The organism is Mesorhizobium sp. KR1-2 (assembly GCF_040045035.1).
Taxonomy (GTDB): Bacteria; Pseudomonadota; Alphaproteobacteria; order Rhizobiales; family Rhizobiaceae; genus Pseudaminobacter.
This window is the reverse complement of sequence record NZ_JBDZDS010000008.1, coordinates 1-56,190: the sequence shown is the minus strand read 5'-3', so window position 1 is coordinate 56,190 and position 56,190 is coordinate 1. Positions and strand designations below refer to the sequence as shown.

The window sequence follows — 56,190 nt, the reverse complement described above, 5'->3', positions numbered from 1 at the left end:
AGATGGGTGATGAAGCGATCCTGGCCGTCGCCGTCCGGCGTCTCCTCGGTCTCGGCCAGCAGCAGGAAAGCACCTTCACCGATGCCGACGGCTTCCAGCGACTGGCCGTGCTGGGCGGCGATGGTCTCGGCATATTCGCGCCAGAGTATCTCGACGGCGCGCAGGCGATCGCCGAAGCGGTCGCGCAGGTTCTGGGCGACGGCGAGCGTCTCCTCGATGGTCGCGAAGGCGAACAGCGCGGTGGCCGCGACCTGCCGCAGCGGCTCGAGCCGGATCGCCAGCCTGGTGACGATGCCGAGCGTGCCTTCGGAACCGGCGATCAGGTCGGTCAGGCCGTAGCCGGTATTGTTCTTGAGCACGCGGGCGAGATCGCTGACCAGCGTTCCGTCGGCGCGCACGAATTCACAGCCGAGCAGGCGGTCGCGCATGGTGCCATACCGGAAGGCCTCGATGCCGCCGGCGTTGGTAGCGGCGAGGCCGCCTAGGGTGGCGCTACCGCGCGACGGCAGGTCGATGCCGGGGCTGAGCCCATGTTCGGCTGCGGCCTGCTGCAGGGCTTCGAGCGTCACGCCCGCATCGACAATGGCGACGCGGCCGACCGGATCGATCTCGATGCCGCTGTTCAGCTTGCGGGTGCTGAGAATAATGCCGCCAGGTGCTGACGCGGTGCCGCCGACAAGGCCAGTGCGGCCGCCATGGGTCACCACCGGAATGCGCTCCGCATTGCACAGCGCAAGCAGCGCGCACAATTCGTAGACGGTGCGCGGCGACACGGCGATGCCGGCGGCGAAATTGTCGGCATGGTAGCCGGGGTCCCAGTCGCGGAGCCTGTCTTCCCGCATCACGGGGCCGGCAATGGCCTCGATCTGCGTAAGGACGTCTTCTCCAAGCGGAGCTAAGGGTATGGGTCTGACTTCGGTCATGGTGCATCTCCGTCGAGCTGGCGCATCACATGCTTGATCTCGAGATATGCAGCAAGGCCTATGCCATCGGGTCTGAAGCCGCACCACCCCACTTCAGGGGTCACCCGCCGCGACAATGCGATCGGCCATAGGCAGCGCATCGCTGCCGATATCGGCGATCCCCTCGCAGCGGCCCGAATTGACCTGACGCAAGGCACGCGTTCCCAAAGCGATCTATCAATCCAACGAGGAGATCTGCATTCCGGCTTGCGGGCCGGCATTGGGGAGTTGAAGGTCGCTTGACCACCATCAGCATGATCTTGGTCGTCGCCTCCGATGAAGGATTTCGGCGGTCGCTCGTGTTCGTGCTCGAAGCCGAAGGATTTGGCGTCGACCCGCATGCCCGGCTTTCGCTGGCGATGACCTCACCATTTGCCGAGGCGGCCGACTGCGCGGTCATCGACGAGGACGCGGTGCGGGGCAGACTGTCCGAATGGAGGGAGCTTGGCCGGTTCGCCAAGCCCGTCGTGCTGCTCATGGACCGGGTGCGCCCTCTTCCCGACCTGGCCGACGTCAAGGTCCTGATCAAGCCCTTCCTCGGCCACTCATTGGTCGAAGCGGTCCAGAACATGCTGTCCGACGACGCCGAGGCTTCCTGACCAGAGCCCCATTTTGCGCCTACGTATTTACCCGTAAGGACATAACCGGATTTTCAAAATCGGCGAACCCGACCAATTGCTGTTGCATCGGAGCCATGGAGGCTGCCTATGCTTGCCTATGCGAATTCCCGGGATGTGCTGAAGTTTCGTTCGTCAGTCCCCGGCTGGCGCCGTTCCCCGCCCCTCCCGCCACAATCGACCTGCTTCTTCGCCGCCGGATGCGAAATCTACTCGCAAGGCGAGAAGGCCGGCAGCATCTACCAGGTCGTTTTCGGCGCCGTGCGCGTCTACCGGCTGATGAGAGACGGCCGCAGGCAGATCAGCTCGTTCTGCCTGGCGGGGGAGACGTTCGGCTTCGAGGAGGACAGCACCCACCGTTTTTTCGCCGAGGCGATCAACGCCACCGGCCTGCGCAAGATCTCCCTCGCGGAAAGCGAAGACTTGTCCAGCGAGCTTCTGCCGCTGGCGCTGCACAGCCTGATCCGGACGCAGGACCATCTGCTGGTGCTCGGCCGCCAGGCCGCAGCCGAGCGTGTCGCGGCGTTTCTCGTCGACATGGCCCAACGCCAGGGCAGACCGCACCAGATCGATCTGCCGATGCCGCGCATGGACATCGGCGACTATCTCGGCCTTGCCATCGAAACCGTGTCCCGCGTCTTCTCGACATTCAGGGAAACGGGCATCATCCGCCTGCACGGCCTGCGCGGCGTCGAGATCGTGAAGTGGGACGCACTGCTCAACCTGAGCGAATGAAGCGCCCAGCGCTGGAACTGGAAGAAGCGGTTCCCGCCCTAGTCGCTTCCAGCGCCCTGGCGACGGCCATTGATACGGATCAAGGCGGCCCGGCGCGAGAGAAATAGAATGCCACGGCGGTCCGAGGGACCGCGTATCCGAAACGGAGCAATGCCATGTTACGGAAACTTCTGTTGATCGGCGCCGTGCTCTCCCTCACCGGGACGACCGCTTTCGCGGCCGAATATTTCGTTGCCCAAAAGCCTGACACCAAGGGCTGCGAGATCGTTTCGAAGAAGCCCGACGGCAAGGAAATGATTCAGCTCGGCCGTGGCCATCGCACCAAGTTGGGCGCGGAGATCGCCATGAAAGCCACCGACAAATGCAAGTAGCGCCTGCCAGAAACAATGTGATGACCGGCCGCTTTCATTTGGGCCGGTCAGTTGCCTGACGCGCACCTCGCAGCGGCCAGGCGAAACTCAGCCACCGATGGATATCTTCCTGGTCTGCTGCACGGCACCGGCAGGCTTGGAGACGGTCACGGTCAGCACGCCGTTGTCCAGCTTTGCCTTGACCTTGCCCGCGTCGATGTCGAAGGGCAGCGAAACCGACCGCGAGAAGGAGCCATAGCTGCGCTCGCTGCGGTGCATCCCGCCAGTCGCGGCTTCCATGCTCGCCTTCTTTTCCCCCGAGATGGTAATCACCCGGCCCGAAACTGCGATGTCGATATCCCGCTCCTCGACCCCCGGGACTTCGAGGCTGAGCCTGACCTTCTTGCCGTTGTCGTGGATATCCATCTCGGGAACCACTTCGGCCGCATTCAAGGTGCCGGAGGGCCAGAAGCCTTGCGAGAACTCGTCGAACACCTTTTGAATCTCATGGCGAAGACTGTTCAAGTGCGCTGGAAAACCTCCCTCATGGTCCCAAAGGGAGGGCAAGGTGTCACGCAGGCTCATGCTCCATACCCTCTTGCTCTCGATGAGCCGCGGTCGTGCCAGCCCATGGTCCGAACTTAAGTGCGGCCAGGCCATCACGTCTTTGATCCGGATCAACGCGCTGGCGGCCCGAGGCTGACATGCTCGGCAAACGGTGGGGAGCTGCGCCCGAGGCAATGCGATGTTCATACGGGAAATGACACGACGGGAAATCGTAGACCTCCTCGCGGCATCCCGGTTCGGGCGATTGGCATGCACGAAGGATAACCAACCCTATGTCGTGCCGATCAACCTCGCCTATGCCGAGGACCATCTCTATAGCTTTTCCATGCCCGGTCAGAAGATCGACTGGATGCGCGCCAATCCCCAGGTATGCGTCCAGGTGGACGAATTCTCTGGACATCGGGAATGGCGCAGCGCCATCGCTTACGGCGTTTACGAGGAGCTGACCGACACCCCGCAATGGAAGCGCGAGCGCGAACATGCCTGGTCGCTGCTGCATGATCGTCCCAACTGGTGGGAGCCGGGCGGGTTGAAGCCCGGTCCGCAGCCCGTGGTGCGCGATCCCACCCACATATTCTATCGCGTCGCACTCAAAACCCTGACCGGAAGGCAGGCGTTGGAGGGCGAAGAGATTTCCAGGCGCCCGGCTCGGGAAAAGCACTAGGCTTTCGCGCCAAAAGCGCTTCGGGACCAGCCATTCAGTGCGCCATGAAAACCGGCAGATCGGCCTGTTCGATCATGGTCCTGGTGACCCCTCCCCACATCCGCTCACGCAGCCGCGAATGGCCGTAGGCTCCCATGACGATCATGTCCGCGTCGAGGTCCGCGGCATGCCGCTTGAGCACATGCGCCACCTCATGACCGGCGCTGGGAAGACGGTCCACCACCACTTTGACGCCATGGCGAGCCAGAAACGTCGCAACGTCGGCCCCTGGTTCGGGTCCGCTGAGATCGAGACCGGCCGAGGGATCGACCAGCGTGACGTGGACGCGCTGCGCGCCCGTCATGAGCGCCATTGCCTCGTGGACGGCCCGCGCGGACTCGATGCGCGAATCCCAGGCCACGAGGATGGTCTTCGGCCGCAGGGTCGGGCTCTTGCCGGCGGGCAACAACAGGACCGGCCGGGCGGATTCGAAAATGGCGCCGCTTATGGCGAGCGTCGTCAACTGGCCGTCCGTCAGGAGCTCCGGCCCGATCACGGTCAAATCGGAATAGCGGGCGCGTTGTCCCACCTCCTGGTCGGCCCAGGTCAGTTCCGAATAGCAGCCGTTCACATCGGACGACACTCCGGCCTTCGCGGCGAGTTCCGCCAGCTGGTCCACGCGGATCTTGAGCTCGGCGTTGTCGGCTTCCCGTTCCTCGAGCCACGGCTCCGACAGGACGGCGGCATAGGCCCCGACCGGCGGCGGCGCCGCCAAGGCCACGACCAATACGGAGAGATGGGCGTCGATCTCGGTACAGAGGTCGATCGCTCTCATCACGTCCTGGTCCGACTGGTGAACGCCGACAACGCTGAGGAGGGTCTTGAACAACATTACGGAATTCCCGGTCCACAGGCGAAACCGCCATAGCTTCTAGCCGAGGCGGACAGGCTTTTCATTGCGCTGGATCAAAAGGTGGCAGGTGCCTTGTTGCCCGCGTTGATCCGCGTCAAGGCGACAAAGCCGCACCGTTCCTATGATCAGCAGGCAATGGAGGAGACGGATATGACAAGGCCAGCCGACTTTGCCCTTGCATGCTTAGTCATGGCAGCTCTCATGCCGGCAGGCGGCGCCTTTGGGCAACAGCCCGCGAACGGCGCCGAGGAGTTCCGGAATTCATGCGCCGTCTGCCATGGTGTCCGGGGGCGGGGCGATGGCCTCATGGCCGAAGTGCTCACCCGTAAACCCGCGGACCTCACCGTCCTCGAGAGGAACAACGGTGGCCGATTTCCCCTCGACAGGGTTCTGGCCACGATCGACGGACGTTTCATCGTGCCCGGGCATGGCGGTCGGACCATGCCCATATGGGGCAACGTGTTTCGCGAGGAGAACAATGGGGCGGATGCCAACGTCGCGCAGCAGAAGATTCTCGCACTCGCTGAATACATTCGGTCGCTTCAACAGCAGTGAAAGGCCCGGCGCGCGATGCCGTCGCAAATCTCCTTCGTGTCCGCCCGCCTTCGACCCGGATCAAGGCGCGCGCCAGTCCGGCGTATAGGAAATGAATGCTCGCTTCACCGAAGCGAACGCACCCAATCGGAACTTTCGCCGTGTCGAGAAACCGTGATGCCGGATGAAGGGTTGGCGCCGTGACCTACAGATCGATCCTCCTCAATCTCGACATCAACCGCCACGACAACTCGCTCGTCCGGCTGGCGGTCGACCTGGCCAAGCGTTTCGATGCCCGCTTGATCGGTCTTGCGGCTGCCGACGTCCCGCCGCCGATGGCGTCAGCCGACGGCATGGTGTTCGACGGCGAGCTCATCGAGTGCGAGCGCGAGGACATCGAGGCCAGATTTGCCGAACTGCGCGCCAAGGTGGAAAACTTTGCCGGCACGACGGTCGAGCTCGAATGGCGCGAGGCGCTGGCGCTTCCCACTCGTCTCGTCATTGAGGCGGCGCGTGCAGCCGACCTCATCGTCACGAGTTCGCCCGACACGGCTTCCAGCATCAATGCCTATCGGTCGACCGATATCGGCAGCCTGGTCCTCAACGCGGGGCGACCGGTTCTGGTGGCGGCCGGCGAGGCAAACCAGCTGGTTGGCGAGAAGGCGGTTGTCGCCTGGAAGGACACGCGCGAGGCCCGCCGGGCAGTCGCCGACGCCCTTCCGCTGCTTTTGCGCGCGCAGGAGGTGGTCGTCGTCACGGTCGAGCAGACGGAAGGCTCGGTCTCAAGCGCCGGCGTGGACGACGTCGCCGCATTCCTGATGCGGCACGGCGTCAAGGCACGCCCGGAGATCACCGCCGGAGAGAACGAAAGCAAGGCACTCTGCGCATTCGCAAGATCGATCCATGCCGACCTGATCGTATCCGGCGCCTATGGCCACAGCAGGCTGCGGGAGTGGGTCTTCGGCGGCGTCACCCGTTCGCTGCTGGATGACAGGGGGCTAAACCGCTTCATGTCGAGTTGAGCCGCACCACCCCCCGCCTGAAATGGCATCAGGCCCCCGACTGTTCTCCAAGTGGGAGCGTTGCAAGGGAGAGGCCCAGTTCCGACGGATGATGCCTGATGGTGAAGCCCAGTTCCCGGCACATCCCCAGCATCTTCGTGTTTTCGTTGAGAATGATGCCCTCGATCCGTTTCAGCCCGTCCGCCGCGGCGTAATCGATCAGGTGGCGGAGCAAGGCCCAGCCCACGCCTTTGCCTTGAAAGTCGCTGCGGACAAGGATCGCATATTCGGCGACTTCGTGGTCCGGATCGGCCGAAAGCCGAACGATGCCGGCGAGGTCGCCATTGGCGATGTCCAGCGCGATGAAGGCCATTTCGCGCTCATAGTCGAGTTGCGTGAGCCTGAGCAGCATCTGATCGGGGAAGGTCTTCCACGATGCGAGAAAGCGCATGCGCAGGTCCTCAGGCGTGATCCTCTCGCGGAACGCCGGATAGAACTCGACATCCGCCGGCTTGATCGGCCGGATGCGGAAAGTCTTCCCGCCCAGCACAACGTCCTTCTGCCACTCGGCCGGATAAGGCCTGATGGCCATGTCGGGATTGGGACCGGGACGCTCGACACGGCTCGGCTCGATCTCGATACGGGCATCGAGCGCCAGCACCCCATCCTCGTCGGCGAGCAAAGGGTTGATGTCCATCGACACGATGCAGGGAAATTCGACGACCAACTGCGACAGGCTGTCGAGCGCAAGCGCTATGGCACGCCGATCGGCGGGCTTGCGGTCGCGATAGCCGGCAAGCAGCCGCCCGATGCGCGTGCGGTCGATCAGGTCGCCCGCGAGCACATCGTCGAGCGGCGGCAGCGCGATCGCGGTGTCGTCCATCACCTCCACCGCAGTGCCGCCAGCGCCGAAAAGAACCACCGGCCCGAAGATCGGATCGCTGTTGACGCCCAGGATCAGCTCCTGGGCGTGCTTGCGCACGACCATCGGCTGCACCACGAAGCCTTCGATAGCGCCGGCGCCGGCGTACTGCCGGACGCGCCTCTCGATCTCCTCGGCGGCTTCCCGCGCCGCCGCCGGCGTGGCGATGTCCAAAACCACGCCGCCGACGTCGGATTTGTGGGTAAGCGTTCCGGACAGAACCTTGACCACGACCTTGCCGCCATGCGCCAGCAATCGACGCGCAGCTTCTTCCACCTCCTGCGGCGTGCGGGCGATCGCCGTCTCGGGAACTGGCACTCCATAGGCCGCGATGACCGCTTTGGCTTCCGGTTCGGTCAGCATGCGGCGTCCTTCCGAGGCAGCCCGGCGGAAAATCGACAGCACCGCCTCCCGATCGCCGAAGATGTCCTCGCTGCGCCTTGGAGGTACCCGCAGCAGCGCCTTCTGGGCGCGCGACCATTCACTGAGATAGGAGACGGCCGTCGCCGCGTCGGAAGGGGTCTCGTAGGTCGCGACGCCCGCCTCCTGCAGCACCTGGCGGCCGGCACGGGCGGTGTGCTCGCCCAGCCAGGAGGCGAGCACCGGCTTGCCGGCGATCATCCCCGATTTCACCAGCGACGCCACGGCGGTCGCCGCCTGAACCGGCGAGGCCAGCCCGGTCGGGCAGTTCATCACCAGCAGCGCATCGACCCCCGGATCGGCGGCGGTCGCCTCGACCGCCAGCGTGTAGCGCTCCGGCGGCGCGTCACCGATGATGTCGACGGGATTGGCCCTCGACCAGGTCGCCGGCATGGAGCGATCCAGGCGAGCGATCGTCTCTTCCGAAAGTTCGGCCAGATCGCCGTTGCAGTCCATCAGCTGATCCACGGCGAGCACGCCTGCGCCGCCGCCATTGGTAACGATGCCGACCCTCGCCCTGTCCAGCGGCGCGAAGCGGGCGATGGTCTCGGTGGCGTCGAAAAGTTCCGACAGCCCGCGGACCCGCAGAATGCCCGCGCGGCGCAGGGCCGCGTCGACCACGCGGTCGGTAGCCGAGAGGGCGCCGGTATGCGTCGCCGCCGCCTTGGCGGCTTCCGCGTGCCTTCCCGGCTTGATCGCCACCACGGGTTTCAGCCGGGCGGCGGCGCGTGCCGCCGACATGAATTTCCTCGGATGCGGGATGGACTCCAGATACATCACGATGGCGCGGGTTTTGGCGTCGCCCGCCAAGAGATCGAGCCAGTCCGCCACATCGACATCGGCCATGTCACCCAGCGACACGATATGGGAAAAGCCGACGCGGCTGTCCGCCGCCCAGTCGATCAGCGACGTGGCGATCGCACCCGACTGGGAAAGCAGCGCGACCCCTCCCGGCTTGACCGCCATGTGCGCGAAGCTGGCATTGAGCTTTGCCCAGGGGATGATCAGGCCAACCGTATTCGGCCCGATGATGCGGAACAGGAACGGCCTCGCTGCGTCCAGCATCGCCTGTCTCAGCCCGTTTTCCGCGTTGAAGCCGGCCGTGATGGCGACCGCCGCGCGCGTCCCCTTCTCGCCGAGCTGGCGGATGAGATCGGGAACCACCGACGGCGGCGTCACGATGACCGCCAGGTCCGGAACCCCCGGGATGTCCTTCACGCGCGCATAACACCGCCGGCCTGCGACGAGGTCATACTTTGGGTTGACCGGCCAGATCTCGCCTTCGAAGCCACCGGCGACGATGTTGTCCATGACCACGCGCCCCACCGAACCTTCGCGCACGGAAGCGCCGATGACGGCGACGGATTTTGGATGAACGGCATATTCGAGATTCCGGATGGTCATGGGCGAGCTCCTCTCGGCAATCCGGCGAAACTACCGTCGCATTGTGGGGCGTCCTTGAACTGGGTCAAACCGAAATGCGATTTCGGCTTGAGCGCGATCAATGCGGCGGCTCGCAGACAAGCCATGCTTCGCGCGGGGTTCGCAGCTGCAGCGGGCGTTTTCGCCATCGGGAGGAAACACGGATGCGCATTCTTCGTTGCTGCGGTTTTGCTTTGCTCGGTGCGTTTCTGATGGCAGCGCCGGCCAGCGCCGACGCGCGCTTTGTCTTCGGTGGCGATACATACGTATCCGGCACGAGCGCCAAGCTTTCCGAGCCGAGCCCCCGCGACGCGCTGGCGGCGGGCTATTCGGTGGACATCACCGGAAAGGTGGAGAAGGACGCCCATGCCGCCGGCTTCGACGTGGATGTGGACGCGCCGGTGGGAGAAGATCTTTACGCGGCGGGCTTTGCCGTGAAAGTCAGCCAGCCGGTCGGAGGCGACCTGACGGCCAGCGGCTTCGACGTGGACGTCCGCCAAGGCGCGACCATCGGCGGCAACGCCAGGATCGGCGGCGGAACGATCACCATCGATGCACCCATTTCGGGCAGCCTGCTCGCACGGGGGCGTTCGCTGACCGTCAACGCCCCGATTGCCGGCGACGCGCGGCTGGCCGCCGCCAAGCTGACCTTCGGACCAGACGCCAAGATCGGCGGCGAACTGACCTATTCCGCGCCCGAGCCGATCGAAATCGCGCCGGGCGTGATCGCACCCGACAAGGTGCATTTCGAAAAACTGGAGCCGTTCGGCGAGATGGGCTTCTTCCGCCAGAACGTGCGCATGCCGCATCTGTGGCCATCATTCCTGGCGGTGTTCTTCAGCTTTCTCGTCACCCTGGCCTTCCTGTTCGTCGCGGCGGCAATTCTTCTCGCGGTGGCTCCGCTTACCGTCGAAAGCCTGCGCGAACGCACGATCCGCAGGCCGTTCCTGTCCATGGGGCTCGGCGTGCTCGGCCTGGGCATGCTCATCGGCCTCATCCCGATCAGTGCGATGTCGGTGATCGGCATCCCGCTCATACCGGTCATACTGCTGGCGATAACGGTATTCTGGGTCGCCGGCTATCTGCTCGGCATCTATGCGCTTTCGTGGCGCGTGGCCGATGCGCTGGGCGAGCTGCCGACCACCATGTCGGCGCGCCTTGCCGTTCTTTTCATTGGCCTCGTCATCGCCGCCGCCTTGAACTTCATCCCGTTCTTCGGCTGGCTGATCAACCTTCTCATCCTGTTCATGGGCCTTGGCGGCCTCGTTGCCTGGATCCTGGATGCGCTCTCCCGGCGCACGCCAGCCGCGGAGGTGCCGCCTCAGCAGCCGGCGGACGTGCCGCGCGGAAATACCAAGACCTGAAGACCCTGATCCATCCTCTCCGGGCACGCCTTATGCCACCCCAGTGGCGTCGGGGGCTGCCTGACAGCCCCTTTCTTTCCCCCACGTACCGCCTCTCGCTTTCCGCACAGAAACGGCCGTAAAGCACTGGATACGTCGGAAAATCACCGGCATTCCCACCAGCGGAAAGCGGGATTTTCCCCATCGTTGCTCTAATTCCCATGTGATAAAAGCAAGTTCTGGAACTTGGTGCCCGCATCATGCCGCCAAGAGATGTTTCCGTCCTGAAAGGCCGCGTTCTTCAGGCGGTTTTTTCCCGCCACTTCGACGGCGTGGCTGGCTACATCCTGGCGCTGCTTGCTGTCGCTGTCGCATTTGCGATCCGATTCCTGCTGCAGGGCGTTCTGGAGGGCAAGGCAGGCTTCATCCTCTTCATTCCGGCCATATTGGTCGCCTCCATCGCCGGTGGCATCGGGCCCGGTCTGATGGCGCTTGGGCTGTCACTGGCGGCGGCCTGGTATCTGGGCGGCATGCTGGCGAATTTGCCGGACAATGCAATCCTGTTCGCGCTGTTTGCGATCGTGGGGCTCGCCGTCGCCTGGATGGGGGAGATGCTCCACCATGCCCGTCACATGATGGAGCAGGCCGAGCGGGAGCTCGAAGCCCGCGAGGCGCATATCCGCTCCATCCTCGACACAGTTCCCGACGCGACGGTCGTGATAGAGAAGGACGGCACGATCATCACCTTCAACGCCGCCGCGGTGCGCCAATTCGGCTACACCGAGGCGGAGGCAGTCGGGCAGAATGTTCGCATGCTCATGCCGGAGCCCTATCGCAGCGAGCACGACAGCTACATAAGCCGCTATCTCGAGACGCATCGAAAACGCATCATCGGCATCAACCGGGTCGTGGTCGGCCGCCGCAAGGACGGCACCATATTTCCCATGAAGCTCGTGGTCGGCGAGATGAAGTCCGGCGACAAGACCTACTTCACCGGCTTCATCCACGACCTGACCGAGCGCCAGGCCTCAGAGACGCGCCTGCACGAGATACAGGGCGAACTCGCCAGGCTGGCACGTCTCAACGAGCTCGGCGAGATGGCGTCCACGCTTGCCCACGAGCTGAACCATCCGCTTTCGGCAATCGCCAACTATGTGCAGGGCTGTATTCGCCTGCTGCGCGACATGGACGACAGCCTCGCCGTCAGGATGCGAGATGCCCTGGAGGAGACCGCGCGGCAGTCGTTCCGCGCCGGCCAGATCATCAGGCATCTTCGCGAGTTCGTGACGCGCGGCGAGACGGAGAAGGCGCCGACAGACGTTCGCCGGCTGGTCGAGGAAGCAGGCGCACTGGCGCTGGCCGGCTCCCGCGAGCGCGGCGTGCGGTCGGTGTTCGAGTTCGAACCGGGAGCGGCCATGGTCATGGTCGACCGCGTACAGATCCAGCAGGTGCTGACCAACCTGATGCGCAACGCCATGGAGGCGATGCGCCACAGCGAGCGCCGGGAGCTCATCATCCGGACCGCCTCGAACGGCAGCGGCATGGTCCTCGTGGAGGTCGCGGATACCGGACCCGGCATCTCGGACGAGATCGCGGCGCAGCTTTTCACGCCCTTCGTCACCACCAAGCCCGGCGGAATGGGCGTCGGCCTTTCCATCTCCAAGCGGATCGTGGAAGCGCATGGCGGGGAATTGTCGGTGAGCAGGAACAACTATGGCGGCGCCACGTTCCACTTCACTCTGCCGGCTATCGGGAACGAGCGCGTGCGTAATGATTGACGACTATATCATCCATATCGTCGACGATGAGGAACAGGCCCGGAAATCGCTCGCCTTCCTGCTGACCATGGCCGGCTTCGCCGTGCGCGTCCACGAGACCGCCACGGCCTTCCTCGCGGCAGCTCCCGGCATCGGCAAGGGTTGCCTGCTGACCGATCTGCGCATGACCGACATCAGCGGCGTGGAATTGCTGCGCCGCCTGCAAGCGGACCAGATCAGGATTCCGGCGATCGTCATCACCGGCCATGGCGACGTGCCGATGGCCGTGGAGGCGATGAAGGCCGGCGCCCTCGACTTCATCGAAAAGCCGTTCGAGGAGGGGCGGCTCATCGAGGCAATCGAGCGCGCCGTACAGCGGCTGGCGACCATGCCGGCCGATGCCGACGACGTCACGGCCATCCAGACCCGGTTGAACCTGCTCAGCGAGCGCGAGCGCCAGGTGCTATCGGGTGTGGTGGGCGGCCTGCCCAACAAGACCATCGCCTACGATCTCGACATCAGCCCGCGCACGGTAGAGGTGCACCGCGCCAACGTGATGTCCAAGATGCATGCCAAGAGCCTGCCCGAGCTCGTGCGCATGACGCTGGCGGCGGATTTCCCTTCCCGCTGAGCCTCCAGCTCACTTGCGCCTGTCGGCCGCCTGCCGCGCGGCAAATTCAAGCCAGTCGCGCAGAAGGCCCTGATCCTCCCTGGAAAAGGCGGCGCGGCGCTTCAGGTCATCGAACGTATCGTCCGGATGACAACGCTCATAAGCTTCACGGGCAATGCGCTCAATGCGCTCTGCTTCCTGGGGCTCCCTCTCCGATGACATTGCCTTCTCCGCGAGGAACCATCGCCACGGATGGGGGTTCTGTGAGGGCCGCGATCACTCCGACGCGGCAGATGTGTCAGTCAGAAAGGACCTGATCATGGCAAAACATCCCTCATCAGAGCACCATATGACGGCAGCAGGACATCATTCTGCGGCAGCTCATCATCACCGTGAAGCGGCCCATCACCACAACCAGGGCCACCATGAAGCAGCCCAGCAGCACGCATCAGCGGCGGTGGAGCAAAGCGAGCTGGCCCATCGACACACGAGCGAAGCACACAAGCTTTCCAGCAAGTAGCATCGCACGCTGGAGACAAAGCCCGTCGCCCTCCGAGCGGCGGGCTTTTGCATGCGGCCTTCATCATCGGCGGGTCCAACTGGACGCCGTCGATGTCAGCGGGCCTCAGTTGGTCGGGCCGCACCATCCCGGAAGATAGCTGGCTGCTGGTCCATGCGCCAGATCCAGCGCTTCGGCGACTGATTTCTGGAAGTCGCGCTGGATTTCCTTGCTTTCGATCCGACGCCGCAGGAAATCGGCCCAGAGAAATTCAGAATAGGGCGTCGGGTCCTTCCCGTAGCCGCCTGCCCTGCGCAGCTCGCCGGCGAGCGAGCGGTACGGGTCGTCGACGAGCGCGTCGATGGCCTTGGGAATGCGATTGATAGGGCACCGCTGTCCGTCCGCGTCGAAGGGGTGAAGCCAGTTGCGATTGTCCATGAACGTCCAGAAGATCGATTTGGACAGCATGCTCAAGTCCGCAACCAGCCGGACGAGAACGTGCTCGACATGTTCCTCGTGCAGCGCCCGGACCAAATGGTGATTGTCGATGAGATAGTGCCGCTGCTTGGGTCCCAACACTGCGGGGACCATATGGCGACCGAGGAATTCTTCCCCGCTCCGCTCCTGACGCTTGCGCCACTCGGCGCGCTTCAGCGAAACCTCGCGATAGCCGACGGTCATCTGGGTCGGCCGCAGCGTTGCGATCTCCACAGGCTGCAAAAGGGGTTCGGCGCCTTGCATCATGATTTCCTCCCTGGATCCTGGACCGATGCCTCCACAGCCTGGACGGCATCGTCGACGCTGTGACTGCTGCGAGCCAGCAGATCGCTTGCGCCGGCCGCGATCAGCAGGTCGCCCACGCGATCATGCAGGCGTGCAAATTGCACCCGCATGCCGCTGGCAGATATGGCGCGGTCGAATTCCAGCAAGGCGTCGAGTGCGGTGCTGTCGAGATCCGCACTCTCTTCAAGACTGACGATCACGGCCCGCGTGGCCGGTTCCTTGCGAAGCTCGGCCGTAATCAGGGCCAGGATCCTGTCAGCGTTGGCGAAAAACAGCGGTTCCGTCGGCCGCCAGATCGCGACTGCCTTCTCCAAGGTGGCATCGCTATGGCGCGCGACGTCGACGTAGTCGTGTGTGTTCCCGAGCCGCCCGAGCCGCGCGATGTGTGGGGTGGCCAGCCGCTGGACGAGCGCTGCCAGCGACAGTGCTATCGCCACCAGCATACCGTTCAGCACGCCGAGCACCAGCACCGCGACCGCCGCGCCGAGCGCAATATAAAAATCCCGCCCCAGATGCCACAGCCGCATGAACGGAGCCGGGTCGAGCGAATGGGTGAGCGCTGCGATCACCACCGCCGCCAGGATTGCCTCGGGCAATTGTGCGACGAGCGGCGCGGCGAAGGCGATCAGCGCCGCAAGGCCCAGGGCCGCGATCACGGCGGTCGCGCGGGTCTCGGCGCCAGCCGCCTCGCTTGCCGATCCAGCGGAGAACCCAGCGCCGACAGGCATGCCCTGCACGACCGCGCTGGCAAGGTTTGCGACGCCGAGCGCGCCGAGTTCGCGGTCGGGGTCGACCGCATCGCCATGGCGCAACGCCAGTGCCCGGATCGTCCCCCAGGATTCGGCAAACAGGATCAGCACCAGCGGCACGGTGAACTGGGTGAGCCGCGCGTAGTCCGACCAGCCGAGCGCAGGAAATGTCGGCCAGCTGGGCGTGAGGTCGATCGTCCCCACCACCGCGACGCCGCGTTCCGGCAAGTGAAAGCCGACCGACACGGCCACCCCCGCCGCCAGCACGACAAAGGCCCCAGGGATGGCCGGGAAGCGTTTTAGGAAGAGAAGCGCGGCAAGCGCAATTCCCCCGACGGTCAGGCTCATCAGGTTCCATTGCGGCAGCGCCGCGACGAGCTTTTCGAGAAAAGCGAAGAGATTGGGCGCCGAAAGCTCGACCCCCACGAGGCTGGGCAGCTGGTGGACGATGATGGTGACGGCCAGGCCAAAGGCGAAGCCGCCCAGAACCGGCCGCGAGATGAAGCCGGTGAACCCGCCGAGTCGAGCTGCGGCCGCGGCCAGGAAGAGGCAGCCGGCCAGCGCAACCGCGATCGTCGCAAGTGCCGGCTTGTAACCGTCAAGATTGGGAATCGACGCCAGGGTCGCGGCCAGGATAGCGGCGGAAGACGAGGTCGCCGAGATGATGGCGAAGCGGCTGCGTCCGACGACCGCATAGGCCAGGCAGCCTGCAATGCCGGCAAGGATCGCTCGCTGCGGAGGAAGACCCGCAATAGATGCGTAGGCCACCGCTTCCGGCAGCATCAGGCCCGCCACGGAAACTCCCGCGATAAGGTCGCCTCTGCGCATGCATCTGATTTAATGCCGTAGTCGCTGTTGTTGGCAAGGGGGGACGCCTGCAGGGCTGCCCAAGATGCCGCAACCATCTTTCCCAACTAATCTTGGCCGGCAACGGCGTGCTTGATCTTCGTCAATGCGCTCGGGTTCGGTGTGCCGAAGAATTGCAGAAACCGCAAAGGGCGGAGAGGTCGAATGGTCAAGGCGCCGCCTCCATCGTCGAGAAAGCTGACGGCAGAAGACATACGTCGCGTATGCGGCGCCATATCCGACTGGAAGCTCAAGGAGATATTGGCGAGCGGCGCGGATCTCGACGCCCTGGAACAGGCGGTCGCGTGGACCTCGGGCGATGATGAGACCACGCCCATGCGGCATATCCCGCCGGGCAGTCCGGCCGCCCGAATCTACGAGATACTCCTCGGCAGCGAGGAATTCGACGAGCCCGGTGGCGGCTCGGGCGCCTGAAGCGGAGCAGCATAGCCATGGAAATCCCGCCGCAAGTAAGCTTTCGTGGAATGGACCCGTCCCCGGCGGTGGAGGCTGCCGTGCGCGAACGGATCGATCAGCTTGCGCGCTTTCACGAGAGGCTGACTTCTTGCAACGTCGTCGTGGAGGCACCGCATCGGCATGGACACAAGGGCAAGATCTATCATATCCGCATCGACATCACCGTGCCGGGCCGGCAGATCGTCGTGGGCAGGGAACGGGAGGCAAACCACGCGCACGAAGACGTCTACGTCGCTATTCGCGACAGCTTCAATGCCGCGCAGCGCCAGCTTGAAGATGTCGCCCGGGAGATGAGCGGTCATGGCGTGAAGCCTCATCCGGAAAAGCTGCAGGGGCAGGTTGCGCGGCTGGTGCCTGAGGAGGGGTTCGGCTTCATCGCAACGGATGACGGCCGAGAATTTTTCTTTCGCCGGGAAAGCATGGCTTCCGACGGTCAATGGGAGTCCCTTGAAGTAGGCGCGAGGGTGCATTTCACCGAACACGACGGCGAAAAAGGTCCTTATGCTTCCGCCGTGGCGCGACTGTCTCGCGGCGGCGAAGGGAACTTTCGACAATGATCGCGCGCAGGCGGCCGCCCGGTTGAAGTCAGCCGCGCGCCCTTGCCATCAAAGCCGCACACGACCTATCCGCCACGGCGGATCAGCCATGGCGGCTGCAGCCAATATCATCGCATTGGCAGGCGGAAACCGCTCCGGATATCCTCAGCCGCTGGCGGCACTCGCCGATGGCAGGTCGCGCACGAGCTCGACAAACCGATCCCACTCCGTCGCGGCCCAGACCTCGGTCGTGGCATGGCCGAAGGTGCGGATGATCGTAGCCACCTTGGTGGCCGTTGCGATGTCCGGTGCGGTGAAGACGTCGAGATAGTCTGCCGGACCAAGCACGGCGAAGCTTGATTGCCACTTCACCTCTGGGCACTCCTTGCGAATGCGCGTCATTACCTGATGGCTAAGGTCCTCCAGCGAAGGCGGCGACTGCAGCGCGTGGTGGCTCAGCCGGGTCAGCATGATGAAAATTGCCATTGCCATTCTCCCATGAGATCCCAAAGACCGGCATTCTGCGCATGGCACGGCGACCCGGGCATTGATGAACGTCAACCGCGCATCGCATTTTTAGATGGCTTCAAGCAGCGGTTCGAAGCCACATCGGATGCCGATCGCCACGGGAAACCGTCGGACAGCGCAAAAAATTGATCGACCACCCGCCTGATCGGGAACCTATCGCGCTCAGCAACGTCAAAGCGGTGCCGGACGTGACCGAAAACGCCGGCGACGTTGTGAGGGAGAGCCATGATGTCTTCGCAAGGGAATCCGGAGGTCGAGCTCGACCTCGCCGCTGGCGTGCCGATCTCGGCGTTCGGCAAGAACGGACTGCTCAAGGGCCAGGTCGACGGCGAGGCCGTGGTTCTGGCACGCGTCGGCGACGAGGTGCTGGCCGTGAACGCGACATGCACGCACTACGGCGCCTCGCTGGGAGACGGCATCGTGGTCGGCGACACGATCAGATGCCCCTGGCACCACGCCTGCTTCAGCCTTCGCACGGGCGAGGCGCTGGAAGCGCCCGCGTTCGACCCGTTGGGCCGCTGGAAGGTGGAGCGCCGCGACGACAAGATTTTCGTGACGGGCAGCTTGCCCGCAGCAGAGATGGCGGCCCCGGACGTGGAGCGCGACCCGAAGCGCATCGTCATCGTGGGCGGAGGCGCTGCCGGATTTGCCGCTGCCGAAATGCTTCGCCGACGAGGCTTTGGCGGGTATCTGACCCTGATCAGCGCGGATGACGACGCCCCTTACGATCGTCCCAACCTGTCGAAGGAGTTTCTGGCCGGGACGGCCGAAGAATCGTGGATTCCGCTACGGTCGCCGAAATTCTATGCCAGGAAGCAGATCGACCTGCAGTTGAGGTCGTCCGTCGAACACATCAACGTCAAGGCCCGCGAGGTCCTCACCGCCGATGGGCGAGGCTTCCAGTTCGACCGCCTGCTTCTGGCGACCGGGGCCGAGCCGGTGCGCTTGCCGATACCCGGCGCCGAGCGGGCGAACGTGTTCGTGCTGCGCTCGCTGGCCGACAGCCGTGCAATCATTGCCGCCGCTGAGAACGCCAGGACGGTCGGTATCCTTGGCGCGAGCTTCATCGGGCTCGAAGTCGCCGCCTCCCTGCGCGAGCGTGGTCTGGAGGTCCACGTGGCCGCCCCGGAATCTACTCCTCTGGAGAAGGTCCTCGGCCCGGAACTCGGCGCGTTCATCAGATCGCTCCACGAGGAGCACGGGGTGCATTTCCACCTCGGAACGACCGCAACGCGCATCGATGACCGGTCGCTGCGGCTGAGCGACGATCGCGTCATTGATGCCGATCTCGTCGTGATGGGCGTCGGGGTTAAGCCGCGCATCGCTCTGGCAAAAGACGCCGGAATTGCGGTGGACGGCGGCGTCCTGGTCGACGAATTCATGCAGACCAGCATTCCGGGAATCTTCGCGGCGGGTGACATAGCCGAATGGCAGGACGCCGAACGCGCCGAGCGGCGGCGCGTGGAGCACTGGGTCGTGGCGGAACGGCAGGGCCAAGCCGCCGCCGAAAACATGCTGGGGCTGCGCCAGCCCTATTCGACCCCGCCATTCTTCTGGAGCGCCCACTACGATGTGACGATCCGCTATGTCGGCTATGCGAGATCGTGGGATTCGGTCGAGATAGAGGGCAGCATCGAGGGACGCGACTGCGCGGTCAGATACAGGAAAGCCGGCAAGACGGTCGCTCTCGCCACGATCGGGCGCGATATCGAGGCGCTGGATTTCGAGGCGGGGATGGCCGAAGCGTCAGCGTGACGCTGCGGCTATTCTCCCTGCCCTGCGCGCATCCTCATCGCCGCTCCTCGCCTTGAGGCGACCGGCATCCAGCATCGCCAAGGCCGGTTTCGTGCCTGGGCACGAAGTCCGCACCTTCCGCGCGGTCGCGGTAGAGTGCCGCCCGCGCCAGCAGCATGAGCGTCACAGGCGTCGTCACCGTAATGAAGACGCCGATCAGGATCTCATGGAGAACCAGCCGCGTCTCCGGCACCGAGAAGAAGATCATCGAGGCGACGAGAATGCTGATCGTTCCGAAACTGGTGCCGAGGGTGGGCGCATGCACGCGCTCGTAGAAGCTGCGCAGCCGCAGCATCCCTACCACCCCGATCAGCGTCAGCCCGGCGCCGGCGAGCACGAGGAAGGCGACAAGCAGTGCCGCCCAGGCTGGCAAGTCCGCCATGTCAGTCATTCGATGACCTCGCCACGCATGAGGAACTTTGCCAGCGCAATGGTGGACACGCAGCCCAGAAGGGCAATGATGAGGGCCACCTCGAAATAGAGCGTGCTTCCGGTACGAATCCCGAGCACGACGAGCATCAGCATGCCCGCCACGTAGAAGGCATCCAGAGCGAGAACACGGTCCTGCGCGCGCGGCCCGACGATCATGCGAAAGGCTGCGATGGCCATCGCCACCCCGAGGAGAATTTGCGAGATCGTCAGCGACCAGGCGAGGATGATTGCGGCGCTCATCCGAATATCTCCCTCAGGGGCTGCTCGTAGCGGGTCTTGATCAGCTTGACCCAGTCCTCGCTTTCCAGGTCGAGGACGTGGAGAAGAAGGATGCTGCGGTTCGAGTCATATTCCACCCACGCCGTGCCCGGCGTGCTGGTGATGATGCAGGCCAGTATGGCCAGACCGGTACGGTCGCGCAGAGCCAGCGGTATGGTGACGAAGCCGGACACCTTCCGCCCGCGTGTGCCGGCCAGGATCAGGCGCGAGACGGCGACGTTCGAGCGGAAGATGTCGACCGGGACGACCAACAGCAGCCGACCGATTGCCCGCCAGCTACGCAGCCTGGGCTTTGCCGGCTGCAGCTGCGCCATGACAGCGGAGGCGGCGGCAGCCACCACGCCGCCGAGCAGCAGCTGGCCGACCGAGAAGCCGTTCAGCAGGATCCACATCGCCAGGAGCAACAAGGCGAGCAGCGGATAGGGCAGCACCGATCTCATCATTCGGCCTTAGCTCCTTGCGGCTGGAATCGCGGGGCGGCCAGCACGTCGTCGACATATTGCTGCGGGGAGTGGAGCGAGCGGGCCGTGTCTTCCATGTAGCGCATCACCGGTCCGCCCTGGATCGTCAGCCCCAATGTGAGCAGCAGCAGGAACACGACCGGCACGATCTCGCTCAGGGAAACGCGTGGCACCACGGCCTCGATCGGTGCCCAGAAGGTGCGAATGCCGAACCGCAGCATCGACAGAAGCGCGGCAAGACCCGAGAGTATCAGCAGCGCGGTGTAGACCCATGCCGCCGCAGGGATGCCGCTTTCGGCACCGGCCCCGGAATTGAGCGCGGCGGCAAGCAGCGCGAACTTGGCGATGAAGCCCGACAAAGGCGGCAGCCCCGCAAGAAGCAGGCCGCAGATTGCAAAGCACACGCCCAGGATCGCCAGCGTTCCCGGAAACGCCACGCCCACCTGGTCCTCCGCCGCTTCCTCGTCCTCGTCGCCGAAGGCCTCGGCCGTGACGGCAAGGATGTCGGCGGCGGGGTTCTGGCCGCGCTCGATCAACTCGATCAGCAGGAAGAGCGCCCCGACGGCGATCGTTGAGCTCACCAGATAAAACAGCGCGCCGGCGGTGACGCCCACATCCGACATGCCTATGGCGGCAAGCAAGGTTCCCGATGACACAAGAACGCTGTAGCTCGCCAGGCGTCCCAGCGCCTGGGAGGCGGTGACACCGATCATGCCAAACGCGATCGTCGCCATGCCGCCGACGATCAGCACGCCGCTGCCGAAGTCGACGGAACTTCCCGCATGCGCCCCGAACATCAGCAGCGACAAGCGCAGCAGGACATAGATCCCCACCTTGCTCAACAGGGCGAAGACCGCCGCAACCGGCGCGGCCGCCACCGAGTATGCGTTCGGCAGCCAGTAGCTGAGCGGCCACATGCCGGCCTTCACCAGAAAGGCGACGCCCAGGACCGCGGCCCCGATCTCGAGCAGCATGCGGTCGCTTGCGGGCAGACCGGCGATGCGCACCGCCAGATCGGCCATGTTCAGGGTGCCCGTCACGCCGTAGATCAGGCTGACACCGATCAGGAACAGGAAGGAGGCGGCGAGGTTGATGGCAATGTAGTGCAGCCCGGCCTTGACGCGCAGCGGACCGGACCCATGCAACACCAGCCCGTACGAGGCTGCCAGCATCACCTCGAAGAAGACGAAGAGATTGAACAGATCGCCGGTCAGGAACGCGCCGTTCAAGCCCATCAGCAGGAACTGGAAAAGCGTGTGGAAATGCGCGCCGGCCTTGTGCCAGCGCGAAAGGGCGAACACCAGCGCGGCCGAGGCGAGAAGGCTGGTCAGCACCAGCATCAGCGCCGACAGCCGGTCCAGAACCAGCACGATGCCGAACGGCGCGGGCCAGTTGCCGAGCAGGTAGACGCTCGTAGCCGAGGTGTCGGCGACCTGGGCCAGCCTGATCGAGATGAGGACCAGCGCGAAGGTCGAGGCGAGGTTGATCGTCGCCTTCAGGAAATGCCTGCGCTCGTCATACAGCATGAGCAGCGCGCCAGCCGCCAGCGGCAGCAGCACGGGCGCGATGATCAGATGGTGAGACCAGCCCGTCATTCCGGTTCCCTTCCGTCGACGTGGTCGGTGCCGGTCAATCCGCGGGAGGCGAGCAGAACCACCAGGAACAGCGCCGTCGTGGCAAAGCCGATGACGATCGCCGTCAGCACCAGCGCCTGCGGCACAGGGTCGGCGTAATCCGCCAGGCTGCCGGTTTGCCCGCTCAGCACCGGCGCAGCATCATGGCGCAGCCGCCCCATGCTGAAGATGAACAGATTGACTGCATAGGAAATCAGCGAGAGGCCGACGATCACCTGATAGGTTCGCGGCCTGAGCAGAAGCCAGACGCCGGAACCTGCCAGGGTGGCGATGCTGATGGACAGGACGAGTTCCATTACGCCTCCTCCTGTTCCGCTTCGGCAGCCACGCGAGCCGAACGCAGGCCGCGCGTGGACTGGTGCGCGAGCGCGATCAGCATCAGGACCGTGGCGCCGACGACGATGCTCAGCACGCCGAGATCGAACAGCAGCGCCGTCGCCAGCGGTGTCGCCCCCACGGTCGGCAGATCCACATATTGCGAGTAGGTGGTCAGGAAGGGATAGCCGAACAGCCAGGCTCCCATGCCGGTGAGTGCCGACAGAAGAAGCCCAAGTCCGATCCAGCTGACCGGCAAGATGCGCAGCCGCTCCTCGACCCATCTGGTGCCTGCCGCCATGTATTGCAGGATGAAGGCGGCAGCCATCGCGATCCCGGCAACGAAGCCACCGCCCGGCAGGTCATGGCCGCGCAAGAACAGATAGGTTGCCAGCACGATGATCACGGGGAAGGCCCATTGCATGATGACGGCCGGCACCAGCAGGTAGTCGGCGATCGTGTCACCCACTTTGCGGTCCGGCTCGGCCTCGTCGAAGTCGTTCTGCATCCGCTGCTGGTCCGGCACAGCGATGCTGTCGGCAGCAGGCCGGAAGCGGCGGAGCAGCGCAAAGACCGTCAGCGCCACGACCGCCAGGACGGTGACTTCGCCCAGCGTGTCGAACCCACGGAAATCGACGAGAATGACGTTGACGACGTTCTTGCCGCCGCCCTCGACATAGGCCTTCTCCAGGTAGTAGCTGGCGACCGTGTCGAGCGGAACGGGACTTGTCATCGCGACGAAGGCCAGCAGGCCCACGCCTCCGCCCGCGGCCACGGCGATCGCAAAATCGCGAACACGGCGATAACGCGTGCCGAGCGCAACCGTCTTCGGGCCATCCTCTTCGATGCGCTTCGGCAGCCAGCGCAGTCCGAGCAGAAGCAGCACCGTGGTGACGATCTCCACGAGAAGCTGTGTAAGCGCCAGATCGGGCGCGGAAAACCAGGCAAAGGTGATGCAGGTGGCAAGACCCGCTCCGCCCAGCAGGATGAGGGCGGCCAGCCGGTGATATTTGGCCTGGTATGCCGCGCCCACCGCACAGCAGATGCCGCTCACCCATATCAGCACGAAGACCGGGTCGATCTCGGTGAGCCGCACACCGGTCAGCGACAGACCTTTGAAAGAGATTGGCAGCAGCGCGGCGGTGAATGCGGCCACCACCAGCAGACGAAGCTGCGGCTGGAGCCGGCGCGTGCCCAACCTGGCCTCGATGGACCTGGCCCACTTCCACGAAAGCACGACCAGCACGCGTTCGAAGATGCGCTGGGCTTGCAGACGGCGAATGAACGGCGGCCCCTCCTCGCTGCGGTTGAGGTAGTCGTTCAGCAGCAGATAGAGCACCACGCCGGCGACGAGGGCGACGGCGCTCATCAGCAGCGGAAGCGTGAAGCCGTGCCAGACCGCAAGGCTGTAGGTAGGCGTGTTCGGGCCGAGGACGGAGGTGACGGCCGTGTGCAGGAACGGCCCGACCGTCAGCGCCGGAATGGTGCCCACGACAAGACAGGCAAGCACGAGGAACTGGATGGGAAAGCGCATCCAGAACGGCGGCTCGTGCGGCTGGCGCTCAAGGCCGGTCGGCTTCGGTCCGAAGAACACCGTATGGATGAAGCGCAGCGAATAGGTCACGGCAAAGGCGCTGGCCAGCACCGCGACATAGGGTGCCGAAGTATCGAGGACGGACTTGGCATGCGTCTCGATAGCTTCGGCGAAGAACATCTCCTTGGAGAGGAAACCGTTGAGCAGCGGCACGCCAGCCATCGCCGCGCTCGCCACCATCGCCAGCGTGGCGGTGATCGGCATGTAGCGGAAAAGCCCGCTCAGCCGCCGCATGTCGCGCGTGCCGGTCTCGTGGTCGATGATGCCGGCAGCCATGAACAGCGAAGCCTTGAAGGTGGCATGGTTCATCATGTGGAAGATCGCGGCGACGGCACCGAGCGGACTGCCGAGGCTGAGCAGCATGGTGATCAGGCCGAGATGGCTGATCGTGGAATAAGCCAGCAGGCCCTTGAGGTCGTGCTGGAAGATCGCGAAGAACGCGCCGATCAGCAGCGACGCCATGCCGGCAAAGCCGACGATCCAGAACCATTCGGGCGTTCCCGACAGCACCGGCCAAAGCCGCGCCATGAGAAAGACGCCCGCTTTCACCATGGTCGCCGAATGCAGATAGGCCGACACCGGCGTCGGCGCGGCCATCGCATTGGGCAGCCAGAAATGGAACGGAAACTGCGCGCTTTTCGTAAGCGTGCCCAGCAGGATGAGGATCAGTACCGGCACGTAGAGATGGTGCGAGCGGATCTGGTCGCCTGCAGCGAGAACGCGGTCGAGATCGTAGCTGCCGACGATGTGCCCTATCAACAGTACCCCGACCAGAAGCCCGAGGCCGCCGATGCCGGTTATGGTGAGGGCCATTCGGGCGCCGTCGCGCGCGCCGGCATTATGGTGCCAATAGCCGATCAGCAGGAAGGAGAAGATGCTGGTCAGCTCCCAGAAGATGACCAGCAGCACGAGATTACCCGAGATCACCATGCCGAGCATGGCACCCATGAAGGCGAGCAGGAATGCGAAGAACCTGGGAACGGGATCGTGCGGCGACATGTAGTAGCGCGCATAGAGCACGACCAGGAAGCCGAAGCCGCTCACCAGGACGCTGAACAGCCAGGCAAAGCCGTCCATGCGCAGCGTGAAATTGAGACCGAGCGTCGGCAGCCATTCGATTTCGCTGCGGATCGCCCCGCGCTCGACGATCGCCGGATAGGCGGTCACAGCCAGGATCAGGCACGCAAGCGCAACGCCTCCGGCCAGCCAAGCCTCGGAATTTCGCGCATTGGGACGAAATGTGGCTGCTAGAACGCTTCCGATAAAGGGAAGAACGACAATCAAGATAAGTAGTACGCCGTCGTTCATCTGCCCCCAAGGTAGTTTCGAATCCAAATCGCACGGCGCTGCCGCCCCCTATTATTGGGGGCTGGGGATTGGCCGTGCAAGGGAAAGTGGGCAAATAAACGGAATTGTCCGGCCTGTCTGCATGAACAGGCACGGACATCGGATCGTTAGGGGTAACGTACCCTCGCCTGCAAGGATGTCCACTCGGTTTGCATCAGAGGCCACCCGACAGGGAGCTCGCCACCGGGCGGAAAAATCCCCCGCACGGTTGTTCAGCGTGCCCTTTCAGAGCGCCCTGACGGCCACAAGTCCCTCGTCGACCACCTGCTCCATCCTGTTGCGCAGCGGCTTTCCGAACACCGGCGCATGCACTTCGAATTCGTCGCCGCCTTGGGTCGCCACGCCCGAGGCAAAGCTCATGACGGCGGCGCCGAAGAAATAGGCGTGCAGGTCGCCGGGCCGGCGATGCATGGGATAGCGGAAGTGATAGTGCTCGAGATTGGCGATGGAATGCGACATGTGCTTTTCGCCCGAGAGGAATTCTTCTTCCCACACCACCGCGCCATCGCGGCGGATACGCGAGGTGCCGCGCACCTCCTCCGGCAGCTCGCCAATCAGCAGTTCGGGGCCGAACGAGCACGATCGCAACTTGGAGTGCGCCAGGTAGAGGTAGTTCTTGGCCTCGGTCACGTGGTCGGAATACTCGTTGCCCAGCGCATAGCCGATGCGGAACGGCGCCCCGTCCGGCCCGACGAGATAGAGGCCGACGATCTCCGCCTCCTCGGCGCCGGCGAGCGCGAAGGCAGGCAGCGGCAGGGCGGCACCCGGGCGCACGACGCAAGTGCCCACGCCCTTGAAGAACCATTCCGGTTGCACGCCGAGCTGGCCGACCGCGGGCTTGCCGCCGGCGATGCCCATCTTGAAGATCTTCATCGAGTCGGACTCGTCGGCATCGTCGCCATGGGTCAGCTGATGCATCTTGTTGCGGGCCGCAGCACTTCCGATGTGGGTGAGCCCCGTGCCCGTCACCAGCATGCGGCTGGGCTCGGGATGATCGAGCGGCGGCAGAACCTGACCAGCGCTCAGAAGCGCATCGTAGTCGACGCGCTCTTCCGTCGCCGCCGCACGCGCAAGCTCGCCCAGCGGGGTGCCGGTTTCGACGGCGCGATTGGCGAGGTCCAAAACCGTCGACACGCCGGCGAGCCGGCGGAGATGGTTTCCATCCTCGGCGACCAGGCCGACCGCGCGGCTGCCTGCGGCATCGGTGTATTGAACGAGACGCATCATATTCCCCCTGTCGTTTTGAAGTCGGTCACACCCAGCCCCCATCAACGATGAACTGCTGGGACGAGCACATGCGGCTGTCGTCGGCCCCCAGGAACAGCGCCATGCGCGCAATGTCGGGCGCATGGAGGCGGTCGGGCAGGCACTGGCGCTCCGCGATCTGGCGTTCGCCCTCCGGGTTGAGCCAGAGGTGGACCTGGCGCTCGGTCATCACCCAGCCGGGGATCATGCAGTTGACGCGGATGCGTTCGGGGCCGAACTCGCGCGCCAGCGCGCGCGTCATGCCGGTGATCGCCGCCTTGGAGGTGACATAGGCCGGGCAATCGGCATCGCCGACCATCCAGGTGATGGAGCCGAAATTGATTATCGAGCCGCCGCCCGCCGCCTTCATGTGCGGGCGGACAGCCTGCGCGGCGAAGAACTGGTGCCGCACATTGACCGCCATGCGGTCGTCCCAATAGTCGACGCTGACATCCTCGGTCCGGTGCCGGTCGTCATTGCCTGCATTGTTGCAGAGCACGCGGATCGGGCCATTGCGCTCGGCCGCCTCGGCGATGGCTTTGCGCAGGCTTTCGATGTCGCGCAGATCGCAGGGAATGAAATGCGGTGCCGGATCGCCCTTGCCGCGGATGCGCCCCACCAGCCGCCGCGACGGCTCCTCGGCAATGTCGACGAAGGCGACGCGGCTGCCCTGCGCGCAAAAATGTTCGACCAGGCTTTCGCCGATGCCGCTGCCGCCGCCGGTGATGAACACGCTGCGGTCCTTGAGGCTCGGATAGGTCGCGCCGTTTTCGATTTCGCCCATCATGATCGACCTCAATGGGAGTGGCGGGGGATGCCGGCATCGCGCCGGCCAACAAGGAAGTCGAAGTCGCAGCCCTGGTCGGCCTGCAGCACCCGCTCGACGAACAGGCTTTGATAACCGCCGCCGGAAGGCACAGGGGGGGCTGACCAGGCCTTCCGGCGCGCGGCGAGCTCGTGATCGTCGACCAGCAGTTCGAGCCTCCGGCCGGCAACATCGAGCTCGATCATGTCCCCGTCTTGAACCAGGGCCAGCGTTCCGCCGCTCGCGGCCTCCGGCGCGGTATGCAGCACGACGGTGCCGTAGGCGGTGCCGCTCATGCGGGCGTCGGAGATCCGCACCATGTCGGAAACGCCCTGCTTCAACAGCTTGGCGGGCAGCGCCATGTTGCCCACCTCCGCCATGCCGGGATAGCCGCGCGGCCCGCAGTTCTTGAGCACCATCACGCAGTCGGCGTCGATGTCGAGCTCCGGGTCGTCGATGCGGGCGTGGTAATCCTCGATGCTCTCGAACACCACGGCGCGGCCGCGATGCTGCATCAGCTTCGGCGTCGCCGCCGAGGGTTTTATCACGGCGCCATCGGGCGCGAGATTGCCGCGCAACACGGCGATGCCGCCATTTTCCGTGAGCGGGCGGTCGAGCGGGCGGATCACCTCGGTGTTGTAGTTCGGCGCGTCCTTCACGATCTCGGCGATGGTACCGCCGGCAACCGTTTCGGCATCGCGGTTGAGCAGCCCCGCCTCGTCGAGCATGCGCATGACGGTGCGTAGGCCTCCCGCATAGTAAAAATCTTCCATGAGGAAGCGCCCCGAGGGCATCAGGTCGACTATGGTGGGCACGTCGCGGCCAAGCCGGTCCCAGTCCCCGAGGTCGAGATCGACGCCGATGCGGCGCGCAATGGCGATCAGATGGATCACGGCGTTGGTGGAGCCGCCTATGGCGCCGTTGACGCGGATGGCGTTCTCGAAGGCGGCATGCGTCAGGATGCGTGACATCGGCACGTCCTGCTCGACCAACTCGACGATGCGCCGGCCGGCCAGTTGCGCCAGCACGCCGCGCCGGGAATCCACCGCGGGGATCGCCGCATTGTCCGGCAGGCCGATGCCGAGCGCCTCCACCATGCTGGCCATGGTCGAGGCGGTGCCCATCGTCATGCAGCTGCCGGCCGACCGGCTCTGTCCCTGCTCGGCGGCGAGAAAGTCCTCGACCGACATACGGCCGGCCTTCACCTCCTCGTGGAATTTCCACACATGCGTGCCCGAGCCGATGGTCTGGCCGCGGAAATTGCCATTGAGCATCGGCCCGCCGGACACCGCGATGGTGGGCAGGTTGCAGCTAGCGGCCCCCATAAGCAGCGCGGGCGTGGTCTTGTCGCAGCCGACCAGAAGGATGACGCCGTCGATCGGATTGCTGCGGATCGATTCCTCGACATCCATGCTGGCGAGGTTGCGGAACAGCATGGCCGTCGGCCGCATGTTGGATTCACCGAGCGACATCACCGGAAACTCGACCGGCATGCCGCCGGCCTCATAGACCCCGCGCTTCACATGGTCCGCCAGGTTGCGCAGATGGGCATTACACGGCGTCAGCTCGGACCAGGTGTTGCAGATGCCGATCACCGGCCGGCCGTCGAACATGTCGTCGGGCAGGCCCTGGTTTTTCATCCAGCTGCGGTACATGAAGGCGTTCTTGCCGGCTCCCCCGAACCAGGCGGCCGACCGCAACTTCCTTCGCTCCGACATGCCCGCCCCCGTCGCTATTCGTGTTGGCCGCGCCGCGCCGCGATGGCCCGGCGAACGTCTTCTTCCGCCTGGTCGAGCAGAGCGAGCAGCGCCTTGCGCGCGCCCTCCCCGTTGCCCGCGGCGATGTTGCTGGCGACCTCGCGGTGCAGCGGCATCGAGTGCCGCTGGCCCTGCGGGTTGTCGTTGGACAGGCGAAAGCTCATCAGCAGCGCGGTCTCGATCAGCGCCGCCAGGGAGCCGATCAGCTCGTTGCCGGTCATGCGCAATATGGCCTGGTGGAAGACAAGGTCGGGCTCGGCAAAGCGCTCGCCGTCGTCGACGACCTTTTCCATCTCGGCCAGCACCGCCTCCAGCTCGGCGACCTGCGCGGGCGTCGCGCGCTCGGCGGCCAGCGCGCCTGCCATCGGCTCGATCGCGCGGCGCAGCTCGAACAGCTCGCGCACGTCCTCGCCGCCGATCGTGCCGGAATAGCGCCAGGCAAGTACGTCCGGGTCGAGAAAATTCCAGTCGGAGCGCGGACGCACCCGCGTGCCGGTCTTGGGTCGCGATTCCACCATGCCCTTGCCGGCAAGCACCTTGGTGACCTCGCGCATGACGGTGCGGCTCACCCCATGCGCGGCACTCCAGTCATCGGCATTGGGCAGCGGATCGCCCGGCGCGAACTCGCCGCGGACGATACTGAGGCCGATCTGATTCAGCACCATTGCATGCAGGCTGCCGGAGGCGGATCCGGTCGGGCGGGAGGCCATCGCCCGCGCCTGCGCGGCGAGAGAGGGCCAGGACTTTTGGGAGGCTGTTGTATTCTTCATATTATTCATATAATAATTTTTATAGGGGATGAGGGAAGGCGTCAATAGACATGCCAAGCGCGACGCTGGGACTGCACTTGATCGATGCCGCCGCGCAGGACTGCGCGTTTCCGGCCGCAGGAAGCGGCGCGGAGCCCTGCCTGCATCGATCCACCCGGCCAGCGATCACGCCGAGCAAGAAGCCCCCTCGCTGGAATTCGAAATGCGCGAACGAACCGGGCCGATTGCGGAGGCAGGACCGCTGACATCAGCGGCGACGACCCAGATCCGATGCAATGCAGCTCACCACGAATGATCAAGGGAGGTTAGTGATGGGACTGAAAAAGCGACTTCTAGGAATGGCGTTGGCCGGTCTGAGCATCGGCCTCATGGCATCGGCGGCGCTGGCCGAGAACCTCAGGGTTCTCGCCTGGGACGGCTATGCCGACCCCGACTGGGCCAAGGAATTCACCGACACCACCGGCATTGGCGTCGATGTCGTCTTCATCGGCAGCGATGACGAGATCTGGGCCAAGATCAAGGGCAGCGCCGGCAAGGATTTTGACGTCTTCGCCGTCAACACCGCGCAATTGCAGCGCTACATCCAGGCCGACCTGGTGAGCCCGATCGACATCGGCCAGCTACCCAACCAGAAGAGCGTCCTGCCGCGCTTCCGCGACCTGGAAGCAGTCGGCGGCGTGACGAGCGGCGGCAAGGTCTACGGCGTCCCGTTCTGCTTCGACTCGATCGGCCTGATCTATGACACCGACAAGGTGAAGCCGGCGCCGACCTCCATGTCGGTGCTGTGGGACCCGGCCTATCAGGGCAAGGTGCTGGCCTATGACAATGGCGAGCACAACGTGTCCTTCACCGCGCTCACCCTCGGCTACAAGGACCCCTTCCATCTCACCGACGAGCAGATGGCGGCGGTGAAGGAGAAACTGGTCGGCCTCAAGCACAACGTGCTGACCTTCTACACCACGGCCGACGAGGCCCAGCAGATCTATCAGAACAACGACGTCGCGCTGATCTGGGCCAATTACGGCCAGCAGCAGGTCAAGGCCCTGCAGAAGGTCGGCGCCCATGTCGCCTACGTCAATCCGAGCGAAGGCGCGCTGGCCTGGCTCGACAACTGGGTCATTTCCAAGGGCGTGCGCGACGAGGCGGCTGCCGAAAAGTGGATCGACTTCATGCTGAGCAAGAAGGTCGGCGGCGAACTTTCCGAGCGCACCGGCTTCGGCAACACAGTCACCGAAACCGACAGCGCGAACCCCAATGACAAGCTGGTCTGGCTTCAGCTTGTGGAGGACCCGCTCAAGCGCTCTGATATGTGGAACGAGGTCAAGGCTGCGCCCTGATGTCAGGGCCCGACTTCTTCTCTTGCAATACGGCGGCCCGGGCTCTCCCGGCCGCCGACAGGACGCTAGCATGAACGAGAGTTCCGACCTGCTTACGCTGCGATCCGTGTCAAAATCCTATGGCGCGGTTCCGGTGCTTCACGACGTAAACCTCGCGATCCGCGACGGCGAGTTCCTGACCGTTCTCGGGCCATCGGGCTCGGGCAAGACCACGGTGCTGCGGCTCATCGGCGGGCTGGAGCCTCTGACCTCGGGCGCAATCCGGCTCGACGGCCAGGACATCAGCCGCATGCCGATCAACCGGCGTCCGTTCAACACCGTGTTCCAGGACTACGCGCTGTTCCCGCACCTGACGGTTGCCGGCAATGTCGGCTACGGGCTTTCCGTCCGCCCTGTGCCGCGCAAGGAGATCGCGCGACGGGTGGCCGAGGCGCTGGAACTCGTGCAGCTCGGCAGCTTCGCCAAGCGCTATCCGGCGCAGCTTTCCGGCGGCCAGCGCCAGCGCGTGGCGCTGGCGCGCGCGCTGATCTGCCGGCCGCGCCTCATCTTGCTCGACGAGCCGCTGGCCGCGCTCGATCTGGAGCTGCGCCGGCAGATGCAGGAATTTTTGAAATCCATCCAGCGCGAGATCAAGACGACATTCCTGTTCGTGACCCATGATCAGGAGGAGGCAATCGGCATGTCGGACCGCATCTGCGTGATGCAGGCGGGCCGCATTCGCCAGCTCGGCACGCCGCACGAGCTTTATTACAAGCCGAACTGCGAGTTCGTGGCGCGCTTCTTCGGCGAGAACAATCTGGTGCCCGGAACGCTCGGAAGGGTTCAGGGCGAATTGCGTTCGATCGACACCGCCCTTGGGCGTCTGGTCTGTTCGATTGAAGGCCAGCCCCATCTGAAAAGCGCGCCGGAAGGCGCCCGCGCCTTTGCTGTGTTCCGTCCCGAGGCCCTGCACCTTACGGGGGCGCATGAGGCCAAGAACCGTTTTTCCGGCAAGGTCGTGGACCTCGCCTTTGCCGGCTCGTCGACAGTCGCCATCATTGCCGCGGGCGAAAACGAGCCCGCGCCACGACTGCGGATGCGACTGCCCAGCCGCTTCAGCGGCAGCGCCTTGACCTGGGGCGAGACGGTGGCGTTGTCGTTTGCACCCCGCGAAGCCCATCTGGTGCTTTCATGACCGGCTCTGGCCCGGCGACACCACTGGCTCGGTGGCGGCCGCGGCTGGTGACGCTGCTGGCCTTCGCCATGCCGGTGATCTTCATTCTCGTGCCGCTGGCGATTTTCCTTGGCTACAGCTTCTTCAGCGTCAATCAGGGCGAGATCGACTACACGCTGACGCTGGTCAACTATTCGCGCTTCCTAAGCGACCCGATCTTCCTGCCGGTGTTCTGGAACACCTGCGCGCTGTGCCTCTCGGTGGCGGTCATCTGCGTGCTGCTGGCCTATCCGGCAGCATACTTCCTCACCACGCTCAAGGGGCGCTGGCGCTACATGCTATTGATGCTGCTCATGGTGCCCCTGCTGATGAGCTACGTCATCAAGATCTACGCCATCCGCAGCATTCTTGGCCTCAACGGCTTCCTCAACAAGGCGCTGGTGGGTCTCGGCATTCTGCAGGAGCCGTCCTCGTTGTTCGTGTTCAACATGAACGCCATCCTGCTCACGCTGACGCTGCTCCTCATCCCCTTCGCCATCCTGCCGATCTTCCTCACGCTCGAGCGCATCCCGCCGATCCTGCGCCAGGCATCCGACGATCTCGGCGCAAGTGCTACGCAGACTTTCATGCGTGTCACGCTGCCGCTCAGCCTGCCGGGCGTGGCGTCGGCTGCGAGCTTCGTCTTCGTGCTGGCGATCGGCGACTTCCTCACGCCGCAGATGGTTGGCGGGATCAGCGGCTTCACCTTCGGCCGCGTGCTCTACAGCCAGTTCGGCACCGCCTATAACTGGCCGTTCGGGGCCGCGCTGTCGGTGGCGCTGGCTGCCGTTGTGGTCACCGCAATCCTTCTCGGCGAACGCTTTGGCCGCAATCGCGGAGCCTCGCTATGACCGCCCGGCCCTCCACCATCTTCCTGGCTACGGTTACGGCGCTGGTCGCCGTGCTGCTCTACAGCCCGCTCTTCGTGCCGATCGTGTCTTCGTTCTTCACGGTCGCGCGCGGCGAAGTCGTCTGGTCGTCCCCGACCGTCTCGGCCTATGTCTCGCTGGCCGGAAACAAGGAGATCCTGACCGCCCTGCGCACCACGCTGATCGTCGGCGTCTGCACGGTTTTCCTTTCCGTGGGCAGCGGAACCTTGCTGGCGCTCTACTATCACGGCCGCCGCAGCGGACGCGGCGCTTTGCAGTTCATCATCTTCCTGCCGTTCCTCATGCCGCCCATCATCAGCGGCCTCGCGCTGCTCATCTTCTTCCGCGAGATCGGGCTCGAACGCTCGCTGCTGACGGTCGTCATCGGGCACACCGTCTTCGTTCTCGCCATCGTCTACCGCACGGTGCTGACCCGCCTGCAGTCGCTGAGCCGCTCGCTGGTGGAAGCCTCCTACGACCTCGGCGCCAACGGCTGGCAGACCTTCTGGCGCGTGCTGATGCCGAACCTGTCGAGCGCCATGGCCGGCGGCGCGATCCTCGCCTTCGCGCTGTCCTTCGACGAGACCATGATCACCATTTTGGTCACCGGCACCCAGAGCACGCTGCCGGTCAGGCTCTGGGCGATGATGCGGCTCGGCTTCTCGCCAGACATCAACGCGCTGGTGGCGCTGATCCTCATCTTCACCGTGCTGCTTTGCGTGCTTGCCGCCCGCGTGCTCATTCCCAAGCAGGTCGCCACTGCGTCGCATTGATCGACGCCGCGAGTGGTTCCCTCGGTCTCAGATGTCGATGACGAGCGAACCCTTCGGCTTCGCGCAGCACAGCAGCACCTCGTCGGCCGCAAGCTCATCGAGCGGCTCCTCGAAATAGACGACCTCGCCCTCGATCAGGCGCGACCTGCAGGTACTGCACACGCCCGCCCGGCAGGAGAAGTCGGGCGCCAGGCCCTGGTCCTCGGCAAAGGCCAGCAGCGATTCCGCGTTCGCGTCCCAGACGGCGGTGCGGCCCGAGCGGCGGAACTCGATGGTGAGCTGATCGCCCGCTGCCGCGACCTCGCCTTGCGGCGCCGGCGGCGCTTCGGCGGCCGGTTGCGCCCGGTCCGCCTCCAGCACGGTAGCGGGGCCAAAAAACTCGTAGGCGATGCGCTCCTTCGCAATGCCCAGCCCGCGCAGCGTGCCATACATCGCCTGCATGAAGGGCGGCGGCCCGCACAGATAGACCACGTAGTCGTCGAGCGGCAGCAGCTCGCGGGTGACCACGCCTTCACTGTGGTGGCGCGCGGCGGCGCGGTCGGCGTCAGTGGGAAAACGGTAGCAGAAATGCACGTCGATGCCGTCGCGCGAGGCCGCCACGGCCTCGACCTCGTCGCGCAGCGCGTGCACCTCGCCATTGTCGCAGGCATGGATGAAGAAGACCCGGCGCCCGCTGCCGGCCAGCGCATGCAGCATGGAGACCATCGGCGTCAGCCCGACGCCGCCGCTCAGCAGCACCACCGGCCGGGCGCTCGTTTCATCGAGCACGAAGTCGCCCCGCGGCCCTTCCGCCAAAAGCACATCGCCCACCTCAATGCGATCGTGCAAAAAGGACGAGCATACGCCCGGCGGCAGCTCGGGTGCGAAAGCTGGCTCCTTCTTGACCGTGATGCGATAGCGGCCGGGCACGGCCGGCGAACAGGAGACGCTGTAGTTGCGCAGCACGAAACCGCGCTCGCCTTCCACCGGCAGCTTGAAGACCAGGAACTGGCCGGGTGCGAAGGTGCGCCATCCTTCCGGCTGCACCGGCTCCAGGTAGAACGAGGTGATGATGCTGCTTTCGCGGACCTTGGCGACGACCTTCAGTTCGCGAAAGCCGCTCCTGCCGGCGGCTTCGACGCCCGCGACTGCGTTCATTCCGCGGCCTGCTTTTCTGCGCCCTCGGCGGCGATCAGCTGGCCGAGATTGCGCCGGAAGCGCAGCGGGCCGACATCGATCTTCAGGTCGAGGTTAGGCGTGCGCATGTTCTTCATGCCCTTGTGCACGGCGTTCAGCACCGCGCGGTCTTCCTCGAAGGCGCCGCGCACAGAGGTGGCGAACTGGTGCGACACCTCTTCGTCGTTGGGCGCGAAGTTGCGCATCTGGAACCAGTAGTACCTGGTGTGGTCCTCATCCACCGGCGTCATGAAATTGTAGCTGTCCATCAGGAACACGTCCTCATGCAGCGGCTTGTCCTCGCCGCCGGTGTTTGCCGGCGCGAAGATCGCCTTGATGATGGCGTTGCTGGGATAGTGCACCTCGTAGTGCTGCTTGCGGTCGCAATTGCCGCTGAACTTCAGGAACGGCTTGTAGAACGGCGCCGGCTCCACGTCGTGCATCCAGCGCCACACCGTGACGCCCTTTTCGCCCACCGTGGTCTGCAGAGGCAAATCTTCCATCGCCTGCACCCCGCCGAAAGACGACTGGTGCACCCAAGACACGTGCGAGGGGTCAAGCAGGTTGTCGGTCATGTAGAGATAGTTGCACTCGAGCATCATCGACTCGCCGCGGTTCACACCCCAGGCCGGGTCGCCCCAGTGCTCGACCTGGAAGATCTCCGCCGGATCGGCCTTGTCGGCATCGCCCATCCAGATCCACAGCAAGCCATAGCGCTCGACCAGCGGGTAGGCGCGCACGCAGGCCACATGCGGGATCTTCTCTGCGCCCGGCACGCGCGTGCAGGTGCCTGTGCCGTCGAAGGTCAGGCCGTGGTAGCCGCACTCGACCTCGTCGCCCTTGATGCGGCCCATCGACAGCGGCAGCTTGCGGTGCGGGCAGGCATTCTCCAGCGCCACCGGCGTGCCGTCGGTCTTGCGGTAGAGAACGATCTCTTCGCCCAACACCTTGACCGGCTGGAGTTGGCGGCCAATCTCGTGATCCCACGCGGCGACGTACCAGGCGTTTTTCAGAAACATCAGTTCCTCCTGCATATTTTGGCGCAAAGCCTAAGCCACAAGCCCGGGGATCAAAAGCGATTCAAATTGCGTTCTATGTTAGAAAATCTACAATATCGAGCATGAAAACGCCGTTCAAACTGCCGCCGCTGCGCGCCATCCAGGCATTCGAATCCGTCGCCCGCCTCGGCACCGTCAGTGCGGCGGCGGACGAGCTCGGCGTGACACCCGGTGCGGTCAGCCAGCAATTGCGCAATGTCGAAACCGCGATCGGCCTCAGGCTGGTCGAGCGCAAGGGCCGCCGCGTGGCCCTCACCCAGCTGGGCAAGCAGTACCAGCGCGGCATCGCCAACACCTTCGAGGAGCTGAAGAAGGCGCAGGCCGCGCTCTACCAGAGCCACCGCAAGGCCGGCTTCGTGGTCAGCTGCCTGCCGTCGCTGGCGAGCAAGTGGATGGGCCCGCTGATGCTGGACTGGAGGGCGCAGAACCCGGAGGCCAACATAAGGCTGGTCGGCTCGGAGACCGAGCCCCGCCTGGAGGACGGCGAGGCCGACTTCCGGATCACCTATGGCCATGGCATCCGCGACTACGAGCATTATGCCCGCATGTTCACCGACTGGGTGGTGCCCGCATGTTCGCCGTCATTCCTCGCCGCCCACCCTGTACGCGAGCCCGGGGATATCGTGAAGCTTCCGCTGATCGACATCGAATGGAGCCCCGACCAGCAGCCTTCCCTGAACTGGCGCGACTGGGCGGCGCTGATCGGCGCCGAGCTGCCGCAAAGATCCGCGGAGATGACGTTTTCGCTTTCGAGCGCGGCGATCGAGGCGGCGATGAACAGCCGCGGCTTTGTGCTTGCGCAGATGTCGATGATCTCCGACGATCTCGCCAACGGCCGGCTGGTGGTGCCCTTCGACCTTCGGCTGCAGATGCCTGAAGCCTATTATCTGGCCTGGAACCGCTCTGCGCTGGAAAAGCCGTTCGGCGCGCCGTTCCGCGCATTCGTCATGTCGATCTCCAAGCGCCAGGAGCTTTTATCCGCCGGCAAGCGCTGAACTTCCGGCTCAGCGCCCGATCAGCCACTCGTGCTCGGGAGCGTTGTAAAATTTCCAAGTCCGCTTCGGCCCGGACATCACATTGAGATAGTAGAGGTCGTAGCCATGGCAGGCGGCGCAAGGGTGGTAGCCCTTCGGCACCAGCACCACATCGCCGTCCTCGACAGCGAAAGCCTCGTCCAGCGAACGGTCGTCGGTGTAGACGCGCTGGAAAGCAAAACCCTGGCGCGGGTTGAGCCGATGATAATAGGTCTCCTCCAGCAGGGACTCGGCCGGCAAATTGTCCTGGTCGTGCTTGTGCGGCGGGTAGCTCGACGTGTGGCCGCCCGGAGTGATCACCTCCACCACCAGCAGCGAATCCGCCGGCTCGCCTTCCGGCAGGATGTTGGTGACGTAGCGGGTATTTGTGCCCTTGCCGCGCACCTCCTGGCCGAGCGTGTCCGGCAGGATGACGCGGGGAGCAAGCCTGCCGCCTCGCCCCGGCGCGGAACAGACCGCCAGTTCGAGATCGGTGCCGGCCTCCACGGACCATTCGGTCCCTTCCGGCACATAGACCGACCATGGCTTGCCCTCGAAGGGCGACATGCGCTCGCCGAGCACGCCGAGATCCCTGCCGCCGACACGCACCTGCCCCCGGCCCGAAACGAACACCAGGCAGACCTCGCGCGCGCCGGTTCCTTCCGCGACCGTTTCGCCCGGCTCGAGCCGATAGAGGTCGAAGCCGACATGGCTCCACCCGGCAATCTGCGGCGTCACATGAACAATGCGCCCGGTCCCGCGCTTGGCCTTCAGCAGAAGTTTCGACATGAGCCCTACTCCTTGTTGTCCGGTTCCTGGGGCGGCACATAGCGGAAGAAGAATTGCCACACCGCATAGGCCGCAAGCGCCAGCGCGGTAATGCCCCACGCGGATGCCCCGGCTGCAAACTCAAGCGCCGCCCAGAAGAGGCAGGCGGCGACCACCGCAACGCGGCGCCAGAGAGGGCGAAAAAAAGGATGCTGCGAATCCGGGGTCACGTCGGGCCAGCCTCTTGGCAAAATCGTTCGGGTTGCGGTCTTGGACCGACACATTCGACGGTTTCACCGTTGCGATCAAGCGACAGGAAAACCTTGAGTCTCCACCGAGTAGCCGGCGTCCGTCATCACCCGCATCAGTTCCTTGTGGCCGACCTCGGCCATCCTGAGCGGCGGGTTCTTCTTCGGGTCCTGTTCTGCCTCGACCACGAACCATCCTTCATAGCCATGATCGGCAAGGCGCCTCACGATCGCCCCGAAATCGAGCGAGCCATCGCCCGGCACGGTGAAGGCACCGAGCGCCACGGCATCGAGGAAGGATCGTTTCGAGCGGTCGAGCCCGTCGACGACGAGTTTGCGAATATCCTTCACATGTACGTGGTTGATGCGCCGATGGTGGTTTTCGATGGCACGCAAGATATTTCCGCCGGCGAAGGCGAGGTGCCCCGCGTCGAGCAGCAACGGAATGCCCTCGCCCGAATGGCGCATGAAAGCATCGAGTTCCGGCTCCGTCTCCACGACCGCCGCCATGTGATGGTGGTAGGAGAGGGGCATGCCCTGCTCGGCGCACCATTCGCCGAACTCGGTCACCTTCCTCGCGTAAGCCTTCATCTCGTCGTCGGAAAGCTTCGGCTTGGTGGCGAGCGGCCTGGAGCGGTCGCCCTGGATGGAACGGCCGACCTCGCCATAAACGATGCAGGGCGCGGCGACCGCCTTGAACAGATCGATCATCGGCTGGATGCGATCCTTGTTGGCGGCGAGATCCTCGTTCACCAGCGTGCCGGAAAACCAGCCGCCGCAGAGCGTGACGTCGGCCGCCTTCAGGATCGGCAGCATGACCTTCGGATCGCTGGGAAAGCGCCGGCCCATTTCCATGCCGGTGAAGCCGGCGGAACGCGATTGCCGCAGGCATTCCTCCAGCGAGACGTCATCGCTCAGTTCCTCAAGGTCGTCGTTCCACCATGCGATGGGGGACATGCCCAGTTTGGCTTTCACGTCATTGCTCCGGTTTCAATTTCACCTCCCGCTTGTGGGGAGGTCGCGCCGCTCAATCGCCCACTCTCTGCGTCTGCCGCTTCTGCTCGTAGGCCTGGCGCGCGGCGTTCACCTCCTCGCGCCCACTCACCTCCGGCACCGGTACATCCCACCAGTGGCCACCGGCCTCGGTCGAGATCAGCGGATCGGTCTCGATCACCACTACCGTCGTGCGCGGCGCATGCCTGGCGCGCTCCAGCGCCGTTTCAAGCTCGGCGATGGAGGCCGCGCGCTCGGCAATTGCGCCGAGGCTTGCGGCATGCGCGGCGAAGTCGATATCCGGCAGCATTTCGTGCCGCGTGTCTTTCAGCAGGTTGTTGAAGTTCGCGCTGCCGGTGCTCATCTGCAGCCGGTTGATGCAGCCGAAGCCGCGATTGTCGAGCAGCACGATGACGAGCTTCAGCCCGAGCATCACCGAGGTCGCGATCTCGGAGTTGAGCATCAGATAGGAGCCGTCGCCGACCATGACGACGACCTCCTGGTTAGGCCTCGCCATCTTCACGCCCAGCCCGCCCGCAATCTCGTAGCCCATGCAGGAGTAGCCATATTCGGCATGGTAGGAGCCCGGCGCGCCCGCCTGCCACAGCTTGTGCATCTCGCCCGGCAGGCCGCCGGCGGCATGAAGCACGGTCACACCGGAGCCCATGGCGCGCTGCACCGCCCCGATCACCTGCGCGTCGGACGGCAGGGCGGCGTTGCTGGCCGCCGTCGCCTTCGCCGCCATTGCCTGCCATTCGGCCTTGCCGGCCTTGGCGTTTTCCGTCCAGCTCGAAGGTGCGCGATGGCCGCCGAGCGCCGCCACCAGCTCCGCCAGCCCCTCGGCCGCATCCGCGACCAGCGGCAGCGCCCGGTGCTTGCCGGCGTCGAAGGCCTGCACGTTGAGCCCGATGATCGTCTTTTCGGGATTGCGGAACAGCGCCCAGGAGCCGGTGGTAAAATCCTGCAGCCGCGTGCCGACGGCAAGGATCACGTCGGCCTCCAGCGCCAGCCGGTTCGCGGCGGAGGTTCCAGTCACCCCCACCGCCGCCATGTTGAGCGGATGGGCGTCCGGCAGCGACGACTTTCCGCCCTGCGTCTCGCAGACAGGAATGCCGGTCGCCTCGGCAAGCTTCGCCAGTTCCGCCGACGCCCCGGAATAGAGCACACCGCCGCCGGCAACGATCAGCGGCTTCTTCGCCGCCTTGAGCGCGGCAGCCGCTTGGGCGACCTCGGCGCGGTCCGCCCGCGGCTTGCGCGGCCGCCAGTTGCGTTCCTCGAAGAAGCTTTCGGGAAAATCGTAGGCCTCGGCCTGCACGTCCTGGCACAGCGAAAGCGTCACCGGCCCGCATTCGGCCGGATCGGTCAGCACGGCCATCGCGCGCGACAGCGCCGGCACGATCTGCTCGGGCCGGGTGATGCGGTCGAAGTAGCGCGATACCGGCCGGAAGCAGTCGTTTGCCGACAAAGTGCCGTCGCCGAAATCCTCGACCTGCTGCAACACGGGATCGGGGATGCGATTGGCGAAGACGTCGCCCGGCAGGAGCAGCAGCGGCAGCCGGTTGACATGTGCCAACGCGCAGGCCGTCACCATGTTGGTCGCGCCGGGGCCGATGGACGAGGTGACCGCCATCATGCGACGGCGGAAATGCGCCTTGGCATAGGCGATCGCCGCATGCGCCATCGCCTGCTCGTTGTGGGCGCGAAACGTCGGCAGCTCGTCGCGCACATGATAGAGCGCCTCGCCCAGCGCCGCGACATTGCCATGGCCGAAGATCGCCCAGACGCCCCCGAAAAGCGGTACGCGCGCGCCGTCGATCTCGGTCTTCTGGCGGGCCAGGAACAGCGTCAGCGCCTGCGCCATGGTCAGGCGGATCGTCTTTCCCATCGTCTCCCTCCCCCTCATGCGGCCTTGCGGCCGCGCAGGGCAAGCCAGGCACGGGCCAGCCGGCCGAAACGAGTGGCCATGTCGGCTACCGCCGACGCATCCGAAATCTCGCCGGCGAACCACTTCTCCGCGGCGCTCATGAAAACGGTGCGCCCGACGGCGAAACCCTTCACCACCGGCACCTGCGCGCTTGCGATAAACGCCGCCTCCAGCTCGTCCATCGGCGCATCGAGCCCCAGCAGCACCACGCCCCGGCACCATGGATCGTTCTCAGCAATCACCGCACCGATCCCCTGCCATGCCGCGCTCGAAGCCTGCGGCTCCAGCTTCCACCAGTCGGGCTTGATGCCAATGTCGTGGAGTTCCTGCAGCGCACGCGGAACGGTGTCGTCTTCCAGCTTGCCATGCTTGCCGGCGATGATCTCGACCAGCAATTCGCGGCCAACGCTTCGCGCGGCCTCGAACAGGCGCAGCAGGCTCTGCTGCTGCTCGGCCTTCAGCTTCGGCGGGTCGTCCGGATGATAGAAGCACAGGCATTTGATGCAGTGGTCGACCGGCCAGCCGACGAGCTGCGCGCCGATGTCCTGGCTGAACTCGAAACGCAGCGGCCGCGAGCCGGGCAGCTCCACCGGCCGGCCGAGCCAGGAAAAGCCGTGGCGAGCAAAATCGAACATCGCCTCGCACCCATGCCTCTCGTCCAGCAGCATGCCAAAACCTTCGCGCCCGCCGGCGACCTCTGCCGCCGCCTTCACCGCCAGCCGCTTGAAGTGGCCGATCCGCGCCGGGTCCGCGCCGAGGCGGGCGGCCAGGTCTTCAAGCTGGACGCGATGGTCGATCGCCAGCGCCATCAGCGAGGGGATGTCGCGCCGGCGCGTCGTCGCCCAATGGATGTGGCTGAGCGCCTGGTCCTTGCGCAGCGCGCGCTCCTGGCTGCCATGCGCCAGGAAATATTGCAGCTCCTCGAAGGTCGGGATTTCGGGCGAACAAAGCAGCCGCGAGACGGCGAAGGCACCGCAGGCATTCGCCCAGGTGGCGCAGGTCTGCCAGTCCTCGCCGCCCAGCCAGCCGCGCAGCAGGCCCGACATGAAGGCGTCGCCCGCGCCCAGCACATTGTAGACCTCTATTGGGAAACCCTTGCCAATGATGCCGTCCTCGAGGTCATCAGGGATCGGCCCATCATAGACGATGCAGCCCATCGGCCCGCGCTTCAGCACCACGGTCGCGGCCGAAAGGGAGCGTATCATGCGCAGCGCGGGCAACAGCTCGCTCTCGCCCGACGCGATCAGCACCTCTTCTTCCGTGCCGACGATCAGGTCGCACGCGGCCAGAACCGACTTCATGCGCGCCGAGACTGAGTCCGAGGCGATGTAGCGGCTCTCGCCGGCCGCATGGCCGGCAAGGCCCCACAGGTTCGGCCGGTAGTCGATGTCGAGCACCACCTTGCCGCCTGTCGCCCGCATCAGTCGCATCGCCTTGCGCTGCGCCGCCTCGGTTCCAACGCGAGAAAAATGCGTGCCGGTCACCACCACCGCCCGCGCCGAGGCAATGAAGTCCTCTTCCACATCGTCCTCGCACAAGGCCATGTCGGCGCAGTTCTCGCGGTAGAACAAAAGCGGGAATTTCTTGTCGTTCTCGACCGAGAGGATGGCAAGCGCGGTCAGCCGCTCCGGGTCGGTCTTCAGCCCGGCCACCGAAACGCCCTCGCGCAGTATCTGCTCGCGGATGAAGCGGCCCATCTGCTCGTCGCCGACGCGGCTGAGCAGTGCCGATCTCAGCCCCAGCCGCGCCGTGCCGATGGCGATGTTGGCCGGGCAGCCGCCCACCGATTTCGCGAAGGAGGCGATGTCCTCCAGTCGCGAGCCGATCTGCTGGCCGTAGAGGTCCACGCCTGCGCGTCCGATGGCGATGACGTCCAGCGGCACCGGGGCCGCATCCTGATGATCCGGCATGGTCTCCTCCCAGGACCGGCAACCAACCTCGAGAGAAAACGGCAGGTTTCTCCCGGCAGTCAATAGAAAACATGCAAATCTATTCACGACCCAGCTATGTCACCGAAATCTTGTTCATTGCCCAGACGTTCGTTTTGCTAGACAGTTCGAATTCCGTATTCATGAGTTGATGTGATTGCCCTTGTAGAATCCACTCTATTCGCGGGTTGCCCATGACCTCTCTTCGCATCGGCGTCTTCGGCCTTGGCATGATCAGCCAGATCGAGCACGTGCCAAACCTTCTGAAGCTCAAGGACAAGTTCGAGATCGTAGCGGGCGCCGACCCCTCTCCGGCGGCGCGCTCCTTCATGGAGGAGCAGTTCGGCATGAAAACCTGCGCCGGCCTCGACGAACTGCTCAACGAGAAGCTGGACGCCCTGCTGGTGGCCTCGCCCGATTTCACCCATGTGACGGCGGTCAGGAAGGGGCTGGAGGCCGGCCTGCATGTCTTCACCGAAAAGCCGCTCGGCTATGGCTCGCAGGATTTCGCCGACCTGATCGCGCTGCGCGACGCCAAGAACCGCGTCGTGCAGGTCGGCTACATGAAGCGCTTCGATGCCAGCTACGAGATGGCCCTGCAGGAACTGCCCGGGGACGCCTCCAGGCTGCGCTATGTCGCGGTCGAGGTTAACGAGGCCGATGCCGCCTACCACACCGCGCAGCATCGGCAGCGCCAGACCGGCGACCTATCGGCCGAGGCGCTGGCGGCCGGCCGCGCCGCGGTGCTGGCGCAGACCGCGGCCGCACTTGGCCGCGAGGTCGACCCGCTAACCTTCAAGGGTTTCATCTCCGCCTACTCGTCCAGCATCGTGCATGACGTGAACATCGTGCACGGCATGCTCGATCATCTGGGCGTCGACGACCTCCAGCCGATTGGGGCGGAGATTTTTGCCGGGGGCGACGGCGGTGCCGGCATGGTGCGGATGAACAACGGCCACAGCCTGTGGCAGATGGTGCATGTGAAGGTGCCGAAGCTGGCCGACTACCGGGAGCGCGTGGCGTTCTATTTCGACGACTCCGTCATCGAGCTCGTCTTCCCGTCGCCTTATCTCAACCACCAGCAGACAGAGCTGATCGTGCAGCGGTCGACGGGACACAGGTTCGGGCGCAGTGTCCTGCGCAACGGCTATCAGGAAGCCTATATCCGTCAGATGGAAGGCTTCTGGTCGGCTGCCGTCGAAGGGACGAAGGTGCGCAATACGATCGAGCACGCCAGGAAGGACCAGGACCTGCTCTGCGATCTCGGCCGGCTTGCCGCCCGTCACCGCGACCCGGCCTGACTGAAGGGCTTCCAGCGCTGCCGGCGCGTGACCTGCCGAACCGCCTGCCCACAACCATATTCTGCCTGTAATTGAAGCGGTGCTTCTCCCTTTCTTGTGACCTTCCGTGCCGACAATTGCGCATGGAAGACCTCATTGATCGCTTTGCCTTGTCGAGAGCCGGAACGTCTGCGATGGAATTCGCGCTTCTGGCGCCGACCTTCATTCTGTTTTTCCTCGGCATGACCGCCTACGGCATCCATGTCGGGGCAAGTCACTCGGTCCAGCAGATCGCCGCTGAGGTGGCACGTGCGGCCATCTCCGGCCGCAGCGAAGCCGAGCGGCGTGCCCTGGCGGCCGACTTCGTCCGCTTCAATGCCGGCGGTTATTCTTTCGTCGATCCGCGGAAGCTGTCCGTCGAGGCGCGAGACCCCACCGGAGACGGAACGCGCTTCGTCGTTGCCGTCCGCTACGACGCGACCGCACTGCCGCTATGGAACCTGCTGAACGGCCTGCCGCTGCCCGGCAGGATCATCTCCCGCCAGTCGACCATCCGGATCGGAGGCATATGATGCGGTCTCCCGGGAGACAGGCGGCGAGAACACTTGCCAGGCGTTTCCTCTCCGGTACCTCGGGAAACATCGCTGTCCTGACCGCGTTGACGATGCCGGTGGCGATCGTGCTTGCGGCCATATCCGTCGACGAAGGCGCGCTCTACGCGGAGCGGCGCGAGGCGCAATCCCTGGTGGACCTCGCCGCCATCATGGCTGCGGCCAATCTCGACAGGATGGAGACTGCCGTTCTCTCGACTTTCCGTGACAACGGCATGCCCGACGTGACTGTTCTGCGCGCCGGCAGGCCCGTCGATACGGGCGATCTGCCGACGGTCACGATCATGCCCGGCCGCTATGTCGGATCTGCCGGCAAGGCAGTGGGCGCACGCTTCGAGGCCGGAGCAAAATCCTACAACGCCGTTCGCGTCACCCTCCGCAAGATGGGGACGCGCCATTTCGGCAACGCTCTCATGGGCTTCCCTGTCATCAACGCCCAGGCCACCGCGAGCGTTTCAACGCAGGCCGGAATTACTACCTCTGGTCGGTCCGCTTTGGTGCAGTAGCTCGCGTCAGCAGGGTGCTGGCTGCAAACCACCGTTCTCACACCGCTGCCCGTCCGCTGTAAGGAATACCAAGCCCCCCGCTACAAAGTTAGTCGATAACCGAGCCTGACCGGCAGGTTTCCCCCACGACCATTTTCGCCTTATGGTTGCAGTCGGCGATTACGTTATGTTTTAATCTTTCCGATAGGTTTCTTCTTGCAGGCACAAGCCTGCGCCCTCCACTCCGGTGGGTTTCCCTCAGCCCCTTCCGCCGCGCCCCCCGCAATCGGAAGGGGCTGACCCGCCGGAGCAGGAGCATGCCTTGCGGGTGAAAGCCATATCGGTCGTTCCCAGTCTTTTGGCTTTCACCCCGGCTGCCTGAACCTGCGCAGCCAGCATCGGCGCGGGCCTGACGCCCATCAGGCGCTGCGGCGCGCCCCGATCTGCCGGTCGAGCCACTCCGGGTCCATCTCCGGAACGGACTCCAGCAACCGTTTGGTGTAGTCGTTCGCCGGGGCGGAAAACACCGTGCCCACCGGCCCCTGCTCGACAACCCGCCCCTGCTGCATCACCACCACCTCGTCGGCCACCGCCTTCACGGTCGCAAGGTCGTGGGTGATAAACATCAGGGCCAGGTCGAACTCCTTCTGCACGCGCGCCAGCAGCTTCAGGATTCCGGCCGCGACCAGTTGGTCGAGGGCAGACGTCACCTCGTCGCAGATGATGAATTTCGGCTCCGCCGCCAGCGCCCTGGCAATGCCGATGCGCTGCTTTTGGCCGCCGGAAAGCTCGGTCGGTCGGCGGTCGATATAGGTCTTCGGGTCCAGCTCGATCTGGTCGAGCAAGGCGTGGATGCGCTCTTCCTTCGCGCGCCCCTTCAGGCCGAGATAGAACTCGACCGGGCGACCGATGATGTCGCGAATGGTCTGGCGCGGGTTCAGCGCCGTGTCGGGCATCTGATAGATCATCTGGACGTGGCGCAGGTCGTCGCGGCCGCGTGCCAGATAGCCGGGCGCCAAAGCGCGGCCCTCGAAACGGACCTCGCCGCGTGTGGGCTGCAGCAGGCCGCTGATGACGCGCGCGACCGTCGACTTGCCCGATCCGGACTCGCCGACCACAGCCACGGTGCGGCCGCTATGGATGTCGAAGGAAACGTCGTGCAGCACCTTGGCCGAGCCATAGGCCGCATCCACGCCGCACAGGGAAACCACGGGCGTCGCGCCGGCATCGCTCGGCGCCTCCGCCTCGCGCGCCAGCGTGCGCACGGCCCAGAGCGACTTCGTGTAGTCCTCGCGCGGGGCGGCAAGCATGGTGCGGGTCTCGGCCACCTCGACCAGGCGCCCGTTCTTCAGCACCATGATGCGGTCAGCCATCTGCGCCACCACCGCCAGATCGTGGCTGATGTAGATCGCGGCCGTGCCGAACTGCTCGACGATGTTGCGGATCGCCGCCAGCACCTCGACCTGGGTGGTGACGTCAAGCGCCGTCGTCGGCTCGTCGAAGATGATCAGGTCGGGCCGACAGGCCATCGCCATCGCGGTCATGGTTCGCTGCAGCTGGCCGCCCGACACCTGGTGCGGATAGCGGAAGCCGATCTCGTTAGGCGTCGGCAGGCGCATTTTGGTGTAGAGCTCGATCGCGTCGGCCTGGGCCTCGGCGGAGGTCATCACCCCCTTCACCACCGGCACCTCGCAATGCTGCTGGATAAGCCGGTAGGCCGGATTGAACGACGCGGCCGCCGACTGGGCCACATAGGCAATACGCTTGCCGCGCAGGTCCTGGCGCACGCGCTCCCCGCAGCCGACCAGATCAAGCCCGTCAAAGCGGATCGACCCCGACACGATGCGGCATCCGTCGCGGGTGTAGCCCATGGAGGCAAGCCCCAACGTCGACTTGCCCGCGCCGGACTCGCCGATGAGGCCGAGCACCTCGCCACGATGCAGGTCGAGGTCGATGCTGTCGACCAGCCTCGTCCAGCCGTTCGACGACCTGCCCTCGATGGAAAGGTCGCGGATCGTGAGCAACAGCGAATTGGTCTTCTGGCCGCCGTCCATCATTCAGTCCTTCAATCCGCTGGAGCGATGCAGCATCCAGTCGACGACGAAATTGACCGATACGGTCAGGAGGGCGATCGCCGCCGCCGGCAGCAGCGGGGTGATGTCGCCGAACGAGATCAGGGTCGCGTTTTCCTTCAGCATCGAGCCCCAGTCGGCCGTCGGCGGCTGGATGCCCAGGCCGAGGAAGGACAGCGCCGCGATGAACAGGAACACGAAGCAGAAGCGCAGGCCGAATTCGGCGACCAGCGTGGAGGCGATGTTGGGCAGCACCTCCTTCACCACCAGCCAGCCCAGCCCCTCGCCGCGCAGGCGGGCGGCCTCAATGTAGTCCATGACCACCACCGACTGCGCCGAAGCCCGCGCGAGCCGGAACACCGGGGCGACATAGATGAGGGCGATCACGAAGATCATGCTGGCGATCGACGCGCCGACGATGGTCAGCAGCATCAGCGCCAGGATCAGCGAGGGGATCGCCATGATGATATCGATGATGCGCGACAGGATGCGATCGACGAGACCGCCAAGCACCGCCGCCACGATGCCCAGCACCGAACCGATGCCGAAGGCGATCGCGGTCGCCAGCAAGGCCAAGCCCACCGTGTTGCGGGTGCCGAAGACGAGCCGCGAGAACATGTCGCGCCCGAGATTGTCGGTGCCGAGCAGGAACGCCTCGCTCCACGGCTCGTATTGCGCGCCGACGATCTGGGTTTCGCCATAAGGGGCGATCAGCGGCGCAAAGACGGCGACCAGCGCCATCGTCGCAATCACAGCCATGCCGAACCAGGCGGTCGGCGGGGCACTCTTCAACGTCTGCAAGAAATCCCTCATCGTCCTGCCCTCAGCGCTGGTTCATCAGTCTTGGATTGGTGACGATCGACAGGATGTCGGCCAGCAGGTTGAGCAGGATGTAGGCGGCGGCGAAGACGAGGCCGACCGACTGCACCACCATCACGTCACGGTTCGTCACCGCGTCGACGAGAAGCTGCCCGAGCCCCGGATAGACGAACACCACCTCCACCACCACCACGCCCACGACCAGATAGGCGAGGTTGAGCGCGACCACGTTGATGATCGGGGCCAGCGCGTTCGGCAGGGCGTGGAAGAGCACGACGCGCAGCCGGCTCAGGCCCTTGAGCCGGGCCATCTCGACATAGGGGCTGGCCAGCACGTTGATGATCGCCGCGCGCGTCATGCGCATCATGTGGGCAATCACCACCAGCATCAGCGTCAGCGCCGGCAGGAACGAGCGATAGAGCATTTCGGCCAGCGACATCTCCGCGTCGATGCTGGAGATCGCCGGGAACAGCGCGACCCGCACCGCCAGAAACAGCACGAGCACATAGGCCACGAAGAATTCCGGCAGGGATACCCAGGTGAGCGCGACCACGTTGCACAGCCGGTCGAAGATCGAGTTGCGGTAGAGCGCGGCCATGACGCCGAGGAACAGCGCGGTGGGAACCGAGATCGCCGCGGCGAAGCTGGCCAGGAAAAGCGTGTTCTTGAGCCGCACGGCCAGAAGGTCCGAGATCGGCCGGCCATTGGCCAGCGAGTTGCCGAACTCGCCATGCGCCACTCCCGCAAGCCAGTGCAGGTAGCGATAGACCGCCGGCTGATCCAGACCCAGCTCCCTGCGGAACGCGGCAACCGTCTCAGGCGTGGCCGACTGGCCGAGGATCTGCTGGGCAAGGTCGCCCGGCAAAAGCTCGACGCCGACGAAGATGAGCGCCGACACCACAATCAGCGTCACAAGCCCCAGCGCCAGGCGCTCGCCCACGAGGATCCAGATTTTTCCCATACAGCCTCCCAGCCGAGAACGGACGGGCAATACCCTCCCCCGTCAGTCGTCGCAATGCCGGGGCGCTTTCCTCAGCACCCCGGCATTGCCTGTCAAAGACCCTTAGGCCATCCACCAGCGCTCGACGAAGCGCAGGCTGTCGAGGTTCCACTGCTCGCTGAGCTCGCCGTGCTGGACCTCGTCGCGCAGGGCGAAGACATACTGGCCGAACATCGGGATCAGCGCCCCGCCGTCATCGCGGCACAGGAGCTGCATTTCCGAATACATCTCAGCGCGCTTGGCCTGGTCGGTCTCGGCGCGGGCCTCCAAGAGCAGCGCGTTGAAGCGCTCGTTCTGCCACTTGGTGTCGTTCCACTCCGCGTCCTTCGAATAGCCGGCGGTGAACATCCAGTCCGGCGTCGGGCGACCGCCCCAGTAGCTGGTGCAGAAGGGCTTCACGAGCCAGACGTTCGACCAGTAGCCGTCGCTCGGCTGACGCACGACCTCGATGTTGATGCCGGCCTTCTTGGCCTGCTCGGAATAGAGCAGCGAAGCGTCGACCGCGCCCTCGAAGGCCGCCTCGGAGGTGAAGAGCTGCACGTCCAGCGAGGAGAGGCCGGCCTCCTTCAGGTAGAAGCGGGCCTTGTCCGGGTCATAGGCGCGCTGCTCGATGCTCGCGTCGAAGAACGGCATGGACTTGGCGACCGGATGGTCGTTGCCGACCGTGCCGTAGCCGCGCAGGATCTTGTCGACCAGCTCTTCGCGGTCGATCGCGTGCTTCAGCGCCAGGCGGACATTCTGGTTGTCGTAGGGCGCGGTATTCACATGCATGGGCATGGTGTAGTGCAGCGTGCCCGAGGTCGTCTCGACGCGCACGCCCGGCGCGCGCTTCAGAAGATGGATGGTCTTGAGGTCCGGCCGGTCGATGACGTGCACCTGCCCGGTCATCAGCGCGTTCATGCGGGCCGCAGTGTCGGCGATCGTGGTGATCTCGATCTGCTCGAAATGGGCGCGGCCTTCCTTCCAGTAGCCGTCGCGACGCTTCAGGCGGATGCGCACGCCCGGCTCGAAGCTCTCAACCGTGTAGCCGCCGGTGCCGATCTGGCTCATCGGATCGATCTTGCCGTCGACCGCCTGCTTCACGCACAGATGGTAGTCGGCAAAGATGTAGGGGAAGTCGGCATTGCCGGTGGTCAGGGTGAAGACGATGGTGTGGTCGTCCGTCGCCTTCATCTCCTCGATCTGGGCGAGCACCGGCTTGACCGCCGACTTGGAATCCTCGCCGCGATGGTAGTCGATCGAGGCCAGCACGTCCGCCGAGGTCAGCTTCTTGCCGTCCGAGAATTCTACGTCCTTGCGCAGCTTGAAGGTCCACACCTTCGCGCCCGGCTCCGGCTCGAAGCTTTCGGCCAGCTCCGGATCGATCCGGCCGCCAGGGCCGAATTCGGTCAGGTGGTTGAAGACCGCATAGTTGGTCACGAACATGAAGTCGTTGTTGTAGGTCGCCGGATCGAAGGAATCCGAGGTCGAGCCTTGCAGGAAGCCGACCTTCAGCGTGCCGCCCTTCTTCGGCGTCGCGGCCTGGGCCTGGTCGAAGGCAGACGAGGCCAGCGAGAGGCCGGCGCCGAACGCCAGCGCGCCGGTCATGAAGCCGCGCCGGTCGATCTGCCCCCCGATCAGGGAGCGTTTCAGTGCTTCAATGTGGTCTTTCATCCGTTCCTCCTACTTCGAAAAGATACTGCAGAGCCCGGTCAATGCCGGATCGTGATCGCCTTCGTGCGCACATAAGCCTCGATGCCTTCGAGGCCCTTCTCGCGTCCGAAGCCCGATTTCCTGTTGCCGCCGAAGGGCACTTCCACGCCCCCGGCCCAATAATCGTTGATGGTGACCTGCCCGGCATCGATGGCACGGGCAAGGCGAAGCGCCTCGCTGATGTCACGGGTGTAGATGCCCGCGACGAGCCCATATTCGGTGCCGTTCGCCGCCGCTATGGCTTCATCCGCTCCATCCACAACCTGTACGGCGAGCACCGGCCCGAAGATCTCCTCCTGCACTGCCGGGTCGTCGCACGGCAGGCCATCGATGATCGTCGGCTCGTAGAACCAGCCGGCGCCCGTCTCCGGATCGGTCACAGGCTTGCCGCCGGTCAGGATCGAGCGGCCGCGCTGGCGTGCCGCCTCGACATGTGCGTGGACCCGACCGAGATGGGCCTCCGAATTGAGGGCGCCCACGTCGGGTCCCTTCAGGCCGTGCCCTAGCCTGAGTGCTCGCGCCTTCTGCACGAGTTTTTCCAGAACCTCTGAGTGAATCTTCCGGTCGATGACCAGGCGCGAGCCCGCCGAGCAGATCTGGCCGGCATTGGAAAAGATCGCCCACAGCGCGCCATCGACCACCTTGTCGACATCGCTGTCGGCGAGCGCCACCAGCGGCGACTTGCCGCCGAGCTCCAAAGTCAGCTGCGTCACGTTCGGCGCTGCGGCCTGCATGACGCCGACGCCAGTCCGCACCGACCCGGTGAAGGTGACATGCGCAATCGACGGGTGGCGCACCAGCGCCGCACCCGCGTCGACGCCAAGGCCGGTCACGACATTGACCACGCCTGCCGGCACGCCCGCCTCGTGCAGCCACCCCGCCAGCACCAGCGCCGTGAACGGCGTGGTCTCGGCCGGCTTCGCAACGACGGCGCATCCGGCCGCCAGCGCCGGCGCAATGCCGCGCGCGAAGGTCGAAGTGGGATAGTTCCACGGAATGATCTGCGCGGTGATGCCTACCGGCTCGCGCTCGGTCCAGCTCGACAGGCCGGCTCCCAGCGGAATGGAACGGCCTTCGAGCTTGTCGGCGGCACCGGCGTAATATTCGAACAGCCGGGCGCAGGAGCGCACGTCACCGCGCGCCTCGTCCAGCGTCTTGCCCGAATCGAGCGACTCCAGGACGCTCAGATATTCGGCGCGCTCGCGTATCAGCATCGCGGCGCGGTTGAGCACGCGGCAGCGCTCGGCGGGCGCTGTGTCGCGCCACACGGCCAGCCCCTTCTCGGCCGCCTCTACAGCCCTGAAGACATCCTCGGCCTTGCCGGCGCTGAAGCGGGCGAAGGCCCGCGCCGAGCCCGGATCGAAGCTTTCAATCGTCTCGCCATCACTGCCGGCGACGAATTTTCCGCCGATGAAATGGCCTTCAGGGAGGCCCGGCAGGGTCCCCGTCTCGAAATACGTCCTTGCGAGTTCGGCGGCGTCGTTGATCATGCCGCAAGCTCGCTCTGTTGATAGGTGGACTTCGCCAGCCACTCGGGGCTGATCTCGATGCCCCAGCCCGGACGGTCGGTCACGGTGACCATGCCGTCGGTCACCTCATAGGGATATTCGGTGAACAAGCCCTCCTGCCAGGGGTAGTAGTCCGGCCCCTCGATGGAGAACTCGAGATACTTGCCGGCGTTGGGAATCGCGCGCAGCAGATGCATGGTGAACAGCGTCACCAAGCCCAGGTTTGCCGCATGAGGCGTGCAGGGCAGGCCGGCCGCCTCACCCATGCGAGCCACCTGAAGCGTGCGCGCCATGCCGCCGAGGTAGAGGACGTCGGGCTGAATGATGTCTACCGCGCGCATGGCGATCATGCGCTGCCAATGCTGCATGTCGTAGTCCTGTTCGCCGCCCGTGACATCGAGCGTCAGCGCCTGGGTCACCTCGCGCGTCTGCTCCATCTCCCAGTACGGGCACGGCTCCTCGAAGTGCTCGACGCCGTTCTGCTCCAGCATCCGGCCCACTTCGATGGCGCGGGCGGGGGAATAGCAGGAGTTGGCGTCCACCAGCAGTGCGACATCGGACCCCAGCGCCTTGCGGATCGCCGGAACGATGGCCTCGGTGCGCCCTTCCCATTCGTCGCGGTCATGGCCGCATTCCGACCCGATCCGGAACTTGAAGGCGTCGAAGCCGTGCGCGTCGCGCAAGCGCAGGAAACGCTCGACCTCGTCCTCCGGCGTGATGTCGCGGCGCATGGAGGACGCATAGGCGCGCAGCTTGCCCGGCGTTCCGCCGATCAGCGCCGCCACCGGCTTCCCTTCCAGGCGGCCGCGCAGGTCCCACGCCGCCGTGTCGAGGCCGGACATCGCGCGATAGAGATAGGAGCAGGAGAACTTGTGCTCGCGCTCCGGGATCTCGCGCAGCAGCGCATCGAGATGCAGCACGCTGCGACCCAGCGCCCACGGCGCTATCTGGCGCTGGAACACCGTCGCGGTGATGTCGGAATTGTAGGTCGACAGCTGTCCCCAGCCGATCGAACCGTCCTCCGCGGTGAGGCGGACGAAGCCGACATATTCGTTGGTGAAGGTCTCAAGCTTGCGAATTTTCAACGGAACAACTCACTCGATGCGAAAGTGGATCAAACCGGCCGTTACGACCGGTCGCGCAGGATCAGGCTCGAAGCCCGGTGCGCCAGCATGATCGTCGGGGCATTGGTGTTGCCCGACGTGACATTGGGAAAGACGGAAGCGTCGACGACCCTGAGGCCGTCTACGCCGAAGACCTTGAGGTTGGAGTCGACCACCGCGGAGGTTTCGTCGCGACCCATCCGGCAGGTCGCCACCGGGTGGAAGACGCTGCCGCAGCGCTCGCGGAAATCCTCCAATATGCCGCCGTCGTCGAGCTTCTCGATGTCCGGCGCCATGGCCTCCTTGGCGAAGGCGCGGATCGCGGGCGTGCGCGCCATGCGCTGGATCAGCCGGCCGCCGGCCACGACGTCCTCGAGATCCTTGCGCGTTGACAGGTAGTTCGGAACGATCCGCGGTGCAGCCGCCGGATCGTTCGAGCGGATGTCGATCCGGCCCCGGCTGGTCGGCCGCGCCGGCTGGAATGACAGGATGAAGCCCGGCCACGGATCGGGATTGATGATCGGCCGCTTGTCGCTCGGCGCGGTCGTGTAGGTGACCGGGTTGAGGTAGAGCTGCTGGTCGGGCCTCTCGAGCCCCTCGCGGGAGCGCACGAAACCGCCGCACTGGTTCACGCTGAGGCTGAGCGGCCCGCGCCGCGCGAGCACGTAGCGCATGCCCTGGAGCAGCTTGCCCCACCATGGCGACAGCGTCGTATTCAGGGTCGGCTCGGTCGCCTTGTAATAATAGTTGATGCCGAGATGGTCCTGGAGATTGCCGCCAACATTGTCGTTGGCGCGAACGATCTCGATGCCCATTTCCTGCAGTAGCGCGCCGGGGCCCAGGCCCGAAAGCTGCAGCAGCTTGGGAGAATTCACGGAGCCGGCGCTGACGATTACTTCCTTGCGGGCGCGGAACGTCTGCCGCCCGCTCGGCAGCATCACCGAAACTCCGGTCGCGCGCTGCCCCTCGATCGCGATACGTTCCACCATGGCCTTGGTGACGAGCCTGACGTTGCGCCGCTTCAGCGCCGGGCGCAGGAAGGCGTCGGCTGCGGACCAACGGCGGCCACCCTTCGTATTGATGCGGTAGTGCGTGACGCCCTCGGGCTCGGGCCCGTTGCAGTCTTCGGTGACGGGAAGCCCCATCTCGCGGGCCATCGCGAAATAGTGCCGGTTGGAGGGGTGGATGTCCCGCCGCACATTGGTCACGTAGAGCGGGCCGTTGCCGCTGACCGAACCGTCCTCGCCGATGCGGCGCTCGACCGCCTCGTAATGCGGACGCACGTCGTCCCAGCCCCAGCCCTCGGCGCCCGCGGCCTTCCAGTCCTCGAAGTCGGTCGGCATTCCGCGGCAGTAGATCAGGGCGTTGATGGAGCTCGAGCCGCCGATGACCTTGCCGCGCGGCCAATAGCTCTCGCGGCCGCCCGTCTCCGGGTCGGCCTCGGTCCGATACATCCAGTTGATGCGCGGGTCGAAGAAGGTGCGGCCATAGCCGATCGGCATCTTGATCCAGAAATTGAGATCCGAGCCGCCGGCCTCCAGCACCAGAACGCTGCTCGAGCCATCGCGCGACAGGGCTTCGGCCACGACGCATCCCGCCGAACCGGCACCTACGACGATATAGTCATATTCCTCCAACGCCGAACCTTTCCGCTCGATCAGATCGCCATCCTCTGCGCAGCCTCCAGCGACTCGATGCCGGCGCCACCCAGGGGGCGCGGGCCGTCAGCCGCCGCTCCTCGTGGTGGGGAAGCCGCATGGCGATCGTGAAGGAATATCGCGGGAGGCTTTGCAACAAGTCAAACAAAGCATTAATGCCTTAAGGCCCCATTTTTTTTGAAGCTTGAGAGGTTCCAGTCGTGTCGGTTTCGCTCCCTCCCCTGCAGTGGCTGCGCGCCTACGAGGCCGCCGCGCGGCGCTCCAGCTTCTCGGCGGCGGCCGCAGAGCTGAACCTGACCCCGGCCGCGATCAGCCATCAGGTCCGCTCGCTGGAAGAACGGCTCGGCTTCCAGCTTTTCGAGCGGCTGGCGCGCGGCCTCCGGCTCACCGACATCGGCCGGGCCTACCTGCCAAGCGTGCGCAAGGCCTTCGACGAGCTGACGATTTCCACCGTGGGGCTGTTCGGCGCCGACCACGAAAGCCACATCACGGTGCGCGCGCCCGTACTGTTCGCGGCCAACTGGCTCGCGCCGCGGCTGCCGAAATTCTACGCCGCCTTTCCTCACATCAAGCTCAGGATCCTGACCGCGGTCTGGGCGGAATCCACCACCGCCGTCGACGTCGACATCCGCTTCGGCGACGGGCAATGGGGCGATTTCGAGGTGCGCCCGCTCTTGCACGAGCCGTCCATCGTCGTGGCCCGCAACGACGTGGAGCTGCCGGAGGGAGACGACCGTCAAAAACTACTGGCGCTGCTCGACCACGGCGTCGTCCACATCATGGGCTGCGAGGACCGCTGGACGAAGCTGTTGCGCAAACACCGGATCACGGACCGCAAGGTGCGGGTGAGTACGATGACCGACAACTCGCTGTTCGCCATCGAACTCACGTCAGCCGGGCTCGGTCCATGCATCGTGCAACGGGGCTATGCCGAGCCCTTCCTGCGCCAGCGCAGCCTGTTCAGCCCGCTGGCCGAAGGCATCGACATCGATGAGGCGCATTACATCCTGACCGCCCGCTCGGCCGAGCGCACGAATCCCGAAGCCGTCATCTTCCG

54 protein-coding genes (1 of these 54 only partly in view) are annotated in these 56,190 nt (G+C 65.0%); 22 read left to right on the top strand and 32 right to left on the bottom strand.

What is annotated here, in order from left to right; translation table 11 throughout:
* Positions 1-923, bottom strand: the 5' portion of a protein-coding gene (locus tag ABLE85_RS16465; protein WP_348793799.1) for an FAD-binding oxidoreductase. The gene continues 496 nt to the left of window position 1, outside the view; 923 of the gene's 1,419 nt are visible here — the first part of the coding sequence; the start codon lies at positions 921-923; its stop codon lies off the left edge, out of view.
* 278 nt (positions 924-1,201) lie between these two features.
* Here ABLE85_RS16465 and ABLE85_RS16460 point away from each other — a divergent pair, with 278 nt between their 5' ends.
* The 3 genes from ABLE85_RS16460 to ABLE85_RS16450 all read left to right on the top strand — a co-directional run bounded on the left by ABLE85_RS16460 (position 1,202) and on the right by ABLE85_RS16450 (position 2,685).
* Complete coding sequence (locus ABLE85_RS16460) at positions 1,202-1,561, top strand: hypothetical protein (protein ID WP_348793798.1); 360 nt, start codon at positions 1,202-1,204, stop codon at positions 1,559-1,561.
* 108 nt (positions 1,562-1,669) lie between these two features.
* Positions 1,670-2,314 (top strand): helix-turn-helix domain-containing protein, encoded by a 645-nt coding sequence (locus ABLE85_RS16455; protein ID WP_348793797.1) that lies wholly within the window; start codon positions 1,670-1,672, stop codon positions 2,312-2,314.
* 155 nt (positions 2,315-2,469) lie between these two features.
* A complete protein-coding gene (locus ABLE85_RS16450) occupies positions 2,470-2,685 on the top strand; it encodes a hypothetical protein (protein WP_348793796.1) in 216 nt (71 codons plus the stop codon).
* An 87-nt stretch (positions 2,686-2,772) separates the two neighbouring features.
* On the opposite strand, the gene ABLE85_RS16445 is transcribed toward ABLE85_RS16450, so the two are convergent.
* Positions 2,773-3,189 carry an Hsp20/alpha crystallin family protein gene (locus ABLE85_RS16445; protein WP_348793795.1) on the bottom strand — a complete coding sequence of 139 codons (417 nt, stop codon included), beginning with the start codon at positions 3,187-3,189 and terminating at the stop codon, positions 2,773-2,775.
* Between the two features lie 220 nt (positions 3,190-3,409).
* Here ABLE85_RS16445 and ABLE85_RS16440 point away from each other — a divergent pair, with 220 nt between their 5' ends.
* Positions 3,410-3,895 (top strand): pyridoxamine 5'-phosphate oxidase family protein, encoded by a 486-nt coding sequence (locus ABLE85_RS16440; protein WP_348793794.1) that lies wholly within the window; start codon positions 3,410-3,412, stop codon positions 3,893-3,895.
* A gap of 34 nt (positions 3,896-3,929) precedes the next feature.
* On the opposite strand, the gene ABLE85_RS16435 is transcribed toward ABLE85_RS16440, so the two are convergent.
* Positions 3,930-4,766 carry a universal stress protein gene (locus ABLE85_RS16435; protein ID WP_348793793.1) on the bottom strand — a complete coding sequence of 279 codons (837 nt, stop codon included), beginning with the start codon at positions 4,764-4,766 and terminating at the stop codon, positions 3,930-3,932.
* 81 nt (positions 4,767-4,847) lie between these two features.
* Between ABLE85_RS16435 and ABLE85_RS16430 the strand changes: the two genes are divergently transcribed.
* Complete coding sequence (locus ABLE85_RS16430; RefSeq protein WP_348793792.1) at positions 4,848-5,342, top strand: c-type cytochrome; 495 nt, start codon at positions 4,848-4,850, stop codon at positions 5,340-5,342.
* 179 nt (positions 5,343-5,521) lie between these two features.
* Positions 5,522-6,343, top strand: coding sequence for a universal stress protein (locus ABLE85_RS16425; RefSeq protein WP_348793791.1), 822 nt, complete (start codon positions 5,522-5,524; stop codon positions 6,341-6,343).
* 28 nt (positions 6,344-6,371) lie between these two features.
* Here the strand turns inward: ABLE85_RS16425 and ABLE85_RS16420 are convergent, their stop codons facing one another.
* On the bottom strand, positions 6,372-9,068 hold the full coding sequence (locus ABLE85_RS16420) for a bifunctional acetate--CoA ligase family protein/GNAT family N-acetyltransferase (protein ID WP_348793790.1): 2,697 nt from the start codon (positions 9,066-9,068) through the stop codon (positions 6,372-6,374).
* A 182-nt stretch (positions 9,069-9,250) separates the two neighbouring features.
* Between ABLE85_RS16420 and ABLE85_RS16415 the strand changes: the two genes are divergently transcribed.
* From ABLE85_RS16415 to fixJ, 3 genes are all read left to right on the top strand, one after another.
* Positions 9,251-10,450 (top strand): hypothetical protein, encoded by a 1,200-nt coding sequence (locus tag ABLE85_RS16415; RefSeq protein ID WP_348793789.1) that lies wholly within the window; start codon positions 9,251-9,253, stop codon positions 10,448-10,450.
* Between the two features lie 239 nt (positions 10,451-10,689).
* Positions 10,690-12,207 carry a PAS domain S-box protein gene (locus ABLE85_RS16410; RefSeq protein ID WP_348793788.1) on the top strand — a complete coding sequence of 506 codons (1,518 nt, stop codon included), beginning with the start codon at positions 10,690-10,692 and terminating at the stop codon, positions 12,205-12,207.
* Positions 12,203-12,817: a response regulator FixJ gene (gene fixJ / locus ABLE85_RS16405; RefSeq protein ID WP_348793960.1), complete on the top strand. Its 615-nt coding sequence runs from the start codon at positions 12,203-12,205 to the stop codon at positions 12,815-12,817. Before ABLE85_RS16410 ends, fixJ begins: the two co-directional genes overlap by 5 nt.
* A 9-nt stretch (positions 12,818-12,826) precedes the next feature.
* On the opposite strand, the gene ABLE85_RS16400 is transcribed toward fixJ, so the two are convergent.
* On the bottom strand, positions 12,827-13,018 hold the full coding sequence (locus tag ABLE85_RS16400) for a hypothetical protein (protein ID WP_348793787.1): 192 nt from the start codon (positions 13,016-13,018) through the stop codon (positions 12,827-12,829).
* A gap of 97 nt (positions 13,019-13,115) precedes the next feature.
* Here ABLE85_RS16400 and ABLE85_RS16395 point away from each other — a divergent pair, with 97 nt between their 5' ends.
* Complete coding sequence (locus ABLE85_RS16395; RefSeq protein ID WP_348793786.1) at positions 13,116-13,316, top strand: hypothetical protein; 201 nt, start codon at positions 13,116-13,118, stop codon at positions 13,314-13,316.
* A gap of 105 nt (positions 13,317-13,421) precedes the next feature.
* Here ABLE85_RS16395 and ABLE85_RS16390 read toward each other — a convergent pair whose 3' ends face one another.
* Together ABLE85_RS16390 and ABLE85_RS16385 are read right to left on the bottom strand one after the other, a co-directional pair.
* Positions 13,422-14,036 (bottom strand): ParB-like protein, encoded by a 615-nt coding sequence (locus tag ABLE85_RS16390; protein ID WP_348793959.1) that lies wholly within the window; start codon positions 14,034-14,036, stop codon positions 13,422-13,424.
* Positions 14,036-15,655, bottom strand: coding sequence for a SulP family inorganic anion transporter (locus tag ABLE85_RS16385; protein WP_348793785.1), 1,620 nt, complete (start codon positions 15,653-15,655; stop codon positions 14,036-14,038). Before ABLE85_RS16385 ends, ABLE85_RS16390 begins: the two co-directional genes overlap by 1 nt.
* A gap of 183 nt (positions 15,656-15,838) precedes the next feature.
* Between ABLE85_RS16385 and ABLE85_RS16380 the strand changes: the two genes are divergently transcribed.
* Positions 15,839-16,108 (top strand): hypothetical protein, encoded by a 270-nt coding sequence (locus tag ABLE85_RS16380; protein ID WP_348793784.1) that lies wholly within the window; start codon positions 15,839-15,841, stop codon positions 16,106-16,108.
* 17 nt (positions 16,109-16,125) lie between these two features.
* Positions 16,126-16,707 carry an HPF/RaiA family ribosome-associated protein gene (locus ABLE85_RS16375; protein WP_348793783.1) on the top strand — a complete coding sequence of 194 codons (582 nt, stop codon included), beginning with the start codon at positions 16,126-16,128 and terminating at the stop codon, positions 16,705-16,707.
* 144 nt (positions 16,708-16,851) lie between these two features.
* Here the strand turns inward: ABLE85_RS16375 and ABLE85_RS16370 are convergent, their stop codons facing one another.
* The gene (locus ABLE85_RS16370; protein WP_348793782.1) at positions 16,852-17,172 is read right to left on the bottom strand and encodes a GYD domain-containing protein; all 321 of its coding nucleotides are present in this window, start codon (positions 17,170-17,172) and stop codon (positions 16,852-16,854) included.
* A 270-nt stretch (positions 17,173-17,442) separates the two neighbouring features.
* Here ABLE85_RS16370 and ABLE85_RS16365 point away from each other — a divergent pair, with 270 nt between their 5' ends.
* A complete protein-coding gene (locus tag ABLE85_RS16365; protein ID WP_348793781.1) occupies positions 17,443-18,969 on the top strand; it encodes an FAD-dependent oxidoreductase in 1,527 nt (508 codons plus the stop codon).
* A 34-nt stretch (positions 18,970-19,003) separates the two neighbouring features.
* On the opposite strand, the gene mnhG is transcribed toward ABLE85_RS16365, so the two are convergent.
* From mnhG to ABLE85_RS16315, 10 genes are all read right to left on the bottom strand, one after another.
* On the bottom strand, positions 19,004-19,399 hold the full coding sequence (mnhG, locus tag ABLE85_RS16360; protein ID WP_348793780.1) for a monovalent cation/H(+) antiporter subunit G: 396 nt from the start codon (positions 19,397-19,399) through the stop codon (positions 19,004-19,006).
* Positions 19,396-19,680, bottom strand: a complete 285-nt coding sequence (locus ABLE85_RS16355) for a K+/H+ antiporter subunit F (RefSeq protein WP_348793779.1) — start codon at positions 19,678-19,680, stop codon at positions 19,396-19,398. The genes mnhG and ABLE85_RS16355 overlap by 4 nt, the downstream gene beginning before the upstream one ends.
* Positions 19,677-20,159, bottom strand: a complete 483-nt coding sequence (locus ABLE85_RS16350; RefSeq protein WP_348793958.1) for a Na+/H+ antiporter subunit E — start codon at positions 20,157-20,159, stop codon at positions 19,677-19,679. Before ABLE85_RS16350 ends, ABLE85_RS16355 begins: the two co-directional genes overlap by 4 nt.
* Entirely contained in the window at positions 20,159-21,775 is a 1,617-nt protein-coding gene (locus ABLE85_RS16345) for a monovalent cation/H+ antiporter subunit D (RefSeq protein ID WP_348793778.1), read from the bottom strand. Before ABLE85_RS16345 ends, ABLE85_RS16350 begins: the two co-directional genes overlap by 1 nt.
* The gene (locus tag ABLE85_RS16340) at positions 21,772-22,110 is read right to left on the bottom strand and encodes a Na+/H+ antiporter subunit C (RefSeq protein ID WP_348793777.1); all 339 of its coding nucleotides are present in this window, start codon (positions 22,108-22,110) and stop codon (positions 21,772-21,774) included. Before ABLE85_RS16340 ends, ABLE85_RS16345 begins: the two co-directional genes overlap by 4 nt.
* Positions 22,110-25,031: a monovalent cation/H+ antiporter subunit A gene (locus ABLE85_RS16335; protein WP_348793776.1), complete on the bottom strand. Its 2,922-nt coding sequence runs from the start codon at positions 25,029-25,031 to the stop codon at positions 22,110-22,112. Before ABLE85_RS16335 ends, ABLE85_RS16340 begins: the two co-directional genes overlap by 1 nt.
* Positions 25,032-25,295: 264 nt before the next feature.
* Entirely contained in the window at positions 25,296-26,294 is a 999-nt protein-coding gene (gene araD1, locus ABLE85_RS16330) for an AraD1 family protein (RefSeq protein WP_348793775.1), read from the bottom strand.
* A gap of 28 nt (positions 26,295-26,322) precedes the next feature.
* Positions 26,323-27,102: an SDR family oxidoreductase gene (locus ABLE85_RS16325; RefSeq protein WP_348793774.1), complete on the bottom strand. Its 780-nt coding sequence runs from the start codon at positions 27,100-27,102 to the stop codon at positions 26,323-26,325.
* An 8-nt stretch (positions 27,103-27,110) separates the two neighbouring features.
* Positions 27,111-28,838 carry an IlvD/Edd family dehydratase gene (locus tag ABLE85_RS16320; RefSeq protein WP_348793773.1) on the bottom strand — a complete coding sequence of 576 codons (1,728 nt, stop codon included), beginning with the start codon at positions 28,836-28,838 and terminating at the stop codon, positions 27,111-27,113.
* 14 nt (positions 28,839-28,852) lie between these two features.
* Entirely contained in the window at positions 28,853-29,647 is a 795-nt protein-coding gene (locus tag ABLE85_RS16315) for a FadR/GntR family transcriptional regulator (protein ID WP_348793772.1), read from the bottom strand.
* Between the two features lie 311 nt (positions 29,648-29,958).
* Here ABLE85_RS16315 and ABLE85_RS16310 point away from each other — a divergent pair, with 311 nt between their 5' ends.
* The 4 genes from ABLE85_RS16310 to ABLE85_RS16295 all read left to right on the top strand — a co-directional run bounded on the left by ABLE85_RS16310 (position 29,959) and on the right by ABLE85_RS16295 (position 33,818).
* Positions 29,959-30,984 (top strand): ABC transporter substrate-binding protein, encoded by a 1,026-nt coding sequence (locus ABLE85_RS16310; protein WP_348793771.1) that lies wholly within the window; start codon positions 29,959-29,961, stop codon positions 30,982-30,984.
* Positions 30,985-31,054: 70 nt separating this feature from the next.
* Positions 31,055-32,158, top strand: a complete 1,104-nt coding sequence (locus ABLE85_RS16305; protein WP_348793770.1) for an ABC transporter ATP-binding protein — start codon at positions 31,055-31,057, stop codon at positions 32,156-32,158.
* Positions 32,155-33,027 carry an ABC transporter permease gene (locus ABLE85_RS16300; protein ID WP_348793769.1) on the top strand — a complete coding sequence of 291 codons (873 nt, stop codon included), beginning with the start codon at positions 32,155-32,157 and terminating at the stop codon, positions 33,025-33,027. Before ABLE85_RS16305 ends, ABLE85_RS16300 begins: the two co-directional genes overlap by 4 nt.
* Entirely contained in the window at positions 33,024-33,818 is a 795-nt protein-coding gene (locus tag ABLE85_RS16295) for an ABC transporter permease (protein WP_348793768.1), read from the top strand. Before ABLE85_RS16300 ends, ABLE85_RS16295 begins: the two co-directional genes overlap by 4 nt.
* Positions 33,819-33,845: 27 nt before the next feature.
* Here ABLE85_RS16295 and ABLE85_RS16290 read toward each other — a convergent pair whose 3' ends face one another.
* Positions 33,846-34,955 carry a 2Fe-2S iron-sulfur cluster-binding protein gene (locus ABLE85_RS16290; RefSeq protein ID WP_348793767.1) on the bottom strand — a complete coding sequence of 370 codons (1,110 nt, stop codon included), beginning with the start codon at positions 34,953-34,955 and terminating at the stop codon, positions 33,846-33,848.
* Positions 34,952-35,992 carry an aromatic ring-hydroxylating dioxygenase subunit alpha gene (locus tag ABLE85_RS16285; RefSeq protein ID WP_348793766.1) on the bottom strand — a complete coding sequence of 347 codons (1,041 nt, stop codon included), beginning with the start codon at positions 35,990-35,992 and terminating at the stop codon, positions 34,952-34,954. Before ABLE85_RS16285 ends, ABLE85_RS16290 begins: the two co-directional genes overlap by 4 nt.
* A 101-nt stretch (positions 35,993-36,093) precedes the next feature.
* On the opposite strand from ABLE85_RS16285, the gene ABLE85_RS16280 reads away from it, so the two are divergent.
* Positions 36,094-37,026 carry a LysR substrate-binding domain-containing protein gene (locus ABLE85_RS16280; protein WP_348793765.1) on the top strand — a complete coding sequence of 311 codons (933 nt, stop codon included), beginning with the start codon at positions 36,094-36,096 and terminating at the stop codon, positions 37,024-37,026.
* 9 nt (positions 37,027-37,035) lie between these two features.
* Here the strand turns inward: ABLE85_RS16280 and iolB are convergent, their stop codons facing one another.
* The 5 genes from iolB to iolC all read right to left on the bottom strand — a co-directional run bounded on the left by iolB (position 37,036) and on the right by iolC (position 42,887).
* Positions 37,036-37,833, bottom strand: coding sequence for a 5-deoxy-glucuronate isomerase (gene iolB, locus ABLE85_RS16275; protein ID WP_348793764.1), 798 nt, complete (start codon positions 37,831-37,833; stop codon positions 37,036-37,038).
* Between the two features lie 5 nt (positions 37,834-37,838).
* A complete protein-coding gene (locus tag ABLE85_RS16270) occupies positions 37,839-38,042 on the bottom strand; it encodes a DUF3329 domain-containing protein (protein ID WP_348793763.1) in 204 nt (67 codons plus the stop codon).
* Positions 38,043-38,117: 75 nt separating this feature from the next.
* Entirely contained in the window at positions 38,118-39,035 is a 918-nt protein-coding gene (iolE, locus tag ABLE85_RS16265; protein ID WP_348793762.1) for a myo-inosose-2 dehydratase, read from the bottom strand.
* A gap of 52 nt (positions 39,036-39,087) precedes the next feature.
* Positions 39,088-40,938, bottom strand: a complete 1,851-nt coding sequence (gene iolD / locus ABLE85_RS16260) for a 3D-(3,5/4)-trihydroxycyclohexane-1,2-dione acylhydrolase (decyclizing) (RefSeq protein ID WP_348793761.1) — start codon at positions 40,936-40,938, stop codon at positions 39,088-39,090.
* 14 nt (positions 40,939-40,952) lie between these two features.
* Positions 40,953-42,887: a 5-dehydro-2-deoxygluconokinase gene (gene iolC / locus ABLE85_RS16255; RefSeq protein WP_348793760.1), complete on the bottom strand. Its 1,935-nt coding sequence runs from the start codon at positions 42,885-42,887 to the stop codon at positions 40,953-40,955.
* Between the two features lie 212 nt (positions 42,888-43,099).
* Between iolC and ABLE85_RS16250 the strand changes: the two genes are divergently transcribed.
* From ABLE85_RS16250 to ABLE85_RS16240, 3 genes are all read left to right on the top strand, one after another.
* The gene (locus ABLE85_RS16250) at positions 43,100-44,206 is read left to right on the top strand and encodes a Gfo/Idh/MocA family oxidoreductase (protein ID WP_348793759.1); all 1,107 of its coding nucleotides are present in this window, start codon (positions 43,100-43,102) and stop codon (positions 44,204-44,206) included.
* Positions 44,207-44,379: 173 nt separating this feature from the next.
* Entirely contained in the window at positions 44,380-44,757 is a 378-nt protein-coding gene (locus ABLE85_RS16245) for a TadE/TadG family type IV pilus assembly protein (RefSeq protein WP_348793758.1), read from the top strand.
* Positions 44,757-45,302, top strand: coding sequence for a pilus assembly protein TadG-related protein (locus ABLE85_RS16240; RefSeq protein ID WP_348793757.1), 546 nt, complete (start codon positions 44,757-44,759; stop codon positions 45,300-45,302). Before ABLE85_RS16245 ends, ABLE85_RS16240 begins: the two co-directional genes overlap by 1 nt.
* A gap of 398 nt (positions 45,303-45,700) precedes the next feature.
* On the opposite strand, the gene ABLE85_RS16235 is transcribed toward ABLE85_RS16240, so the two are convergent.
* The 7 genes from ABLE85_RS16235 to ABLE85_RS16205 all read right to left on the bottom strand — a co-directional run bounded on the left by ABLE85_RS16235 (position 45,701) and on the right by ABLE85_RS16205 (position 55,112).
* Complete coding sequence (locus ABLE85_RS16235; protein WP_348793756.1) at positions 45,701-47,338, bottom strand: ABC transporter ATP-binding protein; 1,638 nt, start codon at positions 47,336-47,338, stop codon at positions 45,701-45,703.
* Entirely contained in the window at positions 47,339-48,154 is an 816-nt protein-coding gene (locus ABLE85_RS16230; protein WP_348793755.1) for an ABC transporter permease, read from the bottom strand.
* A gap of 22 nt (positions 48,155-48,176) precedes the next feature.
* A complete protein-coding gene (locus ABLE85_RS16225) occupies positions 48,177-49,133 on the bottom strand; it encodes an ABC transporter permease (protein ID WP_348793754.1) in 957 nt (318 codons plus the stop codon).
* Between the two features lie 102 nt (positions 49,134-49,235).
* On the bottom strand, positions 49,236-50,825 hold the full coding sequence (locus tag ABLE85_RS16220) for an ABC transporter substrate-binding protein (protein ID WP_348793753.1): 1,590 nt from the start codon (positions 50,823-50,825) through the stop codon (positions 49,236-49,238).
* A gap of 38 nt (positions 50,826-50,863) precedes the next feature.
* On the bottom strand, positions 50,864-52,354 hold the full coding sequence (locus tag ABLE85_RS16215) for an aldehyde dehydrogenase family protein (protein WP_348793752.1): 1,491 nt from the start codon (positions 52,352-52,354) through the stop codon (positions 50,864-50,866).
* Positions 52,351-53,457 (bottom strand): mandelate racemase/muconate lactonizing enzyme family protein, encoded by a 1,107-nt coding sequence (locus tag ABLE85_RS16210; RefSeq protein WP_348793751.1) that lies wholly within the window; start codon positions 53,455-53,457, stop codon positions 52,351-52,353. Before ABLE85_RS16210 ends, ABLE85_RS16215 begins: the two co-directional genes overlap by 4 nt.
* Before the next feature lie 41 nt (positions 53,458-53,498).
* Positions 53,499-55,112 carry a GMC family oxidoreductase N-terminal domain-containing protein gene (locus tag ABLE85_RS16205; protein ID WP_348793750.1) on the bottom strand — a complete coding sequence of 538 codons (1,614 nt, stop codon included), beginning with the start codon at positions 55,110-55,112 and terminating at the stop codon, positions 53,499-53,501.
* A 221-nt stretch (positions 55,113-55,333) separates the two neighbouring features.
* On the opposite strand from ABLE85_RS16205, the gene ABLE85_RS16200 reads away from it, so the two are divergent.
* Positions 55,334-56,190: LysR substrate-binding domain-containing protein (locus ABLE85_RS16200; RefSeq protein WP_348793749.1), on the top strand; the 857-nt coding region annotated here is incomplete at its 3' end.

Bases quoted from the DNA above. Each gene is read 5' to 3' on its own strand.
- ABLE85_RS16325 (WP_348793774.1), bottom strand. From the start codon at position 27,102: ATGATGGGCGAAATCGAAAACGGCGCGACCTATCCGAGCCTCAAGGAC.
- ABLE85_RS16340 (WP_348793777.1), bottom strand. From the start codon at position 22,110: ATGGAACTCGTCCTGTCCATCAGCATCGCCACCCTGGCAGGTTCCGGC.
- ABLE85_RS16285 (WP_348793766.1), bottom strand. From the start codon at position 35,992: ATGTTTCTGAAAAACGCCTGGTACGTCGCCGCGTGGGATCACGAGATT.
- ABLE85_RS16455 (WP_348793797.1), top strand. From the start codon at position 1,670: ATGCTTGCCTATGCGAATTCCCGGGATGTGCTGAAGTTTCGTTCGTCA.
- ABLE85_RS16320 (WP_348793773.1), bottom strand. From the start codon at position 28,838: ATGTCGGAGCGAAGGAAGTTGCGGTCGGCCGCCTGGTTCGGGGGAGCC.
- iolB (WP_348793764.1), bottom strand. From the start codon at position 37,833: ATGTCGAAACTTCTGCTGAAGGCCAAGCGCGGGACCGGGCGCATTGTT.
- ABLE85_RS16420 (WP_348793790.1), bottom strand. From the start codon at position 9,068: ATGACCATCCGGAATCTCGAATATGCCGTTCATCCAAAATCCGTCGCC.
- araD1 (WP_348793775.1), bottom strand. From the start codon at position 26,294: ATGCGTCTCGTTCAATACACCGATGCCGCAGGCAGCCGCGCGGTCGGC.
- ABLE85_RS16385 (WP_348793785.1), bottom strand. From the start codon at position 15,655: ATGCGCAGAGGCGACCTTATCGCGGGAGTTTCCGTGGCGGGCCTGATG.
- ABLE85_RS16315 (WP_348793772.1), bottom strand. From the start codon at position 29,647: ATGAAGAATACAACAGCCTCCCAAAAGTCCTGGCCCTCTCTCGCCGCG.
- ABLE85_RS16400 (WP_348793787.1), bottom strand. From the start codon at position 13,018: ATGTCATCGGAGAGGGAGCCCCAGGAAGCAGAGCGCATTGAGCGCATT.
- ABLE85_RS16300 (WP_348793769.1), top strand. From the start codon at position 32,155: ATGACCGGCTCTGGCCCGGCGACACCACTGGCTCGGTGGCGGCCGCGG.
- ABLE85_RS16235 (WP_348793756.1), bottom strand. From the start codon at position 47,338: ATGATGGACGGCGGCCAGAAGACCAATTCGCTGTTGCTCACGATCCGC.
- ABLE85_RS16215 (WP_348793752.1), bottom strand. From the start codon at position 52,354: ATGATCAACGACGCCGCCGAACTCGCAAGGACGTATTTCGAGACGGGG.
- iolC (WP_348793760.1), bottom strand. From the start codon at position 42,887: ATGCCGGATCATCAGGATGCGGCCCCGGTGCCGCTGGACGTCATCGCC.
- ABLE85_RS16415 (WP_348793789.1), top strand. From the start codon at position 9,251: ATGCGCATTCTTCGTTGCTGCGGTTTTGCTTTGCTCGGTGCGTTTCTG.
- ABLE85_RS16245 (WP_348793758.1), top strand. From the start codon at position 44,380: ATGGAATTCGCGCTTCTGGCGCCGACCTTCATTCTGTTTTTCCTCGGC.
- ABLE85_RS16435 (WP_348793793.1), bottom strand. From the start codon at position 4,766: ATGTTGTTCAAGACCCTCCTCAGCGTTGTCGGCGTTCACCAGTCGGAC.
- ABLE85_RS16290 (WP_348793767.1), bottom strand. From the start codon at position 34,955: ATGAACGCAGTCGCGGGCGTCGAAGCCGCCGGCAGGAGCGGCTTTCGC.
- ABLE85_RS16355 (WP_348793779.1), bottom strand. From the start codon at position 19,680: ATGAGCGCCGCAATCATCCTCGCCTGGTCGCTGACGATCTCGCAAATT.
- ABLE85_RS16250 (WP_348793759.1), top strand. From the start codon at position 43,100: ATGACCTCTCTTCGCATCGGCGTCTTCGGCCTTGGCATGATCAGCCAG.
- ABLE85_RS16305 (WP_348793770.1), top strand. From the start codon at position 31,055: ATGAACGAGAGTTCCGACCTGCTTACGCTGCGATCCGTGTCAAAATCC.
- ABLE85_RS16390 (WP_348793959.1), bottom strand. From the start codon at position 14,036: ATGCAAGGCGCCGAACCCCTTTTGCAGCCTGTGGAGATCGCAACGCTG.
- ABLE85_RS16220 (WP_348793753.1), bottom strand. From the start codon at position 50,825: ATGAAAGACCACATTGAAGCACTGAAACGCTCCCTGATCGGGGGGCAG.
- ABLE85_RS16395 (WP_348793786.1), top strand. From the start codon at position 13,116: ATGGCAAAACATCCCTCATCAGAGCACCATATGACGGCAGCAGGACAT.
- ABLE85_RS16365 (WP_348793781.1), top strand. From the start codon at position 17,443: ATGTCTTCGCAAGGGAATCCGGAGGTCGAGCTCGACCTCGCCGCTGGC.
- ABLE85_RS16375 (WP_348793783.1), top strand. From the start codon at position 16,126: ATGGAAATCCCGCCGCAAGTAAGCTTTCGTGGAATGGACCCGTCCCCG.
- ABLE85_RS16440 (WP_348793794.1), top strand. From the start codon at position 3,410: ATGTTCATACGGGAAATGACACGACGGGAAATCGTAGACCTCCTCGCG.
- ABLE85_RS16370 (WP_348793782.1), bottom strand. From the start codon at position 17,172: ATGGCAATTTTCATCATGCTGACCCGGCTGAGCCACCACGCGCTGCAG.
- mnhG (WP_348793780.1), bottom strand. From the start codon at position 19,399: ATGACTGACATGGCGGACTTGCCAGCCTGGGCGGCACTGCTTGTCGCC.
- ABLE85_RS16280 (WP_348793765.1), top strand. From the start codon at position 36,094: ATGAAAACGCCGTTCAAACTGCCGCCGCTGCGCGCCATCCAGGCATTC.
- iolD (WP_348793761.1), bottom strand. From the start codon at position 40,938: ATGGGAAAGACGATCCGCCTGACCATGGCGCAGGCGCTGACGCTGTTC.
- ABLE85_RS16450 (WP_348793796.1), top strand. From the start codon at position 2,470: ATGTTACGGAAACTTCTGTTGATCGGCGCCGTGCTCTCCCTCACCGGG.
- ABLE85_RS16335 (WP_348793776.1), bottom strand. From the start codon at position 25,031: ATGAACGACGGCGTACTACTTATCTTGATTGTCGTTCTTCCCTTTATC.
- ABLE85_RS16225 (WP_348793754.1), bottom strand. From the start codon at position 49,133: ATGGGAAAAATCTGGATCCTCGTGGGCGAGCGCCTGGCGCTGGGGCTT.
- ABLE85_RS16350 (WP_348793958.1), bottom strand. From the start codon at position 20,159: ATGAGATCGGTGCTGCCCTATCCGCTGCTCGCCTTGTTGCTCCTGGCG.
- ABLE85_RS16410 (WP_348793788.1), top strand. From the start codon at position 10,690: ATGCCGCCAAGAGATGTTTCCGTCCTGAAAGGCCGCGTTCTTCAGGCG.
- ABLE85_RS16295 (WP_348793768.1), top strand. From the start codon at position 33,024: ATGACCGCCCGGCCCTCCACCATCTTCCTGGCTACGGTTACGGCGCTG.
- ABLE85_RS16380 (WP_348793784.1), top strand. From the start codon at position 15,839: ATGGTCAAGGCGCCGCCTCCATCGTCGAGAAAGCTGACGGCAGAAGAC.
- ABLE85_RS16240 (WP_348793757.1), top strand. From the start codon at position 44,757: ATGCGGTCTCCCGGGAGACAGGCGGCGAGAACACTTGCCAGGCGTTTC.
- ABLE85_RS16345 (WP_348793778.1), bottom strand. From the start codon at position 21,775: ATGACGGGCTGGTCTCACCATCTGATCATCGCGCCCGTGCTGCTGCCG.
- ABLE85_RS16310 (WP_348793771.1), top strand. From the start codon at position 29,959: ATGGGACTGAAAAAGCGACTTCTAGGAATGGCGTTGGCCGGTCTGAGC.